The following is a 56614-nucleotide window of genomic DNA, read 5'->3' as shown; positions in this document are numbered from 1 at the left end:
GCCGGGCCAAGAAGTCTCGAACCTCTGGAACCCGGGAATGACCGCGAACCGTATTCGAGATGGCATCGATGCGTTGATGCAGGCGTGTGGACGCGAGTCCGGCGATGGTGTCGTAGTTGTCGGCGAGCAGTGAGCATGCTCGTGCGACGTCACCGGCGCTGACCAAGTTGCGCGCGAGGTTGAGCTGCCACGCCGCCCGCTCCCTCGGCCAAGCCGATGAGCCGTCGATGGCAGCTTGCATGTGTGTCGTTGCTGCCGCGTGCTCTCCGACCCACATTTGGGCTTTGCCGGTGATGAAGTTCAGTTCGGCCTCGGGCAGGAACACCCACTCCGGATCATGCCCCCGAGTAGATTCATACGCACGGAAGGCCCGGCTGATCGCCGTCGTCATCGCGGTCTTGTCTCCACGCGCACCGTGGGCTTCGGCTTCCCGAACCGCCATCAGCGCACGCAGTTTCGGCCCGCCTTGACGAAAAGATGCCTGTGAGGCGGCCTGCGCGTATTGCACCGCCAAAGGGTTCTTTCGCATATCTCCGGGAAGGCTGATCATCAGACAGCTGGCATTCCCCAGCGCATGCGCCGCAGCGATCCCGTCACCGGCGGCATTGGCGGCGTTCGCGGCGTCCGCGTAATACCGCCGAGCATCGTCGAGACGCCCGGCGTCGTAGTGCACCCAACCGGCGGCGGTCATCATCTCGGCGGCGGCGCTGGTGAGCGCCCGACCAACCGCCTCGGTGTAACTCCCCTGGTCGAGAAGCTGCTCGACATAGCGGACCTGATTGGCCGCCACCCGGCACAAACGGTCGCCGCCGACCACCAGATCCAGTTCGTGGATCTGATTCACGCTGTCGATGATCGCTTCGACATCGCTCGCGCCGACTTTCCCTGCGGACGCCGACGCGGCGTTCGCGGCGGCGGAAACCGACATCATGGCGGCCCCCGCGCTTACTGATGCCCCTGCTTTGAAGAAGTTGCGACGGTCCACATCTGCCTCCCGGTCCGACTCCACTACCAGTATGGCAAGCGGAACGTCCAGTGCACGGGCTACGAGCCGCAGGACCCGGACGTCGTGCGAGGCCGGGCCGCCGCGCTCCAGACCCGAGACGGCGGGCTGCGAGAAGTTGATGAGCGCGCCCAATTCCGTCTGCGTCATGCCGACGGATTTCCTGATGCGCCGAATCACTTCGCCCGTGGTCATGTACATGGCCGAGCCCCCCGATCGTTGGTCGAATTTCCCCACAGCTTTTACCCCGAAAGCGATTGCACCGGCAGGATATACGGCTCTTCGCATAGCCGGAACGGAAATCGCGATCCGTGCTCCCACCTCGGTGTTCGCGCGACCTACGTTCGGTCGCGGGTGCCCGGTACCGGGGCGACGCCGCACTCTGCGCGGCGCACCAGCTCGCCAGAGTGGCGGGCCGGTGGCGACAGCCCCCGGTACCGGGCATCGGTCGATCCGCGAGACAGAGAGGTTTCCCGTGTCCACGCATTCCCTCGCCATGTACCAGCTCATCGCCCTGTGTGACGCGGCCGCCCACCAAGCGCCGATGCGGCCGCTCAGCATCCGCCAGGCCCATGAGGTGATGCAGATCCATGTGGCTTGCCGCGCGAAACACTGCGCACGCAAAGCGGCGGCGCGACAGGTGCTGGTCGACAGCGGACGGATGGTGCCGGACCCGAGCAGGCCGCAGTGACGGCAGCTGCTCCCGGGCCGCCGAACCGGCGCCGCCACATCCAAATCGAAACCGGTCCGCTGCGCCTGGACTACCAGGCGAGCGCCGAACAGGCCGAAAGCGTCGCACGCGCACTGGCGCAACGGTTCCCGGAAATCACGGTGACTGTGGACGACGACCTGGACGACGATCTCCCGCACCTTCCTTGCGCACAGCTGTGGGACTGATCGCTCCGCGCCGCCACCCCTTCATCCTCGAAATGCGAACGGAGACTGCAACGATGCGATCTGCCCAACTCGAACAAGGCCGACTCCACCCCGGTTCGTGCTGACGGAGCGGCCATGAATACCGATCCCGCCTCCGATCCCACACTCACCCGCTGCCAGCGCTACCGGCACGTCTACGGCCTGCCGTGCTAGGTACACCAGGAAACTCGGCGAATCACCCTGCGCGCGGGAGACGTAGGCGCGGTCACCGTGCCCGAACAGCTCGGCAGAATGGTCCACTCCGACCTCGCCGGGCAATACTTGCTCGGCCCCGTCATCGCACACGGCTCCGGACGCTGGACGATCCTCGTCCGCCCCGACGACACCCACCAGCTCGCCAACGACACCGACATCTTCGTCGCACTGCTGCGCGCCTCCGCGACGATCGTCCCCGACGGCGGCGAGATCCTGCTGCCCTCCCCCGCCGACGAACGAACTGGATACCGCCGGTGGGTCGTCGCACCACGCGACGCGTTCCGCCCGCACATCAGCACCGTCGTCCAGTCGATCATCATCTGCGCGGACCGAACTGCACACCACCACTATGGGTTCCAAAAGCCCGACCAGCCGCGAGACCAACCCTAGCAACGCTCACCCACCTGCGCGCCCGTCGATCAGATGACGCAACGACCCGAAGCTCCTGATCCGAACGAACCGAATCCGATGGAACCGGAGACCCTGTATATGCGTCATAGACTTCAGGGACGACTTTGACGGCCCGGATCGGGAGGCTTCGTGGGACGACGGACGAGGGCGACAGTTGTAGCACTCGCTGGGGTGGCGCTGGTCGCTTCGGGGTGTGATTCGGGCACGAACGGGACTGCCACGCCCAGCACGACGATCGACACTTCGGCGGCCACGGCCGCCCTGTGGGATCCGTGCACGCAAGTGTCGGACCAGCACCTGCAACGGATCGGCGTGGTCTCGTCCACGAAGAAGTCGGGCATCGCTGGTGTCGAGCAACCAGGATGGAAGGTTTGCTCTTGGCATGATGCGGCTTCTCAGTGGAATTACTCGCTGGGAGTGTGGTCGACGATCTACTCCATTGATGATCTCAGGAAGAAGCCGGAGAACACCGACTTTGTGCCCATCAATGTCGGCGGCCGCGACGGATTTCGTTTCCGAAACACGTCCGATGTCGACGGAGAAGATTGCGATCTGGCGTTCCCCGCAGATCAGGGCGCACTACAGATCACTGTCTTCAACACATCGCCTAAGAGCAACCTAGCGCCATGCGATCGGGCCATGAACGCTGCAGAAGTGCTTGCGCCGACGTTTCCGCGCTGATCAGGGAGAACTTTCTATGTCGATGAGCGAGGAGGTATCGCGGTGGCGATACCTTGCCAATGAGGCCAATGCTGGCAGGCTTTATCTCGACCGCGCGGTCGCAGAGAGTTGCCGGGATGCTTGTAACCGTCAGATCGATCTGTATGTCACTCTCCTCGAAGACCTGAAGATGATGGCCCGGGTAACCGGCCTCGGCGACTTCGACTGCTCCAACGATCTAGCTAACATGCTGGGCGCCAAGGCAATCGGCGGCGACGGCGATGTGGACTCCGCGCTCAAAGAACACATCGAGGTCCTGACCCTGATGCGTGATACGATCCAGATTTCCGTGGACCGCATCGGCGCGACGGACGACTCCAATGCGCAAGACACGAGCAATCTGCTGAACTGACCGGGGGATAATCATGGGCCTGCCGTTCTTGGTAGCGATTGGCGCCGCGCTGTACGAGCAGTCGAAATCCGGCCCGCCGGACAGCGGTTCGCGCGACGAGAGCCCCGACGCGGCCATCGCGCGGAACCGCATCACCGAAATCATGCGCGCCGGTAGTGATTTGCAGACCCAGTCGCCGAAAGTTCCGGAGAGCGCGTACAAGAACCCGGACGGCATGGACGATCTCTATCAACGCGTGCAGGCGATGTCGATCGATGGAGTCGTCGCGCTGCACCAGCGGTGGGAGTCCATTCGCAACCGGCTCGAGCAGGGTTTGCAAGGTTTCGCCCCGGAGATCGGCAAGGCCATGGAAGGCAAATGGGAGGGGGCGGCGGCGAAGGCCGCGGCGGACGGGATCAAGGAATATGTCGACAAGTCCGGCGGACTGATCAGTTCGGTGCAGATCGTCGCCGAGAAGGTGAAGATCATCCGGTCGGGTATCGAGGTCACCCGGCCCGCCGTGCAAGAAGCACCCGCCCATACGTGGACCAGCAACGTCGCGAGTTGGGTGCCGGGCCCGACCTGGAAGCTGAACCAGCATCGCGAGGACGCCGCGCACGACGCGTCCGTGAACGTCGTCAAGAACGTCTTCTACCCTGCCGTCCGGGAAGCCGATACCGGCGTTCCACTGGTGCCCAAGCCGTACAACCCGGTGCACAATTCGAGCGATCAGCCGTACACGCCGAACAACGGCTGGCAGCCGTCGTCGTCCGGCACCGGCACCGGCACCGCCGACAAAGCCACCACGGCGGACCCAGCACAGCAACCGGGTACCGAGAACACGCCGGAGACCACCGTCCCGTCCAGCACGAATCCTGTTGCCGAGCAGGAAAGCACGACCGAACAGAGCGCGACCACACCCGCGAGCACGAACCCGTCGACCCAACCGGCGAGCACCAATCCCGGAACCGATCCATCGCTGACCCGCCCCGGAACACCGAGTCCCGGATCTCCCGGCACGCACAGCCCGGGCACACTCAACCCGAACGCTCCCGGCCTCGGCGCTCCCGCACCGGGTCGCAGCATCAACGGTGTCCCGGGCGGCGTTCCCGCCGCCGCTTCCGCGCGGCCCGGCACCGGTCGGCCGAGAGCGAGCGGCATGCCGGGCATGATGGCGCCGGGCGCTCGCGGCAAGGGCGACGACGACAAGGAGCACCAGACGAAGGACTACCTGGTGAACCAGCGCAACGGTGAGGAACTCACCGGTCTCGGTGCGGAGAACAGTGTGAAGTCGGTGCCACCGGTGATCGGCGAATGAGCCGGACCGGTCTCGACGCCACGCCACCACGCGCGCGGTCCATGACGAAGGAGCCGGTCGCATGAGCCGACGGGACTGGTCGTTCACCGCGCTCGGCTTCACGGTGCTGTGGCGGGCCGTCGAGCGCGACGTGCTGCCATACCCCTTGCAGTATCGATCCACGGCGGAGACCGTCGCCGATTACGAGTCGGAGTGGAAGTCCGAAGCCGCCGGACTGCACCGTCGCCTCGACGAGTCCCTGTACAGCGCTCTGCGTGTGCTGGCCGAACCCGAGGCACGCATCGAGATGGCGGGATTCAGCGGGGAGGACAAACTGCGCGTCCACGCGGCCGTCCATTATCGGCATGCCGTGCTGCTGGTACAGGAGCCCACCGCATCGCCGGATCGCGGTGGAGCCGTGCACATGTCACTGATCGCTGCGGAGAGCGTGAGCCGTCGGGTCATCGACCACCTACCCGACGCCGCACGCGGCAGCGGCCCCGGCATCGAGATCTCCCGGCACGAACTCGACGCCGAGGACGAGGAACCGTACCGCGTGGGCGCACCGGCCCCGCCCCGGGCCCGAGCCGAGCAGTTCTTCGAACGCCCCCGCACCACCATCGCCCACGTCGCGGTCTACGCGGGCCCGGCCTGGGACAACCGCCCGGCGCCCGCCCGCGGCTTCCACGTGATGGACTACCCCGACGGCCGCTACCTCGTCCGCAGCGGAACCACCATCAAGGCCGTCCCCGCCGACACCACGGAAGTGCGAACCCAACTCGACCGGGTCGTACACGCAACGGTCGCGGCCTTCCGCGAGGAAAACGATCCCAGCTACACCTGACCCACCTAGCCGGGACCAGGCGCGCCAGAGAAAGTAGCCAACGATCCAGCGCCGCAAACGCACCGGAGTCCACCAGCCCGATTCTCCGGACAAGACCTTGATTTCGGTGGCAGGCCTTGTTCGATGGCCTACGTGTGGTGTACCGGCTCAGCGACGACCGGATCGTCGAACCCGGCTGAGCGGGGAGACGACCAGAGGCCGAGAGGTCCTGCACAAGTCGATCGGGACCACGCCGCCGAGCGGGGACAGCGGGCTGCTTCACTCTACAGCCCGCGCACCGGACACAAGAGCTGCTGCAACCACTGCACGTCGACCAGCCCCCGCCGAACTGTAGTTCAATCCGATGACGCGGGCATTACTCACGCCACGTATGTACTCACCCCCGGAAGAACGCGCCCGGCTCCACAACGGCCGCCGAATCAACCCGCCACGGTGACCGTGACTTCGTGTGTGGCCCCAGCGAGGGATCGCCCGCCGCAACGACGCCATCGCTCGGAGCAAGTTCGAGTCCAGCTGGGTCCGGAGCTTGCGGGGCACTCGCGCCTGGCGAGAGGTGGCGGGGTGCTGTGGTCGATGAGCGACGTACGCTGCCCCACAGACGATTTCGGCATCAACCGCAGTGCCTGTTGCGCCACGTAGTCGCCACGTGAACGGCCCATCAGCCCGACAACGGCCCATCGATGCAGGTCACACCGCTACTCCCGCCAGTGACAACAAACACAGCGCCGGGTGAACATAACCTTGCCCTATGCCTCGCTGGAGTACGCACCGACGGAAGCCGGCGGAGGTGGGACGGCTGGCACGAGTCGGCGGGGATCCCGAATCATTCTCGGCAGCAACACTTTCCAGATCAATAACCAGATCCATCACCGCCGCCGCGAGTGGGCCCGGCGCATCGTCGAACGCGCACAACCAAGCACCGCCGCAGCCACGAGTACATCCGGGCGCACTCGCACCGAAGAGCGAATCCGATTCGCAGACCACAGTGATGGCGATGCCTCCGCTGCCACCACCACGTCAGGACGACGCGCCGCACCGGCTGCATCACTCGGGCGCGGCCGCTTTCGTCGGACTCTGCGTCGGTGTGGTGCTCCTGCTGGTGTCGGGGTGTCTGCTGGTGAATCACCCGACGGGGACGTCGGCGTCATCCACGGCGCTGCGCACCAGCGCACCGAGCACTCCGGCACCTACGTCCACCGTGCGAACGACCGCGCCGGTAGCCGCTCCCCCGCCCGTCCGGACGGGCATCGGTGTCACCTTCGGAAAGGTCGTGGCCAATGACGGCACGACATTGGTGGTCAGAAACGCGTTCACCAGCAGCAGCGTCAAGGTCCGCGCCGACGCCAACACCAAGGTGAACGTCCTGGTTGCCAAACAGGCGACGGACATCCGCGTCGGCGCTATCGTCGCCGTCTACGGACGGCAGTATCCCGATCACACGATCGTCGCGGAGTTCATCACCGGCATTTCGATCGGGGCCCCGACCCGGTGAGCACGGGCGTACGCGGATCGCCGCGTCAATCACGCCCGCGCAACGCCGCTTCCACCGCCGCGTCGTCGACCGGCTCGGTCTGTCCCCACACGTCTCGCGCCAGCCGCAGCTTTCCGCACATGCTGGCCACCAACGCCGCCTCAGCCGCCGCGTCGGCCCCGCCCTGCCCGATTGCTTTGCGGTAGCGGACCGCATCGACGACAACCGATTTGACCCGCTCGTGTGCGAGGTAGGTCCGCAGGTCGCGACGCCATCGCCCGATCGCGGCCTCGGGCTCGGCGGCGACCCACGCGGCGAGGAACGCCTCCTGCTCGTCCGGCAGGTAGCCCATCTTGTGCAGATGCGTGGCCACGTCGTAGACCGGATCGCCGTACAGCGCGAATTCCCAATCCAGGAATACGACCCGATCGTTTCGCACGATCATGTTCTTCCGGTGCACGTCGGCGTGCAGCATTCGAAAAGGCCTGGCCTCGAGCGTGTCCCACGCCGCGAGGATGTGCTCGAGCGGCTGATCGGGCACACCCAAGCGGCGGTACAGCTCGCCGAACTCCGCACTGCTGTCACGGTGCACGCGGGCGGTGACGGCGGACAATCGGCGCGCGAACCCAGCGGGTTCGTCACCCCAGTCCGGCTCGACCGGCGGCAGTAGATCTCGGGGGATGCGCCGAAGTTCCCCGAACAGCGCCGCCACATCCGCCGGTACATGAGCCGGAACTCGGACCCCGCGCGGCGCGATGCGATCCAGCAGGTCGCCGTCGATGTAGTCGTGGATCTGATAGGCGGGGTGAACCGATTCCCAGCGCAGTCTCGGCGCCGCGGCGACGAAGGGCTCGATCGCGATCAGCACCGCGGGTTCGGGCCATTGCCGCAGGTCCATCACATCGGCGCCGGCTACCGGAATCCGCACGTTCACCGCACCGGCGACGCCGTCGACGCGGACGTTGTGGTTGTAGTACCCCGCGGCCGACTGCGATCGGGACAGCGCTTCGACGTACATCGCCTCGGCGTCGACACCGATCACCCGGGCGATCACGCGTGCGGCGTCGCGGTCCAATCCCGATCCGGGCGTCGGCGGCTGAATGCGCGACCGCGCGGCCGCCGCGGCTTCGGAGATGTCGGGTTCGGTCCAGCCGTACAGCGCCAGGACCGCTCGCGCGACGAGGACCAGCCCCGGATAGACGTTCGCCCCCTGGAATTCCGCGATGGCCCAGCGGGCACTGCGGACGGCATCGTCGCGCCTCCCGCGGCGCGCGAAGACCCCCGCGCGGAACAGTTCGGCCCTGGCCCGACCGGAGCGGTACCCGGCCTGCTCGAGAATCTCGCACGCTTCGGCGAGCGCGTGCTCGGCGGCATCCAGCTCCCCGAGCGACAACCGCGCCAGACCCAATGCGGTGTAGGCCTTTCCGAGTTCGTGCAACGCGCCGAGTTCACGCTGCCGCACGATCGCCGCTCCGGCGGCCTCGATCGCCCGGGCCGGGTCCGTGAGCGCCAAGAGTTCCGCCAGGTTCGTCGCGACATTCGCCTGTCCGACAACGCTGCCCGCGGCTCGATAATGGGTGTCGGCCTCCGTCAGATACCGGGCGGCGCGTTCGGTGTCGAACGCCAATCGGTAGGCGAGATGACGCAACCGGGCGATGTCGCCGAGGAACTCGTGGTCGTCCTCCGCCATCGCGACGAGTTCCTCGCACATGCTCAGCGCCTGACCGAATCGGCCCTGGCACATGTGCAAATCGGCCGCCCACTGCCCCGCGACGAGCCGGGCCCGCCCCGATCCGCGCGACCACACGTCGTGATAGATGGCCAACGCGTCGTCGGTGTCGCCGAGTATGCGGCGTGCGTTCGCCGCGGCGACTGCCAACCGCTCCGCGATCGGGCCGGTCCGGTCCAAAGCGACCTCCCGGGTGAGCCGATCGGCTTGTTTGGCGTCGCCGAGCAGCACCGCCGCTTCCGCTTCCAGGCACCGCGTGAGTTCCGACAGTTCCGCCATACCTGTCAGGTTCTCATGCGGATCGCTCAGATAGCGGTCCAGATCGCTGATCACTCCGCCGATGCCCTGGCTGCCACCCGCCGCCTCGATCCGGTCGACGTATCCCAGCAACGTCACCGCGGACAGCAGCCCGGACCGGACACCGTGATATCCCGCCTCCCGCAAGGCCGCGACCCGGCCGAGCGACCGTTCGGCGCGTGCGAACCACAGGTCGTGCAGCACCCCGTGCAGAGTGCGCCGGACGTCCGGGTCCAAACGCCACTGCAACGCGTCCACCATCAATTGGTGCAGCTGGAAGCGCTCACCCTCGTCGTTCTCGTCCGCCGCGTACACGAACGAGTACGCGACCAGGGACTTCCACGCGGCGATGTGGTGCGGTAGCTCGAACTGCCGGGCGACCGCGGTGAAGATCTCCCGATCGAAGGTGCGCGGCAGGCCCAGCAGTTCCAGCATGCGAACTTCGTCGGGGCGCACGTGCTGGAGGAAACGCTCGAGAATCGTTTCCGGAGACACCAATTCGGCGGGCGTCACCCAACCCGCGCGGGTACGGGCATCGATGGCCAGATGCAGATAGAACGGGACACCCGCGCTCGAAGCGGCGATCGCCGCGCGCTCGTCGGGATCCTCGATGCCGGAGGAGTCGAGCAATTCGAAGCGGGCGTCCATCGGCAGGTCGTCGACGGGCACGGCCCGGATGCGGGCCGACCACTCCGAGTCGTGCCGCTCCCAGCCCAGCGGCTCGCGGCTGGCGATCACCACCAACCCGGTGTCCAGCTGCGCGACCACATCGCGTAGCCAGGCATCGGACGCCGCCGCGCGGCCTTCACGATCGGCGCCGCCTATCAGCGCTTCGTAGGCGTCCAGGAAGACCACATACGGTTTCCCCTCCGTCCCGCTCTTCAGATCCTCCGCGAACAGGTAGGAGACGGCTTCTTCCAGGCCCGCGAGACTCAACCGGTCGAGTTCCCCGAGGACCGGATCGTGGCGGATCCGGTGGGTGCGGATCACCTTGCGAGCGCCGAGTTCGAGCAACCGGGTCGCGGTGCCGAAGACCGGGATGCCGGTGGCGTCGTTGAGGATCTCGGTCAGGATCTCGCTGTGCTCGGCGAGCGCGAGCGCGTCCGAGGTCAGGCGCAGATGCGGGTGCATGCGCTGCCACAACACCGCGCGGGCGATGTCGAAGCGGTGGAACTTGATCTTCTGCGCGCCGAACTGCATGCGCAGCACGGCGAGTCCGTCCGCGGCCTGGCGATGACTCGGAACCTGCAGGTCGAGCACCGCCGCCGGGTGTTTCTTGCCGACCCGCGCCCGCAGTTCGGTGACCAGCCGGGACTTGCCGATCCCGCCGACACCGCCGAGCAGCATGACGCGGGGATGCCCGGCGGCCTCGGCGAGCAGTTCGTCGAACCGCGTCAGCACCGGCGCGCGGTCGACGAACGGACGGCTGGTCGATCCCGGCTGGAACCGCGCGGTCAACACCATGGCGTACCCCCTCCTCACGAGCCCGGCACGATTGTGCCAGAGCCGGCCACCGGCGATCTCGCACGCGCCGTCGAATGTCGGTGCCTCTTGCTAACTTTCGTCTCGTTCTGATCTGACGAAAACAGGCGAGGCGCTATGACTATCGGGGGAACCACCTATCTCGAACTGTCCGAGGACAGTGGTACCGCGCACAAGTTCTACGAGGTGATCGTCGCGGGTACGCAAGTGAGCGTCCGCTTCGGTCGCATCGGGGAACAAGGGCAGACGAAGGTGAGTTCGTTCGCCTCCGAGGAGAAGGCGCAGGCGGCCGCGTCGAAGAAGATCGGCGAGAAGGTGCGCAAGGGCTACGCGCCCGCCGTGCTGGGCGCGCGGGCCAGGCGTCCGGTGACCAGGCGCGCGATCAGCAGCGGCCGCTCCACGGCGAAGGCAGCGCCCGTGTTGTGGAGTTTCGACTCCGGCGCCGCCGCCTTCGGCATCTTCGTCGACGAGCGCCGCTGCTGGGTCGGCAACGAGAGCGGCGACGTGTTCACCCTGACTCCCGACGGTGTGGTCACCGGCCGGTACCGCCTGCCGGATTCGGTCAAGTGCATCGTGGCCGACGACTTCTGGATCTACGCCGGCTGCGACGACGGGCGCGTCTACGACCTGTCGGGCAAGGTGCCTCGGGCGGCCTACGACATCGCGGCCGATGTCGACATCTACTGGCTCGACATCCACGACGGCATCCTCGGCGTCTCCGACCGCCAAGGCGGGATCACCGTGATCGACTACGAGGAGGAGTCGCTGTGGACGCGGCGCAGCACCGGCGATTCGGGCTGGATGGTGCGCATCGACGCGAACGGCGTCTACCACGGGCATTCCGCCGGCGTCACCAAGTACGACCTGGACAGCGGAAGCACCCTGTGGCAAATGGGCACCGGCGGCGGCGTCCTGTTCGGCTGGCAGGAATCCGACGCCGTCTACGCGGGCACCGCCCGTAACCAGGTCCGCATGGTGGCCAAGAGCGGCCGGGCCGAGCGCGTCTATCAGTGCGACGCCGCGGTCTTCTCCTGCGCCACCTCGCCCGACGGCCGGTATGTCTTCGCCGGCGACAACTACTCCTCGGTGTACTGCTTCGACGCCGCCGGGAACCGCGTGTGGAAGCTCGCCACCGGCTGCGGCTCGGCGTATTCCATGCAGTACCACGACGAGAAGCTGTACTTGGTCACCACGACCGGCACGCTGGCCTGTCTCGATGTCGGCGAGGCCGCCATCCGCGACGCCGAGCAGGGTGTGCTGCCCGAAACGGTGTCGGTGAAGGCTCCCGAGATCTCGGCGGTGGTGCCCAGCGACACCGTCGAGATCACCTCCGAAGCGGGTAGCGGAATCGTCGTGGAGTGCGTGAGCCAGGGCAGTTCGCTGCGCGTGCGAGTCGTCTCGCCTGGATATCACCAGGGGTGGAATGTGCAGTTCCCCAAGGATATTCGTCTGGCTGGGGCTCGTTACGTGGTCGACGGCATAGCGGAGTCGGCGCGCGGCGGCTTCTACCGCGTCCGTGGGGACATCCGCCGGTTGTCCTGAGCGGCAGACGTTCCCGATGGAGCGTTCCTCGCACGTCGGCGCGAGATGTGCGAGGGACGTCCCTGATGGGAACACGGCTGTTCGGTGGTCCTGGCACACTGACAAAAGCGCTATCGAACAGGGGGGCTCGATGAGGGGACGATTCACATCGTTGTGTGCGGTCGCCGTGGCGCTGACGACGGTGGCCGCGCTGCTGGCCGGATGCGCATCGGACGAGCGCGAGGAACGAGGCTTTCCAACCGAGGCAGCCGAGCGGATCGACCGCATCGTGCGGCCGCAAATGGACGCGCGGCTGGCCCCCGGGGTACTGGTCGCGGTGCACGACCCGAAACGGGGGTCCTTCGTCAGGGCTTACGGCACAGCGGATCTCGCGACGGGTCGTCCGATGGACGTAGCGGATCATGTCCGGATCGGGAGTATCACCAAGACGTTCACCGCGACCGCGGTGCTGCGCGCGGCCGACGAGGGCAAACTCTCGTTGGACGACGTGCTGGAACGATATGTGCCGGGAGTGCCCAACGGCGGCACCATCACTCTCCGCGACCTGCTCGGCATGCAGGGCGGCGTCTGGGATCTCCGGGACTATCCGGCCTTCGCCGAACAGTTCGACGCGGAGCCTACGGCATCCGAATGGCACGAGGGCGACCGGTTACGCGCGATCATCGCTCAGCCGGAGCGGGCGAAGCCACCGCGTACCCGCGTGGAGTACTCGAACTCCGAGTTCTACCTGCTGGGTCTGGTGCTCGAGAAGGTCTTCGGGAAGCCGGTGCCCCAAGTCATCGGTGAAGTCGTCGCCGCGCACGGGTTGCGCGCCACGACGTATCCCACCGACGCCACCATGCCCGCGCCTGAGAGTCGCGGGTACTCCTACTTCGACGAAGCGCCCACCGACGTCACCGCGCGGACCACCCCGGCGCTCTTCGGTGCGGCGGGCACGATGGTGTCCACTATCTCCGACCTGGCCGACTACGCCCGCATGCTGGGCCGCGGCGATCTGCTGAAACCGGAGACCTTCCGGGCCAGGACCCAGTTCGCCGGAAACCTGCGCTACGGACTCGGCATGGTGGAGTCCGGCCGCTGGCTCGGCCACAGCGGCGCGGTGCTGGGCTACACCACCCACATGGGCTATCTCCCCGAGCAGGACGTCAGCGTCACCGTCGCGGTCAACGAATTCACTTCTCCACCCCTGCTCGGGGTGACCGCCTCGGTCATCTGGTTCGGCATCGCCCGTCAGCTGTATCCGGGCACGGTGCCCGACGCCCCGGCGAACACCCAGCCCGATCCACCGGCGCCCACGGTCACCGATCTCGACAATCGACTACGACAGACGCTGGACCCGGCGGTTCCCACGGAGCGGAAACCGCTGCGGATCGCGGACGACGACAAGGACCCGGAGTTGATCACCCGGGTCGCTCAGGCCTTCACCTCGATCACCACGACGGTCGGCAAAGTGACCGGCGCGGGCGGTTACCTCCTCGCGACCGTCGTTCTCGCCGGACCGAACGGCCGCCGTCCGACGATCGTGCCGTTCGTCTCGCGCGACGGCTCCTGGCGTATCGACCGGTACTGGGCGTGCGAGAACATCGCCGGGACCGGGCCGCCCTCGCCCGCCTGCGAATGACCGGCTCCGTGCCCTGATCTGCCGATTCGTCGACGGAACGCAACGCCCGGTGGGAAGGTGGATGTACGGCAGGTGTCGGGCGAAGGAGCGAGACACATGGTGGACAAGACCAACGGAGCTGCCGCGGGCGACGGCGGCGTGATGACGGCGGACCGCCCCGAGCAGATTCGCAACGTGGTCCTGGTCGGGCACAGCGGGTCGGGAAAGACCACGCTGGTCGACGCCATGGCGCTCACCGCGCGGGCGGTCAATCGCGCCGGGCGGGTCGAGGACGGCACCTCGCTGTCGGACTACGACGAGATCGAGCATCGCCAGCACCGGTCCGTGCAGCTGTCGGTGGTGCCGGTGGCGTGGGGCGGCATGAAGATCAACCTGATCGATACGCCCGGATACGCGGACTTCGTCGGCGAACTGCGGGCAGGGCTGCGCGCGGCGGATGCGGCGCTGTTCGTCATCTCGGCGGCCGAGGGCGTAGACGGGATCGCCGGAGCGACCAGGGCGCTGTGGGAGGAGTGCGCCGCGGTCGGGATGCCGCGTGCGATCGTGATCACCCATCTGGACACGGCGCGTGACGAGTACGACGTGATGACCGAGGCCTGCCGCACCGTGCTGGGCGGCGGCTCGTCGGAGAGCATCCTGCCGCTGCACCTGCCCGTGTACGGCCCGAAGAATCCGGACGGTCACCGGCCGGTCACCGGCATGGTGGAGCTGCTGCCGCACTGCGTGGGCGACTACTCCTCCGGCGAGGAGGTCCAGGGCGACCCTTCGCCCGATCAGGCGCCCGCGCTGGAGGAGGCGCGCAATCGCCTCATCGAGGGCATCATCGCGGAAAGCGAAGACGAGAGCCTGATGGAGCGCTACCTCGACGGCGAGGAGATCAGCATGGCCACGCTGGTCGCCGACCTGGAGCGCGCGGTCGCGCGGGGCAGCTTCCATCCGGTGCTGTTCGCCGCGCCCGCGCCCGAAGGGGCGAAGCAAGGCCTCGGCACGGTGGAACTCCTCGACCTGATCACCGGCGGCTTTCCGACGCCGGTCGAGCACCCCATCACCGCCGCCAACGGCGCGCAGCCGCATCCGCTGCGCTGCGACCCGGACGGCGAGCTGGCCGCCGAGGTCATCCGCACCGCGTCCGACCCGTACGTCGGGCGAGTCTGCATGGTCCGCGTCTTCTCCGGCACCTTGCACGCCGACGACACGGTGCACGTCAGCGGGCACGGCCTGGAGGATCGCGGCCACGAGTGCCACGAGCTGGACGAGCGGGTCGGCGCGATCTCGGCTCCGTTCGGCAAACAGCAACGCCCGCTACGCCAGGCCATCGCGGGCGACATCGCCTACGTCACCAAACTCGGTCACGCCGAAACCGGCGACACCCTCTCGTCCACCGACAGCCCCTTGCGGATCGAGCCGTGGCCGATGCCCGATCCCCTGCTGCCCATCGCCATCAGCGCGCACAGCAAAGCCGACGAGGACAAACTGTCGCAGAGCCTCGCCCGGCTCGCCGCCGAGGACCCGGCGCTGCGGCTGGAGCACAATGCGCAAACCCACCAGCTGGTGCTGTGGTGCCTCGGCGAAGCGCACCGCGACGTAGCGTTGGAACGATTGCGGACCCGGTTCGGCGTACAGGTGGACGTGACCGATCACCAGGTGGCGTTGCGAGAGACTCTCGCGGGCAAGGCGACCGGGCGCGGCAGGCATGTGAAGCAGTCCGGCGGACACGGCCAGTACGCCGTGTGCGAGATCGAAGTCGAACCGCTACCCGAAGGGTCCGGGATCGAGTTCGTGGACAAGGTGGTCGGCGGAGTGGTCCCGCGCCAGTTCATTCCATCGGTGGAGAAGGGCGTCCGCGCGCAAGCCAACCGCGGATTGACCGCCGGATATCCGCTCGTGGACGTGCGCGTCACCCTGTTCGACGGCAAGGCCCATTCCGTCGACTCCTCCGACGCCGCCTTCCAGACCGCGGGCGCCCTCGCCCTGCGTGAGGCAGCGGCGGCCGCGGGAATCAGAGTGCTGGAGCCTCTCGCCGAGGTCTGGGTGCTGGTCACCGACGAATACGTCGGACCGGTGCTGAGCGACCTGTCCAGCCGCCGCGGTCGCGTCCTCGGCACCGAGCCGCACGGCGCCGGGCGCACCCGGATCCACGCCGAAGTCCCCGAGCTGGAACTCAGCCGCTACGCCATCGACCTGCGCTCGATCTCCCACGGCACCGGCGATTTCACCCGTAGGTACGCGCGCCACGAACCGATGCCGAACCAGGTCGCCGCCTCGGTGCGGGGCGAAAAGGCACGAGCGTAGTCCGCTTCTGTTGACCCACTCGGCCTCGCCGATGCACCAGGGCGCCAGCCACCGCCGCTGTCCGCGCACGTCCATCGCATCGTCCGGTGACGTCCGTCGGCAGATCAGCCTGTGAGAGGCGTCCGAAAGCTCGACCGGGGTGCACTACTCTGCCCGCCGGATGCCCTGAAGTCCCTCCTTCCCACATAGTGTGGTTCTCCGGCCGCACAGTACAGTTGGCCCCGCATACGAGGCCCTTACCAGGTGGAGAAAATGGATCCTTCCCGCTGTGTCGTGCTGGTCCCGGTGCACGACTACATCGAGCCCGGATGCGCGGAAGGATTGGCGGAACTCGAACGACGCGGATATCCGGTCTGGCGCGTATACGGCTGTTCCGCGATCGACCAAGCGCGCAGCCAAATCGCCACGGATGCTTTGGCACAGGGCTTCGAAGAGTTGATGTGGATCGATGCGGACGTTCGCTTCGAACCGAAATCCGTCGAGATGTTGCGATCGCACGACTTGCCGGTGGTGGGCGGTATCTATGCCAAGAAAATGGCGCGCGAACTGGTCTGCAGTCTTCTGCCCGGCACCACGAAAATCACATTCGGCGAAGGCGGCGGCGTCATCGAGATCCGCTATGCGGCCTGCGGGTTCCTGCTCACCAGAAGAAATGTCTACGAGAAGATCCTGCAACGAGAAAAGCTTCCGGTCTGCAATACACAGTTCGGCCGTGCCAACATCCCGTTCTTCCTGCCCATGATCATTCCCGACGGCGAGAACCACTGGTACCTCGGCGAGGATTACTCCTTCTGCGAACGCGCGCGAAAAAGCGGCTTCGCCATCCACGCCGACACTCGAATCCGCCTGGAACATATCGGCAAGTATGGCTTCACCTGGGAAGATGCCGGGAACGGTCGCGATCGTTACAGCAGCTTCGACTTCACCATCCGGCAACGTTCCGTGGCTGCTGACGATCTGGCCGACGGGGACCCGATAATCGATAAGGCGAGCTGACGGCTCATCCGCCCGCGCTACCTGGCCGACCCGGCTTCACTCTCGGTCGACGCGCCGCCGAATCCATCTTCTGGTCTGCGGAATACAGTGGTATCGCTGATCTATCCCGAGGCACCCCGAAGCTTCGGGCGACATCCGAGACCGACGCGCCGTCGGCATCCCCGAGGACGCGAACCAGGGCTGCTCGAGAAGAACCCGGCCTCCGCACAGGAGTAGACCGCAGTTCGGCCGAAAACGCCCGTTTCCATTCGGGCACCCGATCGTATTGATGCACGATCGGATACAACTTGCCCGTGGACGTCCGCACGTCCGCTCCGGACCAGATCGGCTCGGGCTCGAGGAGAAACGGGCGCAGCACTCCGACCCGGTTCGGATCCGCCAACGTCCCAGCCTGACAGGCGAATCCGTCGTCGGATGTCACCAACTGCACCGCGGAACGAAACGGTTCCATGTCGAGCAGGACGTTGTACCCGCTCTGATCCGCGACCGGCACTCCAGACGAGGCGGCGACACGGGAAATGGCCACACACAGATTGGATATGGCATCGGCTCGACCGGCAAGGACACCGACGTTGCAGACCACCTTCGACCACACGCGCTCGGCGAGTTCGGGGAAGCCATGGCGCAGATTGTCCCGGTTCCACCCTTCGTCGCAGTACCGCACCCCCTCGCTGACAGCGACGAAGGTGCGGCTCAAGTGGTTTTCCAACCACTGGATCGGGTCCGCCTGAAAGTACACATCGCGCACGTCGGTGACCACGGCGAATCGAAGCGAATGCCTGAATGTCCGCAATACCTGGGCGACATCTTCGAACCGCTGATTGTAGATACTGCCGCGAAGCGACATGCGTATCGGATACAACCCCAGTGATTCCAGGTTATCGGCGATGGCGTCGCCGCGGACATCGCGGTCGTACACGATGACCGCACCCACACCGGCGAAATCGCTCGCGGCGAGGCTCCTTGCCCACGGCTCGACTTCGGGCCACCCATAGCCGGTCGCCGCCGCGATGACGATGTCCTTCTGTGCGGCCATGCTGTCCGGCCGCTCAGGTCTGTTGCGGTGGTGGCCCTACGGGCGGTGGAGCGGTCGGCTGCTGTGCCTGGCTCGTGGTGGGCGGCGGTGCCGCCGCGGCACCCAGATTGGCGTTGCCGGCATCCAAACCGGTTGGATGCACGTATCCCGTGAAATCACCGTACTTTTCTTTCAACGGTGGATTGTTGGGATCCAGTGGAACGAGATGGCCGCCGTCCAGGACGTACAACCGGTTTTGCTCCTGATCCCGCACGATCAACGCGCTGTGTCGCTCCCACTGAAGAATATCGCCCGTTTTCAACTCGCCGGGGCCGTTGACCACCGCGGGCGGATGGTCCGCTGTCAACTCACCCGCAGTCCCCTTGTACGCGGATACCGCGTCGAGGGCGACGTTCTGCACCTGCTTCTGCAAGGCCTCCGCGACCGGCGGGGCTGCCTTGACATTCGTGTTGTCGATGGGGACATCCACCGTGGTGCCCGGCGTCGTCACCGGCGGCGGAGTGCCCGCGTAGGTCGGCGCGGTCACACCGGCAGGAGAGGGCTGAGCGGTTTGCTGGGTGGTCGACGCCTGCGTAGCGCGCTCTCGTTCCCGCCGGTCGCGCTCATGCCGAGAATCCCGGTCGTCGTCGTAGCGGCTGTCGTCGCCGGTGGGCTGACGGGTCTGGTTGCCCTGCAGGGCGTTCATCAGGGCCATCTGTGTCATCAGACTGGACATATCGTTTCCGGTGCTGGCCGGAGTGGCAGTGGCGGCCGGTGTGGCCGTGGTGCCGCCCGACCCCGATCCCGAGCCTGTTCCGCCTTGCATCGCCGTGCTCGGCACAGCGGTGACCGTGCTCGACCCGGTGGTGCCGCCCGTACCGGTGTTGTCGAGGGCGGTCTGGGTGGTGTCCGCCGTGCCCGTGGTGTCCGTCCCGAGCAGGTCGTCGTAGGTGGAACTGAAGTCTTCGTTCTGACTGGCCTGCTGTGCGGTGCCTGCGGTGCCCTGAGTGCCGTTGTTGGCGCCGCCGTTGTACCCACCGTTATAGCCGCCGTTGTAACCGCCGTTGTTCACACCGCCGTTGTTGGTCGCGCCGTTGTTGTTCGCGTTGTTGTTGCCCTTGTCGCCCTTGTCGCCCTTATCACCCTTGTCGTCGCCTTTATCGCCCTTGTCGTCTCCTTTATCGCCCTTGTCACCCTTGTCGGTGGGAAATCCCGGGAAATCGCCGTATTTCTTCCCCGCGCTCTCGGCTCGAGTCGCGTAATCGGCGACCTGATCTACGCAGAACTGAACGGTCTCACGGACGATTCCGTAGACCGGCTCCTCTTCCACCACATTCTGAATACCGGGAGCTGTGAAGTTGCTGTCACTGAAAGTACTTCCGCCGAAGTATCCCGCATGAGGTTTCTTGAGTGCCGCCCAGATATCCTCATGCGCCGATTGAACTTTGTCGTACATCTTCCGATATGTACGATCGTTGTCGGCGGTGAGCTTCAGATTCTCCGTTTTGAAGTCGTCGTCCCTGGCCGACCACTGGGCGTCCAAGTCGTCGAGGAAGGCGGAAGCCGATTTGTAAGCATCGACTGCTTCGCCCTTTCCCCCGGCTTGCGCCTCCGCGCCTTTCCCCATCGAATCCGTGAACGATTTGCTGAGGTTGTTGTCCCAAATAAGGGTATCTTTGCCCTTTTCTGGGGAAGTCAAGGCGATCGGCTTCTTCTTGTCGCCCATTTGTTTCTCGAGGTACTTGAGCTGGTGGTTCGCCAAACTGATATAGGTTGTCAGGTCGTCCGAAGGGCTACCGGGAGGGAGTTTGATCTTCAGCGGAAAGTCGTCGAATTTATCGCCCTCTTCTGGATCTTTCTCCAGACCCTCCATGTATTTTTTCTTCTCGTCCGCCTCCCTCTGCTCTGCCGAGGGCCCGGTGTCGGCGGGCTTGTGATCATGTTTTTCGTCGCGCTTGTCCGGGTCGGCACGATATACGTTGTCGACCAGCTTGACTTTGTATGCGGTACCATCCGGGGTGACCACGTAATCCATGTCCCCGGCGCGGTCCCAAGAGTCGATTTTCTTGGGATCCCCACCTGGTTTTGCCTCATACAGGGTTACTGCGCCACCGGGCTCTTCCTGCGCGGTGTAGAAGCCAGACTCAGGACGGCTCGTCGATTTTGTATAGTTGCCGTTCTTGTCATAAGTGAAGTAGTTGGTCATGCGTCCTCCTAGACGGGCGGTTCACCGCGGCGCCTGTCGCGAGAGCCCTGTGCCGTTGCCTCGATCGCCGATCAGGGGAAGTGCCGCCGCCAACCCGCATCACGGGCATTGGACCCGGCCGACGAAGCCCGGATCGTTTCGCACACCCTTCAGCAGAACCCACGATCAGAATCGTGGTTCCGAACGGTCGCGAGCCGATTGCAGCCATTCTGAATCCGCCCGCCGGATACCTGCCGGCCGTTGAAGCTCAAACCTCCGCCGACGCACTCCGAACCGCCGCGCCACCCGCTCCGTCGGTGTCCTCGATCGCCCCCGCGGTCGTGTGGGAATTATCGCTCGTGCCCTGACGACCATCGGCCACCGAGGTCCAGCCGACCGCACGATCACGCCGGTACGGTCGACCGTAATTCTCCAGGAACCCGTAGGCCGCCCAACCATTCGTCGCGATGAAATTGGGTTCGTAATCAGGATCGTTCTTCGCGCGTTCCCGCAGGCCGGGGACCATGTCTTGGTTGACGTCGCGAACTCGGCGCCACTCTTGTGAATCCTGATCGAACTCGCTGGTCATATCGACGAACCCTCTCCATTCCGACCGACTTCCCCATTCTTCAGCATCCCCATCTCTGGGGATATCGAGAGCAAGCCTGGACGGTTCAGTACCCGGCGCCGAACTCCGCCTTCTCCATGAGGTTGTACTCGGCCTCGGTGGGCAAACCCAACGAGTCGGCCAGGCGCGGCAACGCGCCGTTGTACAGCAACTCCGCACGCCGCCCCACCCGAGACTTCTGGTAGGCCAGGCGGGCAACTCGAACGATTTCGGCCGCGAGCCAGCTATCGGTGTTCTCCCAGACCTCGTCGCCGAGGTGCAGACCAACGATCGTGCCGCTTCGATCGCAGGCGACCCCGACGGAATAGTCGGGATTGAACACCTCGTAGGTCAAATTCAGCCAATCGGGCGGCGCTTCGCCCTCGACGGCGCCCGAGATGCCCAGCTCTACCACGGCAACACTCCTGGGTATCGTCTAAAGTTTCGGTTCCGGCAACGACACCGCTGGTGGCCACGCCGTCTGCTGGATGGCGAGCCGGTGCTGCCGGAGGGCGTCTTCGGTGCTGTCCCGAATCGCCGCCATGATGTCGGCCACCAACTCCTGGCTACTCGACGAATGCGCGATCGTTCCCTCGGCGATGTACAGATCGGTGAGACGACCTTTCCCGTCGACCTCCGGAATCACCCTGGCGCTGGGCGAGGGCCGTCGAGCGCGGACGCCCTTGATCCGCTCCATCATGTCGTCGACGGTATGCACGAACTCGCGGCCGGATTCCAGCGCCGCCGCCGTATACGGATGCATCATGCGGACCTCCCACCCGGCAACGATCCCCGCACGCCGCCGAGCAAGGGGAGATCATTCTGCGCTACAACACGGAGACCTGGCAGCGTCCGAGCAGGCCGCATGGTCATCCGACGCACGATCGGGCCGGTGCCGACCTCTCTCCGCATGCCACCTCCTCACATGGATGATTCGTAACCATTCTTCACGCTCGACACCGACTTCCCATGCGTGAGAACGAGGCCGGAGAGCGCGCCGATGGCAGCCATGGAGCTGGTGTGAGCTTCGACGCAGACGCGAACGAGCCCATCCGGTTCGCGACCACTGAATGGTCACGAACAAGATGGGCTCGTCGACTACCGCGTCGTTCCGCGCAGAAGGACCTGCGTCGGCTTACACGTCGAAGTACAGCTCGAACTCGTACGGGTGCGGCCGCAGGTTCACCGGGGCGATCTCGCCCTCGCGCTTGAGGGTGATCCAGGTCTCGATCAGGTCCTCGGTGAAGACGTTGCCTTCGGTGAGGTAGTCGTGGTCCTGCTCGAGGCGGTCGATGACCGACGAGAGGCTGGTGGGGGCCTGCGGGATGTTCTTGGCCTCCTCCGGCGGGAGCTCGTAGAGGTCCTTGTCGACCGGGGCCAGCGGCTCGATCTTCTTCTTGATGCCGTCCAGGCCGGCCATCATCATGGCGGCGAAGGCCAGGTACGGGTTGCCCGAGGAGTCCGGCGCGCGGAACTCGAGGCGCTTGGCCTTCGGGTTGTTGCCGGTGACCGGGATGCGGACCGCGGCGGAGCGGTTGCGCTGCGAGTACACCAGGTTGATCGGGGCCTCGTAGCCGGGGACCAGGCGGTGGTAGGAGTTCACCGTCGGGTTGGTGAACGCCAGCAGCGACGGCGCGTGGTGCAGGATGCCGCCGATGTAGTGGCGGGCCAGGTCGGACAGGCCGCCGTAGCCGGCCTCGTCGTGGAACAGCGGCTTGCCGTCCTTCCACAGCGACTGGTGCACGTGCATGCCCGAGCCGTTGTCACCGAAGAGCGGCTTCGGCATGAAGGTGACGGTCTTGCCTTCCTGCCACGCGGTGTTCTTGACGATGTACTTGAACAGCTGCAGGTCGTCGGCCGCGGCGAGCAGGGTGTTGAACTTGTAGTTGATCTCGGCCTGACCGGCGGTGCCGACCTCGTGGTGGCCGCGCTCCAGCTCGAAGCCGGAGTTCTGCAGGTTGGTCGAGATCTTGTCGCGCAGGTCGACGTAGTGGTCGTAGGGCGCGACCGGGAAGTAGCCGCCCTTGTTGCGGACCTTGTAGCCGCGGTTGCGGGTGCCGTCCGGGTTGAACTCCGCGCCGGTGTTCCAGGAACCCGAGACCGACTCGATCTCGTAGAAGGCGCCGTTCATGGCCGAGTCGTAGCGGATCGAGTCGAAGATGTAGAACTCCGCCTCGGGGCCGAAGTACGCGGTGTCGGCGATGCCGGTGGAACGCAGGTACTCCTCCGCCTTGCGCGCGACGTTACGCGGGTCGCGGCTGTAGGCCTCCCGGGTGAACGGGTCGTGCACGAAGAAGTTGAGGTTCAGCGTCTTGGCGGCGCGGAACGGGTCGACACGCGCGGTGGAGAAGTCGGGCAGCAGCAGCATGTCCGACTCGTCGATGGACTGGAACCCACGGACTGAGGAGCCGTCGAACGCTAGCCCTTCTTCGGCGAGGTCGGTGGTGAAGGCCTTCCCGGGGATCGAGAAGTGCTGCTGCACACCGGGCAGGTCGCTGAACCGGATGTCGACGTACTCGATGTCCTCGTCAGCGATGAATTTGATGACCTCGTCGGCCGTGCTGAACGTCACTTGTTCTCCTTACGGATCGGTTCCCAGCCAGTGTCGCTTGCATGGGTTCGTCGCGACCAGACGCTATGGATGCCGTGTTTCCCGGCAGTCAAGGATTTGTTTCGCCGGTGTTACACGTGCGTCCGGCAGCGTGGTACTGACCACCATGACTCGAAATGCATGGTAGTCCTGCCCGCGCCGCGGTGCGCGGGGAGGCTGAACTCCGCTTATGCGGTACCGGGCGCCGGTCCGGGCGCGCCTATTCTGGGGTGCATGGCACGCATCACCGGCTCCTGGCTCTCCGGACCTCCTGCCGACTCCGGTGGCCCAGCAACCACCGAGTTCCCCGGGGCGCAACTCGGCCTGCCGAAGGCCGGAGCGGGCTCGCTGGCCGGTATGGGCCGCCGCATCGCCGCCCTGTTCGTGGACTGGCTGATCGCCCTCGGCATCGCGGCGCTGATCACGCGCAGCGGTTCGGCGTCGAGCTTGACGCTGCTGATCTGGTTCGTCATCGGCGTCGGCGCCGTCACGCTCTTCGGGTTCACGCCGGGGCAGTATTTCCTGCGGCTGCGCACGGTGCGCATCGACGCGGCTGCGCCGGTCGGCTTCGTCCGGGCGCTGGCCAGGCAGGTACTGCTGGTGTTCGTGGTGCCCGCGCTGTTCACCGACGCCGACGGGCGCGGCATGCACGACCGCGCGACCGGAACGGCGCTGGTGCGTTCACGCTGATCTTCCGACCCGCGCGGTGACGACCGGAAAGGCCCGCACCCCGGGCGGGGCGGCGGGCCTTTCGAGCGAGCAGGTCAGCGGCGGCGGATGGTGCGCTGCACGCCGCGCATCTTGGCGCCCGCGGGCATCGGCCCCTTCGGCAGGGCGGGCCCGCTGCGCGCACTGAGGGCGGCCAGCCTGCCTTCGATGAGGTCCATCCGCTTGGTGTCGATGTTGCGCGGCAGCTTGGTGAGGTAACGCTGCAGGTCCTTGAGCGGAATCTGACCTTCGTCGTTGCCGATGACGACGTCGTAGATCGGGGTGTCGCCGATCAGCCGAGCCGTGCGCTTCTTCTCCTGGGCGAGCAGCGACTTGACCCGTTGCGGTGAGCCCTCGGCGACCAGCACCACGCCGGGCAGGCCGATCACCCGGTGCACCGCGTCCAACTGCGTGGTGGCGGCGATGCCGTTGCTCACCCGCCATTTGCCCTGGAGGTTGTCCAGCACCCAGGCCGCGGCGCCCGCCTGCCCCTCGGCCTTGCGGTAGACGCTCTTCTGCACCCGCCTGCCGAAGATGATGAACGCCACCAGCGCGCCGAGCACCACGCCAAGCGGGATCAGGAACCAGGTCAGCCCGAAGATCAGGCCGATGACGGCGAAGACGGCGGTGATGCCGACCAGGGCGCCGATCATCAGCGGCAGCAGCAGCTTGTCTTCCTTGCGCTGCATCTGGAACGCCTGCCACAACTGCTTGCGGCGTTCTCTCGACTGCTGCTTGCGGGCCGCCTTCGCCGCGGCCTTCGCTTCCTTGGTGGGCTTACCTGCTGCCATGACACTCAGGATAGTGCCCAGGTAGTCGCGGCTTCGCCGTGGGACAGCGGCCCGACCGGGCGCTACCCGCGGCGCGCGATCGATCCGAGCACGGTGAGATCCAGGTCACCCGAGGCCTCGGTCCAGCCCATCGCGCGCAACTCGACCGGCGCCGCCACACCCAGGGCGTCGCGCAGGCCGACGGCGACCGAGCGCGCGAACTCGAGCAAGCTGCTCGGCGCGATGGGCCAGAAGAGGATCCTTGTCCAGTTGTCCGCGTCGTGCCGATCCGCGGGCTCGTGCCAGCCCAGTGCGCGCAACTCCTGTGCGGCGGTCTCCGGGATCGGGTCGCTCAGGTAATTGTTCCCGGCCAGTTCGGCGGACAATTTGATGTCGTATTGGACAAATTGGACATAGCGATTTCCGGGGGCGGCGATGATCAGGGTTGCCCGCGAGGGCAGCTCCGAGAGGCAGTGCGCCAGCGATTGCACGAACCGTTCCCAGTCCGCTGTCGCCGGCTCGCTCATTCTTCCCCCGGGTATTCGCACTGGCCTGATCATACGCCGACCCGGCCGGGACACCAGACGAAACTCGTTGCGACGTTGCGTAGTTCATTCGGGCTATAGCCGTTTGCCATATCCCATATCGGCTCTCGGCCGAGCACCAGCCGGACCTGCGGCGTCTCCACCGGCGACACCGAGTCGGGCCGGTGCGGCGCGCACGGATCAGGCAGCGGAACCCCGGAGCGCAATTGAGGTTTTCGTTTCCGCCCCGGCGTTTTCCGCCGACGCAGGAATGGGTCCGGCGGAATGCTTTCGATGGGAGACCGTAGCGTTCGGGTTCGCGCTTGGAATCGCGCTATGGATTTCGTCTCGGCGGCATGGAGTCCGGCGTGGGACGAGTAGGAGCGGTATCGGGTGGGAACCCAGTACCTGTTCACCTCGACCACGGGCCGAGTCGTCGCATGCCCGGGTTCCGGAAAACGCATAGGCGCCCCTGCTGGTGCGAGCGTTCCGTCGCCTTCGATCTGCCGGTGCGGCCCGCCTGGACGGACATCTGGTGATCGGCGGTACGCATCTTTCAGCCGAGTGCACCGCGCTGTTCAGCTGACGGCCACCGGGCGGTGTTAGCTTCCCCGACGTGTGTGCGCGGTTGGTGGTGAGCGTCCATGACGTCGCACCGGCGAGTGCGGCGGAGACGGAGCGCTGGTGCGCCGATGCCGATCGGTTCGGAATTCCCGTGTCGTTGTTGGTGATACCGGGGCCGTGGCGGGGCAGGCGGTTGGCCGACGAACCCGATTACGCGGCGTTCTTGCGGGAGCGCAGGCAGGCCGGTGACGACGTCTTGGTGCACGGGTGGTCGCACCGGGCGGGGCCCGAGGGTGATCGGCCGCGCCGCGCGGTAGCGCATGCGGTGGCGCGCGGCGCGGCCGAGTTCGCCGCCATCGATGTCGGCACGGCCACCGTGAAACTGCGCGCCGCCACCGAAGTGATGATCGAAGCCGGTCTGCCGACTACCGGTTTCACGCCGCCGGGCTGGCTCGCCTCGCCCGGCGCGAAACAGGCGTTGCGCGCGGCGGGTTTCACCTACACCACCTCCCACTTCGGCGCCGAGCAATTGCGCACCGGACGCCGGTTCCACGGGTTCGCGCTCTCGCACCGGCCGGGCGGCGGCTGGTCCGAGCGGTTCGGCGCGGCGCTGCTGGAGACGGCGGCGCGCCGCACGGCCGAACGCGGCGGGCTGGTCCGTCTGGCGCTGCATCCCGACGATCTGAGCAGACCGGGCCTGCGCGACACCACGTTGCGCGCCATCGACGCGGTGCTGCGCACCGGCGCGCACGCGATCACCTATCGCCAGCTGGTCGGATCGGCGGTCGACTAGTGCGGATCGTGCAGATCGCCAACTTCTACACTCCCGCCTCCGGCGGTTTGCGCACGTGCCTCGACGAAATCGGACGCGGCTATTCGGCGGCGGGGCACGACCGGGTCCTCGTCGTGCCCGGTCCGCGCGACGCCGACGAGCACACCGCGTCCGGGCATCGGATCACCGTGCGCAGCCCCAAGTTCGGCGATGCCGGCTATCACGTGCTCACCGCCCGGCGCACCCGTGCCGTGCTCGATCGGCTGGCCCCGGACGTGCTCGAGTGCAGCGACAAACTCAGCGTCCGCTGGCTGGCGCCGTGGGCGCGCGGGGCGGGCGTTCCGCTGGTGTTGTTCTCCCACGAACGCATCGACGCCATCCTGCGCTCGCGGGTGCCGCGCGGCTTCCCGCTCACCGCCGCGGCCGACCTGGCCAACCGGCGGCTTTGGGTGCGCGCCGAGAAGGTCGTGGTCACTTCGCGTTTCGCCACCGCCGAGTTCGCCCGGGTCGGCGCGCGCAACGTGCGCAGGATCCCGCTCGGCGTCGACCTCACGACCTTTCGCCCGTCGACCGAGAACCGGCGCGACGACCGCTCCGACGATCCGGTGCGGCTGGTCCTGGTGAGCAGGTTGTCCCGGGAGAAACGAGCCGAACGCGCCGTCCAGGCGGTCCGCGTCCTGGTCGAATCCGGTGTGCGCTGCGTGCTGTCGGTCATCGGGGACGGCCCGCTGCGTTCTCGCCTGGAGCAGCTGGCGGCAGGGCTTCCGGTCGTCTTCCACGGCCATCTCACCGACCGGACCGCGATGGCCGCCCTGGTCGCCGCGGCCGATGTCGCCGTGTTTCCCTCCCCTGCCGAGACTTTCGGCCTCGCCGTGCTGGAGGCGCTCGCCTGCGGGACTCCGGTCGTCGTTCCCGCGGCGGGCGCGGCTCGCGAACTCGTCGGCGACCCCGGCTCCGGCCTCGTCTGCGACGGGACTCCGCGCGGCCTCGCCGACGGCGTGCGTGAACTGCTCGCCCTGCCCGCGGCCCAGCGTCGTCGCGCGGCCCGTGCCGCGGCGGAACGCTTTCCGTGGTCGGCGACGGTGCAGAGCATGCTCGCGCTCTACGCCGATTACGAGACTCCGGCCCGCTCGGCCTGAGGAACAACCCCGGCGTTTATCACGATCGCGTTGATCCAACCGCTGAAGTCGCCCACCCGAGGCGTCGACCTGCGTGCCGCCGATTCCGCGCAGGACTCCCGGCGTCGACGAGCCGGGCAAAGGCACGTGCGCTGGCCTCGATGGGGCAAGTGCGGGTCACCGCGCCTCGGCGTGCGAATGCCGCTCACGGCGAATGATTCGCCGGTTCCAACCGCGCAGGACGCCCAGCGACCGGTATCGCGCCGGATGCTCGCATCGGCCCGGTGGTTCGCCCCGCTCGTGCCCGTCGGATCCCCTTCCTCCGGTCAGCGCGCCCCCGCATTGCGCCGGAGTTCACCGGCCTTCGCCCGTACCGCCGGGCGGGGCGCTTCCGCCGACATCTCCCGCTCGTCGTGCAGCGTCGGTGAATTCGCCAGCAGTGCGACACCGACGATCACCGCGGTGGCCGCGCAGGCAAGCAGCGTCGGGCGCGGGTGGATCGTCGCCGTGAACAGCGTGAGACCGGCCAGGTAGCTCAGCACCGGGTCGGTGATCGTCATCGCGGTCAGCGCCGTGGGCAGTGACCCGCGTGCGTACGCCTCCTGGGTCAGGATGCCGCCGAGGACGGTGGACACCGGAATGCCCAGCAGTGCCCAGCTCGGGTCCGGCAGCGTCCTCGTCGCCACCACGACGAGGACCGCCGTAGTGGCGAAACAGCAGCCCGCCGCCACCGCCACCAGCGCGGACCGCACCTGGGTGGAGCGGACCGTCCTGGACAGACCGAACAACACGACGACCGTGCCGAACACCCCCGCGCACGCCCCCGGGAGCAGCTGCGTGCGCACCGCCGAATGCTCGGGAATCCCCGGCCCGACGAGCAGCATCAGCCCCGCGCACACCGCCGACGTCCCCGCCCAGTCTCTGGCGAGCAGCGCGCGACCACGCCGCAATGCCGCGAACGGCAGCGCGAACAACAACTGCACGACCAGCAGCGCCTGCACCACCGCGATGGCGCCGAAGCGCAGCGCGACGGCGTGCACGACGAATCCGGCCACGTTCGCGCCCTGTCCGGCCAGCCAGCGGCGGTCGGTGATCAGACGACGAGCGATCGCGGCGATCACCAGGAATCGTCCCTGCCTGGACGCGGTGGCCGCCTGCCTGGCAGCGCCTTGTTGCAGGAACGCCGACACCGCGAACAGGAACGCGGCCGACAACGCCAAACCGACCGTCCCTACCGAGTCGACGGACCCGAAACCGCGCTCCGGCATGGCCTCGATGCTGACCGGTCCGGATGAACACCGGATGGCGTTCGCCCGGCTACTGGACGACCACCCCGGTTCCGGGGGCTGGACGGCCGTCCGGGCAGACTCGATAGTCCTATGGTGATCGAACGAGCCGTCCTGTCTCGTGCCCTGTGCGGCCTGTTGTTGCTGTTGGCCGCGTTCACCCCGATGCGAGCGGCCGCCGAACCGCTGGCGGTGCCCTATCAGTGGAAGCAAGCGTTCATCGACGGCACGGACGGCACCCGGCTGCACGCGGACGTCCTGCGCCCGGCCGGTGTCTCCGACGACACCCGCACACCCGTCATCCTGACCGTCAGTCCGTATCGCGCGCACCTGGCCTATCTGAGCGAGCCGCGCCTGACCGGCGGCCCGTCCACCGACAACCTCACCGCCGACCTCTTCATGAACGCGGGCTACACCTACGTCATCGTCGACCTGCGTGGGTTCGGCGGCTCCGACGGTTGCCCGGACTTCGGCGGGCCGGGGGAACGAGCCGACGTCGCCACGGCCGTGGAGTGGGCGGCGAGCCAGCCGTGGTCCACCGGCAGGGTCGGGCTGTTCGGCACGTCGTACGAAGCCTGGACCGGCCTGATGGGCCTGGCCGCCGCCCCGAAGGGCCTCGCGGCGGTGGGCGCGTTCGAGCCGGTCGTCGACCCGTACTCCTACCTGTACATGCAGGGCGTCTCGTGGAAGTTCTCCGGCAAACCGATCACCGAGAGCGGCGTGCGTCCCGCCGACTTCGCGGGACTCGAGCACCTGCTGATCGCCTCGACGCCACCGCGTCCGGAAGACTCCGGCGAATACCAGGCGAACGCGACGCAGTTGCCGTGGCAGTGCTACCAGCAATACCTGACCCAGATCGGCGACCACGATCCCGACACCGCCTTCTGGCGCGATCGCGACCTCGTCGCGCGGCTGCGCGGCGCCACGATTCCGCTGTTCCTCGGTCAAGGCTTCGTCGACTACAACACCCGTGCCTACCGTGTGTTCGATCTGTGGAACGGCCTCGGGCCCGGCGAGCACCGCGCCTGGTTCGGCCAGTGGGGACACCGCACCTGCCACGACAAATGCGGCACGCCCCACTTCGACACCGAGTTGCTCGCGTTCTTCGACAAGCACGTCGCCGCCCGCGACGTGCGGGTGCCCGGCCCGCCGATCACCGTCGGCCAGTTCGACGGCAGCTGGCGCGCGGAGAGCGCCTGGCCGCCCGCCGACGCCCGGCGGGTTCCGGTCGAGCTGCGGACCGGCGATTACACCGATCGCGGGTTGATTCCCGGACCCGATCGCGAGATCTGGTCGGTCTCCGCGCCGCTTACCGGCGAGCAGCATCTGTCCGGCATTCCCACCGCCATCCTCCGGCTCAGCGGCCCGCCGAACGCGACGGTCGCGGTCGAGCTCTACGACATCGCGCCCGACCTGCGCGCGACCGTCATCACCCGAGGGATCGCCCCGGTCCGCGACACCGCCGAGGTCAGGCTGCTCGCGCAGGACTGGCCGATCGCCGCGGGCCACCGCATCGGCGTGCGGATCACCGACGTGGTCGACGACGTGTGGTCGCACTCCCCCGCCCTCGCCGCGGTCACGGTGGCCTCCGCGAGCATCGAGTTGCCCTTGTTGACGGCGACGCGCCGCCCCGATCTGCCGGGCGAGCTCACCGAAGGCATCGTGAAGTGGCGAAACGAGAAGACCATCGCCCTCGACCCGAGCATGTTGAACAATGCAACGGTGTCCATGAATCTGCCCGACCGCACCGGTGACCGATGACGGAGCCGGTCGACGACCTGACCGCCGAACGCCTCGCCACCGCGCTGCGGTGCGCGACGGTGTCCACCGACGACCCGCGCGACACCGACAGCGCGGCGTTCGACCGCCTCGACGCGCACCTGCGGACGTCGTTCCCCCGGGTGCACGCCGAACTCGAACTGCGGAAGTTCGCGCACAGCAGGCTCTACCGCTGGCCGGGCGCCGACCAGGACCGGGTGGCCGCGATCCTGCTCGCGCATCAGGACGTGGTCCCGGTGGACGACGCCAAGCGCTGGACGCACCCGCCGTTCGCGGGAGTGGTGGACGACGAGTTCATCTGGGGCCGCGGGGCGATCGACGACAAGAGCCGCGTGCTCGCCATCCTGGAGGCGGCCGAATCGGCGCTCGCCGCGGGCCTGCGCCCCCGGCACACCGTGTACCTGGCTTTCGGGCATGACGAGGAGGTCTTCGGCGGCGAGGGCGCCGAGCGCATGGCCGAGCATCTGCGGCAGGCGGGCGTGCGCGCCGAGCTGCTGCTCGACGAGGGCGGGGTGATCACCGCTGGCGTCGTCGATGGCGTGCGGCAGCCGGTGGCGACGATCATGCTCGGCGAGAAGGGCTACGCGACGGTCCGGTTGTCGGTCACCGAGGTCGGCGGGCACTCGTCCATGCCGGGCAGGCAGACGGCGGTCGGCCGGATCGCGCGGGCGGTGGGCCGCATCCAGGACCATCCGATGCCGCTGCGCCTGACCCCGGTGATCGCGGACATGCTGACCAGGGTGCGCGAGGTCATGCCCGCGCCGCGGCGACTGCTGCTGGGCCTGGCGAATCTCGCCGCACCGGTGGTCACCCGGGTGATGGCGGCCCAGCCGCAGACCGAAGCGATGGTGCGCACCACCACGGCGCCGACGGTGATCCGCGGCGGAGTGCGGGCGAACGTGTTGCCCCAGCGGGCCGAGGCCATGGTGAACTTCCGCATCCTGCCCGGCGACACCGTCGCCTCGGTGCTGGCGCACTGCCGGAAAGTCGTGCGCGACAAGGGGATTCGATTCGATCTGGTAGGCATGTCGTCGGAGCCGTCGCGGATAACGCGGCCCGGCCCCGCATTCGATCTGATCGCCGATCTCGCCCGCGCCGTCGTCCCCGGCATCGCGGTGACCACCGGCATCGTTCCCGGCGCCACCGACTCCAGGCACTACGACGACCTGGCGGGCACCCGGTGCAATTTCGCCCCGATCGTGCTGGACGAGCGCGACCTGGCCTCGATCCACGGAACCGACGAGCGCATCTCGCGAGTCAACTACGCTCGACTCATCGAGTTCAACCGGCGGCTGATCGAGCATTTCGCTACGGTCGGCGCGCCTTCGACGTCAGGAGCGCAGGGATGACGACCGAGCCGACGGCGGGCGACACCGCGTCCACCGAGCAGCCCGCGATCCGCACCGAGTCCGGCGAGTTCGACGGTGTCGGCAGCGGAGTCGCCTGGCGGGCGTGGCTGCCGGAGGGCGCGGCGCGGGGTGTGATCGTCCTGGTGCACGGCGTGGCGGAGCATTCCGGCCGCTATGCCCATGTGGGGCAGCGTCTGGTCGCCGCCGGTTTCGCGGTCTACGCGCTCGATCACATCGGGCACGGGAAGTCCGCGGGCAGCAAGGCCAACATCGGCTCCATGGCGGGCGCCGCGGACAACGTCGCCGCCATGCTGGACATCGCGACCCGAGAGCAGCCCGGCGTGCCGCGCTTCCTGGTCGCGCACTCGATGGGCAGCCTGATCACCCTGTATCTGGCCACCCGCGCGCCGATCGACGTGGCGGGCATCGTGTTGTCCGCCCCGCCGCTGGACATCCCGGTGGGCAATCCGGTGCAGCGCATGCTCGCACCGGTGTTGAGCAGGCTCACCCCGAATCTGGGTGTGCTGAAACTGGATTCGTCGCAGATCAGCCGGGACCCGGCGGTCGTCACGGCCTACGACAACGATCCGCTGGTCTATCGCGGCATGCTGCCCGCGCGCACCGGCGCCGAGATGCTGAGCGCGACGAATACGGTCAAGCAGCGGTTGGCGAAGCTCACCGTGCCGCTGCTGGTGCTGCACGGCACCGCCGACGCGATCGCCGCGCCGTCCAGCTCCGATCTCATCGAGCGGGGCGCCGGGTCGGAGGACCTCACGGTGATCCGCTACGAGGGCCTCTACCACGAGGTGTTCAACGAGCCCGAGCAGCAGAAGGTGCTCGACGACGTCGTCGGCTGGCTGGAAGCGCACCTTACCGAACAGTAGTATCTCTCCATGAGTACTACCGGATCCATCGCGTTCATCCGCGCCAGCTGGCACAGCTCGATCGTCGAGAAGGCGTACGAGGGCTTCCGCGCCGAATACGCCGACCTCGGTTTCGATCCCGCGGGCATCGACGTCTACGAGGTGCCGGGTGCCTTCGAGATCCCGCTGCACGCCAAGCGCCTGGCGCATTCCGGCCGGTACGCCGCGATCGTCGCGTCCGCGCTGGTGGTGGACGGCGGCATCTACCGGCACGATTTCGTGGCCTCGGCGGTGATCGACGGGCTGATGCGGGTCCAGCTGGACACGGACGTGCCGGTGTTCTCGGTCGTGCTCACCCCGCACCACTTCCACGAGCACAGCGAGCACGTCACGTACTTCACCGAGCATTTCCTCACCAAGGGCGCCGAGGCGGCCCGCGCACTGGCGGGCACGCTCAGCTCGCTGCGATCGCTGCCGGTGTAGCGACTACCGGAACTTGGCCAGGCAGGCGCTCTCACCGTCCAGGACGCCGGTCCGGAACGCTTCGAGCCGCTGGTAGCCGCTCGGCACTACCTTTCCGTTCACGTCGGCGGCCGCCGCACCGTCGGCGAGCAGGCCGGAGACCGCTTCGTCCAGATCACCCGCGGACAGGTGCGGGTCGCTGCCCGGCTCGCTCAACTTGGTGGTCACCACGCCGCTGAGGCATGCGGTGCGCAGGCCCGCCGTCTCCGCGCCGGTCAGCGACAGCTTGCGATCCTGTTGCAGCGCGAGCACATAGCGCGAGACGAAGACGACGAACGCGTTGTAGTCGCCGTCCACGACCGCCGACAGCGGGTCGCCGTCGGTCATCGTTCCGCCGCGGCGGGCCAGAGCGGGCACGTCCGTGCCGATCCGGTTCGCGCTCGGGCAGTACGACACCGGCCGGGTGACGGTGCCGTCCGAGCAACCGCGGCCGACCCCGGAGTAGTCGAACTGCGGCGTCCGCGTGACCGGGAAGATCTTGGTCAGCGCCTGGCTCAGGCTGGTCAGCGCGGCGGCGTCCACCGGAAGTTGCGCCTGCTCCTCCCCGGGCTCGAAGGTGGTGGGGAGATTGCCGCGGCGCTGGGCGATCTCCTTCCTGGTGATCTTCTTGCACCCGTCGGCGCCGTCGGTGTAACCGATCTGCACCGCCGTCACCCGCTCGAAGGCCGAGCCGTGCACGTTGTCCGGATCGTTCGGGTCCCGGTCGCGCACCGCCACCGTGGCGCCGAGCACGGCGTTGAGGCCGTCGGTGGTGTTGAGCGTGAAGTGCGCCGAATTCCCTTCGGCCACATGGCGCAGGAATACACCGCCGAGGCAGTCCGCCTGCTGTTCCTGCACGAGCGGCGGGGTCAGCAGGCCCGCGAGTCTGGCCTGCCCTTGGATGGCGTGCCCGTACTCATGGGCGAGCACCATCACCACCGCCATCTCGCCGTACTTCTGCACCAGTTTCGGCAGCAGGACACCCCGGTCCCAGCCGATGGTGTGGTCACCGCCGCAGTAGGCCGCGTTCACCACCTGGTAGGTGTCGGACTTACAGAACTTGACCGACTGCGTTCTGGGCGCCTTGGCGTCCCAGGAGATGAACCTGATCACCGGCTTGAACGTGCCGGGGAAGTGCGCGGGGTACTCCTTGGTCCAGAAGTCCTGCACGTCGGCGATCGTATTGAGGGCGAGCTTGTCGATGGCGCCGCCATCGCCGTTCTCCGCCGTGAGCGGCGTGTCCGGCACACCCTTGCGGGGACCGTTCGGGCCCGAAGCCGTCATCGACCCGGCCAGTTCCCAGGTGTCGGCGGGCGGCGAGACCTGCCGTGCGGCACGGTCGTTCGTGCCCTGCGCGCATCCGGCCGACACCAGCGCCACCACCGCGAGCACGGCCACACCGAATCGCCTGTACTTCCTCATCGAACTCGCCTCCCCGAGTACCGCGTCTCGGGCTCGCCGAGCGCTCACATCGTAATCGCCGCGAGCGCGCTGCGCGCATCACAGCGCCACGATCGTCTCCGGATCGGCAAGGCGCGCAACACTTTCACGCCTGGTCAGGCGCGCAGCAGGGAATCCGGTGCGGTCGATGATGGGAGCGGCCTCAGCGCGACAATCGAAGATCACCAGAAGCCGACCGGGGTGCATCGCGACCCTGCTGGCGGCGAAGTTCGATGTGGCGGCCGTCGCGCGGGGTCTGTGCGCGCCCGACAGTGTGGGGTCACTGAAGGTGGATGTGGGAGAGTAGCGCTCGATGATCGGAGCCGGGGACCGAGAGGGTGCGCACCTCTTCGGCGGTGGCGTCGGCGAGCAGGATGTGGTCGATGCCGATCACCGGTCCCCACGCGCGGTCGGCGGGGAAGGTGGGCAGCAAGCCTGCGCCTGCCTGGTCGGCGGCCGAGGCGAAGCTTCCGCGTAGCAGGTCGCGGAAGGCGGTGTGGTCACGGGTCGCGTTGAAATCCGCGCCCACGATGGCCGGGCCCCGTTGCGCGTCGAGGATTTCCCTGGTCTTGCGCATCTCCGTCTGCCACGCGGGAAAATCGAACGGCGGCGGGACCGGATGGAACGCGAAGACGGTGATCGGTCCCCGTTCGGGGTGATCCATCGTCGCGGAGATGTTGTTGAGGATGTATCCGTCGTATTTCTTGGTGTCGCGCAGCGGATATCGGCTGTAGATGCCGGTGCCGCCACCGCCGTCGCGGGTGGGCTCGGTGTAGTGGTAGGGCAGTTCACCGACCAGGCCCGCGCCCGCCAACCGCTCCAGCGCGGCGTCGGTCAGTTCGTCCACGGTCAGCACGTCGACCCGGTCGTCCCGCACCACGCGCACAACGGCGGCCGGGTCGGCGCCGCCGAACAGCAGATTCGACTGCATGACGGTCAGCTTCGGACCGTCGGCTGCCCGGCCCTGCGGCACGAACGCGGGCACCAGCGTCCACAGCGTCGCCGCCGCCAGCACCCCGGCGACAGCGGCGCTGCGCCATCCGTGCGCGATCAGCAAGAGCACCAGGCCGACGATCGCGCCGATCATGAAGTACGACGCCCCCGACGCGAGCAACACCAGCACTCGCCGCTGCCACGCCCCGAAGTGCAGCGCTATCCCGATGGCGCCTGCGGCTACTGCGCACCACCCCACACCGAACAATGCCCGGTCCATCCATCTACGCATGCGGTCGAGCCTAGGCAATGCCGGTGAAGCTGTTGATCTGGTGCAGCTCGAGACCGGCACATAGGAAACCCGGCCACTTCGATGCCTGGCGATGTCCCTCGCCCGGGCGACGCACCTCGCGACTTCGCTGTCGGAGAATCAGCCCAGGTGGGCCGACAGCAGCCAGGCCGGAACCGACTTGCGGCCGCCGGGCTCGTCGCGTATCCCTTCGAACCGGACAGGCGCGCCCTCGGGCAACTCCGCGGGCAAGTTGGCGTGAATTCGCGCCGGCCTGATCTCATCGATCGTCCAATACTTCGACACCGCCTCCCGAAGCTCATCGGCGGTGACCGGCGACGGCCCCGGCTGGGGCACTTCGGGCAGGCCCGCCCGGTCGAACACGAGCGCGAAGTAGGACGCACCCGGCGCGGCGGCGCGTGCGATCGCCTGCTGGTAAGCATCCCGCGACTCGACCGGGATCGAATGGAACAGCGTGCTGTCGACGATGGTGCCGAAGCGGCCGTCGTAGCCGGTGAAAGAAGTGATGTCGGCGACCTCGAACGAAGCGCTCGTCAGGCCGCGCCGGGTTGCCTCGGCACGGGCCAGCTCGACCGCGGTCGGCGACAGATCCAATCCCACGATGGTGTAACCCCGCTCGGCCAGATACAGCGAGATCGCCGCCTCCCCGCAGCCGACGTCGAGCACGTCACCGTGGAATTTCCCTTCGTCGATCAGGGCGGCGAGTTCGGGTTGGGGTTCGCCGATACTCCACGGTGCTTTGACACCCGGACCGAACGGGCCGCCGGTGCCCCTATAGATGGCATCGAAATCGAAATCCTCTGGCGTCGTCATAGCAAACGAATATCAGTGCACCTGTCCGATATCGGGGACCCTCGCCCACGACGCGCTCGATCCGCTCGACGGACGGGATGACACCGGGGCTGGGCGAGATCTCCCGCACCGCTCGACACGCCACTGATCGAAGCCGGACCGTGGGCTGGGCGGCGGATCGTCGTCCATGACGAAGTCGGCCGGTCTACCCTTGGCCCAGAACTGATGGCGACGTGACGAGGGGGAGAAATGTACGTCGAGCAATTTCGCGCACAGGGACCGCTCACCGCCGAGATCGCGGAAGAGCTGGCATTCATTCCGGGCTCGTATCGTTCGTCCATCACGATCAGCGGCAACGGCCGCAGCGTGCACGCGCCCGTCCTGCCGGTGGCCTGGGACGTCCTGCGAATCCGCTCCGGCACCCAGGTCACCGTCACTACCGCGAACGGGCTCGGCGACGAAGACCGGCTCGCCTTGCGCCGGTTCGTCGATCGCTTCCAGATCTTGACCGGCGCCGCGAACACCCCACCGCAGGACGACCTGGCGTGCGGGAGTCCGTGACCCGGCCCGCGCAGTGGAGATCACCGCGCGGGCCTGGTGGTGATCCCACACCGAGCAGCGCCTCGTCCGGCCGGTGGTCGACTTGGGCGCCGCATGGAGACCGCGCGCAGGAACGTGGATCGGCCGATTCGCTCCCTGCCGAGATATAGCGGCACATTCGGCCGGGCGAACGAGCCGATGGCCACGGAACCGGCGCGCGACGCACACCGGTTCGGCGGACCGCAGCGTCAGTGGGCGTGCCGACTCATGGCCTCGGTCAGCGCGGCGGTGTCCGTGGTGAGCGATCCGCCGGTGAATTCGAGTGTGGCATGCGACCTTTCGGCCGCCGCCGGATGACCGGCGCCGCACGCGTCGGTGACGATGATCGGCAGATAACCCAGGTCCAGGCTGTGCCGAACCGTCGGCTCGATGCCCACCTCCATGGCGATGCCCGCCACGGCGTAGGTGTCGATGCCGCAGTCGCGCAGCGCGAAGTCCAGCGGGGTGGCCGCGAACGCCGACATGGTGATCTTGTCGAACACCACCTCGTCCGGACCCGGCGTCAACTCGGGCACCAAGTGGAATTGCGGCGAACCCTGCGGGAAGCTCGAACGCACGTCCGCCGGGTCGTCCACCCGCTGCCAGGACATCGCGGTGCGCAGCTGGGCGACGCCCGACGCCGCCACCGGCAAGGACATGTGCCGGGTGTAGAACACCCGGAAACCCCCCGCCCGGGCGGCGTCGCGCAGCCGCACGCACGCGCGCACGATCTCCTCGCCGCCGGGAATCTGCCGCACGATGCCGACCTGCATGTCGTAGATGAGCAGCGCCATCCGCGCGGGATCGCAGGCCTCCTGCACGGTCTGCGGGATGCTCAGGCCGAAGGCGTGGCGCATGCTCACGCGGTCCGGTCGTAGGGCTCGGCGACGTCGACGGCGGGATCCATCAGCGCCTCCAGCGGCAACGGCGCCTGCACCGGGACGAACGTCCATTCCAGGTATCCGGCCTTGGTGAGCGGGAAGTCCGCGACGTACTTCCGCGCCTCCTCGACGCTGTCGACCTCGAATACGATCACCACGCCGGGCTCGTCGGCGCGGGCGTAGTTCTCGCGGACGATGCCCGCCTTCCACAGCCGCCACACGTTGGCGACCTCCTCGGGCAGGTACGGGTTGATCGTCTCCAGGGTGACGCCTGGCTTGAAGCGGTCGAAAACGATGACCTTCACGATGTTTCGCTCCATGATTGCGGTGGTCGATACCAACGGCATTCATGGAATCGCGATGATTACAGTGTTACAAGAACGCACTTTTCAGTGAGTACCCGGAGGACAGGTGCCCGACAAGCGCTACAACTGCGCCGTGGAGGTGACCGTCGACCTGATCGGCGGCAAGTGGAAGCCGGTGATCCTGGCCCACTTGAAGGAGGGTGTGCACCGTTACGGCGAGTTGCGCAGGCGGATGCCGACCACCAGCGAGAAGATGCTGGTCCAGCAGTTGCGCGAACTGGAGTCCGACGGCTTGGTCCGGCGCACCACCTTCGACACGGTGCCTCCGCAGGTCGAATACACCCTCACCGACGAGGGCCGCACACTCGTCCCGGTCCTCACCGCGCTCTACGACTGGGGCGAACAGCGCGCCGCCCGCGCGGGTCTGACCGTCGGTCCTTGAGCCCGGCCGCGGGCTCGATTTCGTCAGGCCGAAAGGGACGTGCGCACGGACAGGAACCTCACGCGCCGAAGACTCGTTCGACGACCGCTTTGGCGCGCCGGGTGACGCGCATGTAGTGGTCGAGGAATTCGCTGCCGTCGTCGTTGGGCCACCCCGCGACGCGGGCGACGGCGGAAAGCAGCCGCCCCGGACCCGGTAGCTGATCGCTGGGTTTGCCGCGTACCAGGACCAAGGCGTTGCGGGCATTGGTGGCGGTCAGCCACGCGTCACGCAGCAGCGCGACGTCCTGCGCGTCCAGCAGCTCGGTTCGCTCGATCACGTCCAGCGCCTCGAGTGTGGAGGTGTTGTGCAAGCCGGGCACCTCGTGGGCGTGCCGCAACTGCACCAGCTGAACCGTCCACTCGATGTCGGCCAGGCCCCCACGCCCCAGTTTGGTGTGCGTGGCCGGATCGGCGCCGCGGGGCAACCGCTCGGCGTCCACTCTGGCCTTGATCCGCCGGATCTCGCGCACCGCCTCGGCGGACACACCGCCCTCCGGGTACCGCACCTTGTCGATGACGTGCAGGAAACGCACCCCGAGTTCCTGGTCACCGGCCACTTGGTGCGCGCGCAGCAACGCCTGCACCTCCCAGGGTTGCGCCCACTGCTGGTAGTACGCCTCGTAGGCGGCCAACGTGCGCACCAGCGCGCCGTTGCGCCCCTCCGGGCGCAACCCGGCGTCCACGTGCAGCGGCGGGTCGGTGCTCGGCGCGCCGAGCAGCTGCTGCACCCGGTCGGCCACCCCGATCGCCCACTTCACCGCCTTGGTCTCGTCCTCGCCCGGCCGCGGGTCGCAGACGAACAGCACGTCCGCGTCCGAGCCGTACCCGAGCTCCATGCCACCGAGTCGGCCCATGCCGATCACCGCGATGTCGGCAGGCGCGGGCGCACCCCGCTCCGCTTCGCCCGCCCGGATCACCGCACGCAACGACGCCTCGAGCACCGCCACCCACACCGACGACAACGCCCGGCACACCTGCGGCACTTCGAGCATGCCCAGCAGATCGGCCGACGCCACCCGCGCGAGTTCGTGCCTGCGCAGCGAACGGGCCGCGGCCACGGCGCGTTTCGGATCCTCGTAGCGCGCGGCGGCGGTGAGGATGCCGCGGGCCACCTCGTCGGGCTGCGGTCCGAGCAGCAGCGGGCCGCTCGGGCCGTCGGCGTACATCCGGATCGTCTCCGGGGCGTTGATCAGCAGATCGGGCAGGTACTCGGAGGAGCCGAGCACGATCATCAGCCGCTGGGCGATCGCCCCCTCGTCGCGTAGTTCGCGCAGGAACCAGATCTGGTCGGCGAGCCCCTCCGACACGCGGCGATAGGCCAGCAGGCCCGCGTCGGGATTCGGTGTCTCACCGAGCCATTCGAGCAGCGTCGGCAGCAGCAGGGCTTGGATGCGCCCTTTGCGGGACACGCCGCCGGTGAGGGCCTTCAGGTGGCCGAGGGCGTGTTCCGGCGCCGCGTAGCCGAGAGCGGCCAGCTGCCGGATGGCGGCTTCGGGGCTCAGGCGCAGCGCGTCGGGTTCCAGCCGCACCACCGAATCCAGCAGCGGCCGGTAGAACAGCTTGGCGTGCAAGCGCCGCACGCGCACCGCGTTCCGGCGGATCTCGCTGCCCAGCACACCCACCGCGTCCTGCCTGCCGTCGGGCCGGATGTGCGCCGCGCGGGCCAGCCAGCGCATGCCCTCCTCGTCGTCGTCGGCGGGCAGGGTGTGGGTGCGACGCAACCGCTGTAACTGGAGCCGGTGTTCCAGCAACCGCAGGAACTCGTAGGAAGCCGTGAGATTGGCCGCGTCGTCGCGACCGACGTAGCCGCCCGCGGCCAGCGCGGTCAGCGCCTCCACGGTGCCCTGCACGTGCAGCGTCTCGTCCACCCGCCCGTGCACCAATTGCAGGAGCTGCACGGCGAATTCGACGTCCCGGAGGCTGCCGCGCCCCAACTTGAGTTCGCGTTCGCGCAGGTCGGCGGGCACCAGATCCTCCACGCGGCGGCGCATCGCCTGCACGTCGGCGACGAAATCGGGACGCTCCGACGCCGACCACACCATCGGCATGAGCGCGGCTCGGTACTGCTCGCCGAGCGCGATGTCACCGGTCGCCGGACGATTCTTCAGCAGCGCCTGGAACTCCCAGGTGCGTGCCCAGCGCTTGTAGTAGGCGATGTGCGAATCCAGCGTCCGCACCAGCGCACCGGCCTTGCCCTCCGGTCGCAGCGCCGCATCTACCTCGAAGAACGCCTGGCTCGCCACGCTCATCATCTCCGCGGCCAGACGCGTGGCGGTGGCGTCGGCGGGCTCGGCGACGAACACGACGTCGACGTCGCTGACATAGTTCAATTCGCGCGCGCCGCACTTGCCCATCGCGATCACGCCCAGCCGCACCGGCACCGGCTCGTCCTTGCAGACCCGCGCCACCGCCACCGCCAGCGCAGCGGTCAACGCGGCGTCGGCCAGGTCGGTGAGCTGCCTGCCGACCACCTGGTAGGGCAGCACGGGCTCGTTCTCCACCGTGGCCGCCAGATCCAGCGCGGCCAGCAGCATCAAGTGATCGCGGTACCGCTTGCGCAGCGACGCCGCCACTTCGGGGCCCGAGATCGCGGCGCGGAACAGCATCGGGGTCGCGTTCGGCCCCTCCTCCGGTGCCGCGTCGACCACGGCGAGCAGATCGGCGATCAGCTCGTCGCGTCCAGGTAACTCCTTGCGGCGCAAGCCTTCCCACGACTCCGGCGCCGCGACGAGATGATCGCCGAACGCGCTGGAGGAGCCGAGCAGCGCGAACAGCCTGCCCCGCAGCGACGTATCCGTACGGATGGCCGAATCGACCGCGTCCCAACCGTCCCCGATGCTCTCGCGCAATCGCATGAGCGTGCTCAACGCGAGGTCGGCGTCCGGCGCGCGGGACAGCGACCACAGCACGGGAATGCTCTCGACGTTGTCCCAGCCCAATTCGCGCAGCGACGCGGCGGCGGACGGCTCGAGCAATCCGAGCCGACCGACACCGGGGACAGCGGAGCGCGCAGAGGGGGGCCGGACCATGGTTCTCAAATTACCTGGCCGCGATCGGTGGCACGCCGCCCCCGGGCATCGCTCGGATTACAACCCCAGGTATTCCTTGAGCTCGAACGGCGTGACCTGGCTGCGGTAGTCCGCCCACTCCCGGCGCTTGTTGCGCAAGAAGAAGTCGAACACGTGCTCGCCCAGGGTCTCGGCGACCAACTCGGAGCGCTCCATCGCTTGCAGCGCCTCGTCCAGCGTGCCGGGCAGCTCGCGGAAGCCCATCGCGCGCCGCTCGGCGACGGTCAGCGACCACACGTCGTCCTCGGCCTCCGGCGGCAGCGTGTAGCCCTTCTCGATGCCACGCAGACCGGCCGCGAGCAGCACGGCGAAGGCCAGGTAGGGGTTGCACGCGGAATCGGGGCTGCGGATCTCGACGCGCCGCGAAGAGGACTTGTTCGGTGTGTACATCGGCACACGGACCAGGGCGGAGCGGTTGGACCGGCCCCACGAGGCCGCCGTGGGCGCCTCGCCGCCGTGGATGAGGCGCTTGTAGGAGTTGACCCACTGGTTGGTGACCGCGCTGATCTCCGGGGCGTGCTCGAGGATGCCCGCGATGAACGCGCGCGCCGTCTCCGACAGGTTGATCGGGTCGTCGGGGTCGTGGAAGGCGTTGGTCTCGCCCTCGAACAGGCTCATGTGCGTGTGCATCGCCGAGCCCGGGTACTGGGCGAACGGCTTGGGCATGAAGGTCGCGCGCACACCCTCGTCGATGGCCACTTCCTTGATCAGGTAGCGGAAGGTCATCACGTTGTCTGCCATGGACAACGCGTCGGCGTAGCGCAGGTCGATCTCCTGCTGGCCCGGAGCGCCCTCGTGGTGGCTGAACTCCACGGAGATGCCCATGGACTCCAGCGCGTCGATGGCGTGGCGGCGGAAGTTCGGCGCCGAATCGTGCACGGCCTGGTCGAAGAAGCCGCCGGTGTCGGCGGGGACCGGGACGCCGTCACGCGTGCCGTTCTCCAGCAGGAAGAACTCGATCTCGGGGTGCACGTAGCAGCTGAAGCCGACGTCGCCCGCCTTGTTCAGCTGACGGCGCAGCACGTGGCGCGGGTCGGCCCAGGACGGCGAGCCGTCCGGCATGGTGATGTCGCAGAACATGCGCGCGGAGTGCTGATGGCCCTTGCTCGTGGCCCACGGCAGCACCTGGAAGGTCGACGGATCCGGCCGGGCGACCATGTCGGCCTCCGAGACACGGGCGAAGCCCTCGATGGCCGAGCCGTCGAAACCGATACCCTCTTCGAACGCGCCCTCCAGCTCGGCGGGCGCGATCGCGACGGACTTCAGGTAACCCAAGACGTCGGTGAACCAGAGACGTACGAAGCGGATGTCCCGCTCTTCGAGCGTCCGCAGCACGAATTCCTTCTGGCGATCCATGTCCGCGAGCGTAAGCATCCGGCGTTAAATCTGTGTTACATACACGCTTAAGATTGCTGACCTGGTTTTTTCGGAAGACTCCGCACAGTCGGATCGTCCGGTTTGTGAGATTCTTCTGGACCGGGCAGCATCGCGTGACCGATCAGCAACCGCGCGCGCCCGGCTCAGCAGGTGAGGCCGGAGGCGGGCTCGGTCAGGTCGACCAGATAGGCGATCACCGCGTCGTCGACGCAGGGGACGCCGCCCGCCAGCGCCACCGTGTGCCGGTTGCCCTGATAGGTGATCAGCGCGGCGCCCAACTGGTCGGCCAGGTCGACTCCGGCCTGGTACGGCGTCGCCGGGTCCTCGGTGGTCGACACCACCACCGTCTTCGGCAGACCGGTCACCGAGATGCGATGCGGTTCACTCGTGTTCGGCACCGGCCAGGCGGTGCACAGCTCCAGCGGCGCCGCGCCGGTGCCGCGCCCGTCGTCCAGGAACGGGGCCGCTTTCCGGTATTCGGCGTCCTGGCGTCCGGCGACCCCGCGATCGGTGATGCGCGGATCGTCCACGCAGCGGATCGCGTTGAACGCGTCGCTGGTGTTGGCGTAAGTGCCGTCGTCGCGACGTCCGTCGTACAGGTCGGCCAGGGCCAGCAGCGTATCGCCGCGCCCGTCGCGCAGCTCGGACAGCCCGAGCGTGAGCACCTTCCACAATTCGTCGGTGTAGAGCGCCTGGCGCACGCCGGTGAGCGCGTCGCCGTAGGTCAGACCCCGCGGATCGGTGGTCGGCGCCGGCTTGTCCCACAGCGGGTTCACCAACGCGCGGAACCGCGGCACCGCCTGCGCCGGGTCGGCGCCCAGCGGGCAGTCGGGCTGCCGCGCGCAGTCGGCGGCGTAGGCGTCGAACACCTTCTGGAAGCCCGCCGCCTGGCGCAGCGACTCCTGCACCGGATCCTGCGAGGAGTCGATGGCGCCGTCCAGCACCATGGCGCGCACGTGGTCGGGGAACCGTTCCGCGTACGCCGAACCGATCTTGGTGCCGTAGGAGTAGCCGACGTAGGTCAGCTTCGGGTCGCCGAGCGCGGCGCGCATGATGTCGAGGTCCTGCACGACCTCGCGGGTGCCGACGTGGGCGAGGAACTCCTTCCCGGTCCGATCGGCGCAGCGGCCCGCGTACCGGCGGTTGTCGGCCTCGGCGTCGGCGATGCCCGCCGGGGTGTAGTCGTCCTCCGGCTCGGCGCGCTCGGAGTCCTGCTCCTGGGGTGTCTGGCAGACGATCGAGGGGGTGGAAGAACCGACACCGCGCGGGTCGAAGCCGATCCGGTCGAAGCGCTCGGCCAATTCCGTCTTGTTGCCGAGCGACGACAGGCCGAGACCGGACTCTCCCGGCCCGCCCGGATTCATCACCAGCGAACCGACCCGCCGCCCGGTCGCCCGCGTCCGGGAGATCGCGATCTGGGCGGTCGGCCCGTCGGGCGCCGCGTAGTCCACCGGCACGGTGATCCGGGCGCACTCGGTGCTCGGCGACAGCCGGTCGTCCGGCCCGCCGAATCCGGTGCAGTCACCCCACTGCACCGCCTGGCCGTAGAACTTCTCCAGCCCGGTGGGCGGCGTGGGTGCGGGCTGCCCCGTTTCGGTGCGGGTGACGGCGCACCCCGCAACCAGCACAGCCAGCGACGCCAGCACCGCCACCGGGAGTGCACCGCGCCCATTCCGCACCATCGACATGCTGTCGATACTGCCATCGGGCGAACGCGGTGGCCGCCCCGGGCAAACCCCGTGCCGCGCTGTGACCAATCGCACCGGTCATCGGCCTTAATCCGCCTCGGTGGCGGGTGGCACACTGAAATCGTCAGACACTCCCGGGGACCCGGACGGGCCCCGAGGCGACACAGACGAAAGGGACGATGATGTCCGTATCCGACTCGGAAACCCCTGCCTACGGTGCGGCGCCCGCCGAGCCCAAGAAGATGCGCAAGACCCGGGTGCACCACCTGCAGCAGATGAAAGCCGACGGGGAACGCTGGGCGATGCTGACCGCCTACGACTATTCCTCGGCGCGGCTGTTCGAAGAAGCGGGCATTCCCGTGCTGCTGGTCGGCGATTCCGCGGCCAACGTGGTGTACGGCTACGACACCACCGTGCCGATCACTGTCGACGAGCTCATCCCGCTGGTGCGCGGGGTGGTGCGCGGCGCGCCGCACGCGCTGGTCGTGGCCGACCTGCCGTTCGGCACCTACGAGTCCTCCCCGCAGCAGGCGCTGGCGACGGCGACCCGGTTCATGAAGGAGGGCGGGGCGCACGCGGTGAAGCTGGAGGGCGGCGAGCGGGTCGTCGAGCAGATCGCGCTGATCACCGCGGCGGGCATCCCGGTCATGGCGCACATCGGCTTCACCCCGCAGAGCGTGAACACCCTCGGCGGATTCCGCGTGCAGGGTCGTGGCGACGGCGCCGAGCAACTGATCGCCGACGCCATCGCCGTTCAGGAGGCGGGCGCGTTCTCCGTGGTGATGGAGATGGTCCCGGCCGAACTGGCGGGGCAGGTCACCCGCAAGCTGACCATTCCGACCGTCGGCATCGGCGCGGGCGCCGACACCGACGCGCAGGTGCTGGTCTGGCAGGACATGGCAGGCTACACCAGCGGCAAGACCGCGAAGTTCGTCAAGCGCTTCGGCAACGTCGGCGACGAATTGCGTGCCGCAGCCGCTGCCTACGCCGACGAAGTGCGCCGGGGCACCTTCCCCGCGGCGGAGCACAGTTTCTGAAATCGCCACCTCCCTTTGATATACTGACGTATATCCGTATATCAAGGGAGGTGCGGAGCATGACGCGGACCATAGTCGATCTCGACGACGGCGCACTGGCACTCGCTCAGCAGCAGCTGGGCACACGCACCAAACGTGACACGATCAATCGGGCTTTGGCCATCGCGGCGGGCCTGACCGCGGACGATCGCGCCCGCAGTTTGGCCTGGCTGCAGGCTAATGCCGAGGACGTTTTGGACTTCGACGTTCTGGCAGGCGAGGAGCATCCCCAGCGGTGACCTACCTCGCCGATACCTCGGCCGTGTGGCGACTGCTCCGCGGCCAGGTCGATGATCCATGGCCCCGCCAGGTGGCGCAAGGACTCGTCGCGATCTGTCCGCCGGTCGAAGCCGAGCTCATGGTTTCCGTTCGATCGGGCAAGGACTTCGAACCGTTTTTCGCTGTTCTCGGACGCACGTTCGGCTGGTACCCCGCGCTCGACGATCCCTGGCGCCACGTGTTGGCGGTGCAGCGTGATCTGGTCCGCATCGGCCATCATCGCGGGCCGTCGCCGATGGACATCGTCATCGCGCTCACCGCGCTCGAGCACCGCCTGACGCTCATTCACGCGGACGCGGACTTCGACTCGATCGCGAAGGTACGACCGGAACTTCCGATGATTCGCGTCGACCGATAGAACTCGGGAAGTGCGGCAGGTAGAGCGACGCCACTCGATCACCCTGCGTCGGTGGCGAACCGAGTCCGGCCGACGCCCTGTCTCCGGGCAGTGATTCTCCGTCCATCGAGCGGCTCGGGCGTCGCATGAACACCGAAACTGCTCGACGAGCTGCGCGCGCACTTCGGCTGAACTCTTCCCACCGAAAACGGCCGGTTCGGGCCGGTCGGCGGAATCAATGGCAGACTCGATGCCGACAATACCGACACGACCAGAGGTACCCATGCCGTACAGCCGTTGGATTTCACGCAGCACCCTGCTGGTGGCGGGCGCTCTCACCGCCGCCGCGTTGACCGCTTGCGGCAGCGACTCGGGCCCGGCGCCCACCGGCAGCTCGAGTTCCACCACGGTGTCGGCCACCGCCGCTCCTGGCACGACCTCCGGCCGCGTCACGCCGACGAGCCCGGAGATCTCCGACGCGGCCGCGACCCAGCTGTGCGACATGATCCGGCCGGAGTTGTCCAACTGGCGGATCCAGGGCGGGACCCTGGGCAAGATCGGGCTGAACGCCCTGGTGCACGAGTGGGCGCTGCGCAACGGCGGCATCAACGGCGCGGTGCTGGCCGACAAGCCGATCGTCGACCGCGCCACCGTCAAGAGCTGCCCGGATGTCCGTCAGCAGGCCGTGGAGGCGCTCGGCATCCCGGATCTGGCCTCTGGTCTGGCGTTCTGAGCCGGGCGGCCGGATGCGCACCCTCTATCCCGAGATCGAGCCGCATGACTCCGGCATGCTTGCTGTCGGCGACGGTCAGTCGGTCTACTGGGAAGTCAGCGGCGATCCGGCCGGTAAGCCGGTCGTCTTCCTGCACGGTGGGCCCGGCGGCGGCACCGCGCCGTTCCATCGGCGCTTCTTCGATCCGGCCGCCTACCGGATCGTGCTGTTCGACCAGCGTGGTTGCGGCCGCTCCACTCCGCACCTGGCCGACGGCGCGAGTCTGGAACACAACACCACCGGCCACCTGATCTCCGACATCGAGAGGCTGCGCGAACATCTCGGCATCGATCGCTGGCAGGTGTTCGGCGGTTCCTGGGGCTCCACGCTCGCGCTGGCCTACGCGCAGCGACACCCCGATCGGGTGACCGAACTGGTGTTGCGCGGCATCTTCCTGTTGCGCCGCAAGGAAATCGACTGGTACTACAACGGCGCGGCGGGCTACGTCTATCCGGACGAGTGGGAGAAGTTCCTCGCGCCGGTGCCCGAAGACGAACGCGATCAAGACCTGGTCGAGGTCTACCACCGCCTGCTGCACTCGGCCGACGAAGACATCGCCCGCACGGCCGCGATCGCCTGGTCCAGCTGGGAGGGCGCGACGAGTTCGCTGCTGCCGCATCCGGATCGGGTGGCCGAGACGTCCGAGCCGCGATTCGCGCTGGCGTTCGCGAGGATCGAGAATCACTACTTCCGGCACGGCGGGTTCCTCGAAGAGGGCCAGCTGCTGCGTGACATCGACGCCATCGCGCATATCCCGGCCGTGCTCGTGCAGGGCCGCCACGACATCGTCTGTCCCGCGGTCAGCGCGTGGGAGTTGCACCGAGCCTGGCCCGGGTCGGTCCTGCACATCGTCGACGACGCGGGGCACGCGGCGAACGAGCCCGGCATCACGCATCACCTGGTCGAGGCCACCGACCGATTCGCGAAAGCGCGGACCAGCACGGTGATCACGGCGGGGTCCGCTCTGGTGGACGCGTTGCGCGAGGACATCGACCGGCTCGCGGCCGCCGAACCCGAGGTCCGCGCGGACGCGGAGGACTCGGTCCATCAGATGCGGGTGGCCACCCGCAGGCTGCGCAGCGTGTTGCGGTCCTACGGCAAACTGCTCGCCAAGAAGCCCGCCGCCGCGATGGGCGCGGAACTCAAGTGGCTGGCCGGGTTGCTCGGTGAAGCGCGGGACGCGGAGGTGCGCGCCGATCGGTTCGCCACGCTGCTGGCCGATCATGCCGAGCGAGCCGACCCGGCGGAGGTCGACGCGGTCACCGCGCGGCTGGTCGACGCCGAGCGGGAGCGCTATCGAGCGGCGCACGACGAGGTGCTGACCGCGTTGGACGGCGCCCGCTACCGCGAGCTGCGCGACGAGCTGTCCCGATGGCGCACCGACCCGCCGCTGCGCCACTCACGCGCCGATGTGGCGGCGCCGGACGTGTTCCGGGAGGTGCTGCGGCGCGACCTCGACCGGGTGGAATCCCTGATCCGCGCCGAGCCCACCGTCGATCCGCTCGAACGGGTGGAACTGCTGCACGACATCCGCAAGAGCGCCAAGCGGCTGCGGTACTCGTGCGAGGCAGCGCAGCAGGTCCTCGGCGACGACGCCGCCGATCGCGGCGTCCGGGCGAAGAAGCTGCAGACCGTGCTCGGCGACCATCGGGACGCGGTGGAGTCGCACGACGCGATCCTGCACCGGGCGGCCGAGGCCGCGGCGGCGGGCGAGCGTGCCGGCCTGTACGAGGCCCTCGCGGCCACGGAGGACGCCGCGGCGGGCCGTGAACTGAGCCGCTATCCGGCCACCGCCGCGGCGCTGTTCGGAGCGGCCGTCATCACGGGGTGATCCGGTGTCCCGGCGCTGAGCCGGTCGAGACGAGCCGATCACCGCGTTCGCCGACCAGCAGCGCCGCGGGCGGTGCCGTGACCGGTAGCGGTCGTCCGCGGCCGGGATACGACGCGGCCGCGCGTCCGGAGTCGGCAATTCGGGCCGCCTCGTGTCCGGTCGGCAACGCGGCCACCCGCCCGCGGTCGATCAACCCAGCTCGCTGGCCCGCGGTCGGTCAACCCAGCTCGCTGGCCCACGGTCGGTCAACCCAGCTCGCTGGCCAACAATCGACAACACGGCTCGCTGGCCCACAATCGACAACACGGCCGCAACCCACGGTCGGCCGCAGTGCAGACCTCTGCTCATCGGCACGCTCGCGAGACGAGGTCGTGTACGGCGCGGCCGCCGCTGCCGTTCACGCAGGGAAGGTGAAGGACACCTTCCGTTCCCTCGGGTCGGCCGACAGCAGCCGCACCCGCACGGTCTCGCCTTCCGGCGGTTTCCCCTCACACGGGCCCAGCACCGGCGGGTCGGCGACGAAGACCACGGCGGGCCGGTTGCCGTTGGCCTCGCGCACCACGACGGCGTCGAACGTCGCTCCGGTACGTGGCGCGAGCAGGGTCGATTCGGTCAGGTCGATGCAGGCGCGTTCGATCTTGCCCGCGACGCTGTCGCTGCGCCGCATGGTCTCGGCGGCGCTCACCAGCCCCTCCCGCACCCAGCGCGGCACCTCGGCCCCCGCGCACCGGGCCAGGCAGATCTCGGTCGCGAACCGGTCCGACAACCGCCGCAGCGGAGCGGTGACGTGCGCGTACGGCGCGCCGATCGCGCTGTGCCGCAGAGCTTCCGGCGCGTGCGGCGCTCCTGCCGCGCCGTCGACGACGGTGTAGGAGGCACCGCGCAGCAAGCTCGTCGCCTCGGACATCAGGACCAGTGCCGCGGGAGTGCCGGTGTCCAGCCGGGCCAGCATCCGGCCGACAGCTTCGCCGTCGGGCCAGGCCACGCCCAGCGCCTGCGCGGTCCGGCGCATCGACTCGATCGCGGATTCCGACGGTGGCGGCATGGTGCGCAGCAGCGCGACCCGGTCCAGTGCGGGCGCGTGCCCGTCCAGCATGATCCGCGCCGCGCACATGCCGGTCAGCAGCGAGACCTGCTCGTTCCAGTCGTCGGCGGCGGTGCGCGGTTCCACCACCAGGCGCCAGTGCCCGTCGGCGTGCTCGTCCTGGACCACGCTTTGCGCGGGCAACCGCAGCCCGATCGCGCCGCGCGCCAGCCCCGCCTCGATACGCCGCGTGCCGAATTCCGGCAGGGCCGCGATCGAGGGATGCAGCCGACCCGCCTCCGCGTCGGCCTGCACACGGGAGTAGTCGAGCCGGGCACGGGAGCGCACCAGGGCGCGGACAACCGAGTACCGCACCGGTTCGGCCTGCTCGTCGAGTTCGATAGTCCACAGCGCGGCCGGGCGCGTCCGGTCCGGAAGCAGGCTGGCGGACCCTTCCGACAACGCGGGTGGGTGCAGCGGGACGGTGCCGTCGGGAAGATAGAAGGTCTGGCCCCTGGCGCCGGACTCTTTGGCGAGCGCGCCGTCGGGGAAGATCACGGCGCCCACGTCGGCGATGGCGTAATGCACGAGGAAGCCGCCGGGGCCGCGTTCGATATGCAGGGCCTGGTCCAGATCCATGGCCCCGGGTGGGTCGATCGTCACGAACGGGATGTCCGTGCGATCGACCCGGTTGCCCGCGAACGCGTCGACCGCGTCGCGGGCCTCGGCACTGGCCTCGGCGGGGTACGCCGAGGCCAAGCCGAACTCGGACCGGATGGCGCCGAAATCGACCGGCGCCGACACGATCCGCTGGTGGAGTTCCACGCTGGGGCGCCGGGTCCTACTGCAGCGCCAGCATGGAGCCGTTCAACTGGTCGAACGGCCCGTAGACGGTGAACGTGACCCGGCCGTTCGGCACCGAGGACGACACCTGAGCCGCCGCGTCCAGCGCCTCGCCGAAGGAGGCGGCGGACGGATGCGGCAGCCCGGCGATAGCCAGACCGACATGATTCTGGTGCACCCATACCGTGTCGGCGGGACTCAGGTCGACCTGAACCCCGCCCGGCAGCGGGGTGACCGCGACCGCGCCGGCCGACCCCGCACCCAGCACCGCGAAAACCGAAGCGGCGCCTGCGACCAATGCGCCGGCGACCATGGAGCGAACTACTCGCATATGTGTTGAGACCTGCTTTCCCGCGATCGAAGTATGAATGGCCCGGTGCTGCCCCGCACCGGCCCTTACCAACGGCGACTACTTTATGACGTCGATCACGATCAGGGCCAGTTCCGCACGAATCGGACAGCGGAAATTCTCGCCCCGCGACACGACCCGGGCGGCGCTGCTAACGTGGCCCGCCGTGACGGGCGTGGGTTCGCCCGCACGTTTGGATATGTCCCGCACGTCGACAATTTGGGAGCTCCACAGCTATGTCATCGATTTTGTTCGACTACCTCTTGCCGCTGCTGGGCCCGGAGCAGGCCGCGTACTGGGCGCAGGTTTTCGTGATCAACCCGATCTGACCGCGCGATTCTTTTTCCCACTGCTCGTCGCCTCCCGTTAACCTGACGGGAGGCGGCGGTGGTTATAGGCGGCTAGCATGCCGCTCCGTGACAAGAACTACCGCCGCCATCGCGGCCAGCGCCACCCTCTTCGCCCTGCTCCTCACCGGGTGCGGGGACGACAAGACCAGCAATACCACCTCGTCCGCCACCACCACGGCGGCACAGGCCGCCGCCCAGGTCGACAGCGTGAAGGCGGGCGCGTTCCTCGTCAGCTTCCGCGGCGCGTTCCCCAAGCTGGCCGAGGGCAAGGACGACGCGAAGATCGCGAGCATCCTGACCGAAACCTGCGGGGACATCAAAGCGGGCAAATCCGAGGACGACGTCGTCAAGAACATCACCAAGCGCGCGGGCGGCGCCACCCAGCCCAGCGCCGAGGAAGCCAAGGCGATCTACCAAATGGCCAAACTGATGTGCTGACCCCCGCGCTATCCCGGCGTGCTTCGCACACCCGCCGAGCTCGCGGAACGCGACCTCGCGCGGAGTAGAGCCGGAGTGCGGAGCACGCGCCGGCGGGCGGACGAGTTGGTCTGTAAGCCGGATCCTGTCCCCGGCCTGAGCCGGGAGGCGGCCATCCATCTGGGCACTCCGTTGCCGGGTACCTCGAGCGGTCCACCCGCAGGCTCGGGCGAGCAGCCCTCGAGCGCCTGCGCAGCCGCACCGTAACCGGTGCGGCCTTCGACCTTGCTCCGGGCGGGGTTTACCGAGCCGCCCCGGTCACCCGGGGCGCTGGTGCGCTCTTACCGCACCGTTTCACCCTCACCGCACGACCGCTAGGCCGTGGGCGGTCTCTTTTCTGTGGCACTTTCCCGCGGGTCACCCCGGGTTGCCGTTAACAACCGCCCTGCTCTGTGGAGTCCGGACTTTCCTCGGCGCCGGGCGGCGGCACAGCCGTGCCCGTTCCCAGCGCCGCGGCCGCCCGACCAACTCGTCCGCCAGAACAGGATACTGGGTACGGTTGATGGCCATGGAACGTGTCGAGGTCGGCTTCCCATCCGGAAGCGAACAGTGCGCGGCGTGGCTATATCGCCCGGACGGCGCACCCAAACCCCGCCCGCTAGTGGTGATGGGACACGGCCTGGGGGCCAATCGGGAAATGGGACTGGATCGGTACGCGCGGCGTTTCGCCGCCGCGGGAATGGCGGTCCTGGTATTCGACTATCGGCATTTCGGCGCAAGTCAAGGCACGCCGCGCCAGTTGCTGAACATCGCGCGCCAGCGCGCGGACTGGCATGCCGCCATCGCGTTCGCGCGCACGCTGCGCGGCATCGACGCGACCCGGATCGCATTGTGGGGCACGTCGTTCGGCGGCGGCCACGTGCTTTCGGTCGCACCGGACGATGCCTACATCGCGGCCGTGGTCGCGCAGGTGCCGTTCACCAGCGGCCTGTCCTCGGCGTTGGCCAAGGGGCCGATCAGCCTGGTCAAGGTCACCACCATCGCGGCTACCGACCTGCTGCTCGGCACGCTCCGGCGCAAGCCGGTCGGCATTCGGCTGGCCGGACGCCGCGGCGCCGCGGCGCTGATGAGCGCGCCCGACGTACCGGACGGCTTTCGCAGGCTGACCGACGAGAGCGAGACCTATGAGCCGAAAGTGGCCGCGCGAGTAGCATTCTCGGCACTCTTCGACGCACCCGCGCGGCGCGCGAAGGCACTGAAGATGCCGGTGCTGTACGCGCTGTGCGATGACGATTCCGTCGCGCCGGTGAAATCGGCGCTGCGCGCCGCCGAACGCACCAAGCACGCGGTGGTGAAACGTTATCCCGCCAAGCATTTCGACATCTATTTCGACGAGGTCTTCGAGAAGACCGTGTACGACCAAACCGAATTCTTGGTGTCGGTGCTGCGACCATAGGGCGTTCGCGGCCCGGCCCGGCGGCCGGGCCGCACATCGGTGCCGCGCTCGGTAGATTGCGAAAGAGCACGCGTCGATCGAAACGAGGCACCGATGATCGATCCCTTGATCCTGGAACAACGGCGCGGCCGATTGCTGCACCGGGTACGCGAGTTGCGGCGCGACCTCGCGGCGCTGGCCGACGACTACGGCGCGTTGCCGGATTCCGGGCTGCTGATCGACACCGACGGGATCGGCGCGCTCACCACCCCCGGCTACTGCGTCGCCGGGGCACGCGAAGTCTTCGAAGAAGCGCTGATCGAACTCGCGGCGGCCGCCGACGCGCTCGACCGCGCCGCGGCGTACACGGCCCGGCTGAAACCCGTTGTGCTGGACGGCTGAACCTGTCGGTGCCCAGCGCTACTGTCCGTGCCATGCAGCCCTCCACCGCCGCGGTCGCCGAGATCGTGCGTCGGATCGCGCCCCTCGACGAGCTCGAGCGACGGCACATCGACACGACGCTGGCGTGGCTCGCGTCGACCGACGACATCTTCCGGCGGGCCAGACCGGCGACCCCGCCGCGGCACCTGGTCTGCTATGTCGTGCTGGTCGATCCGGCGGCACGGGCGGTGCTGCTGGGCAAGCATCGCCTTGCCGGGTTGTGGTTGCCGACCGGAGGGCACGTCGATCCGGGCGAGCATCCGCTCGATACCGCGCGGCGAGAAGCGGCCGAGGAGATCGGCGTCGAGGCCCGATTCGACGTCATCGGGCCCGACCCGCTGTTCCTCACCGTCACCACCACGGTCGGCTCGGACTCCGGTCACGAGGACGTCAGCCTCTGGTATGTCATCCGCGGTGACCGCGCCGACGGCCATGCCCTGGATCCGCGCGAGTTCGACGGTGAACGATGGTGGGAACTGGACGGATTCGCCCTTTACGACACCGACCCGCACTTCGGACGTTTCCGCACCAAGCTCGACATCGCTCTGCGACCCGCCGCCGACTGAGGTCTCTTCGAGTCGACGGCGGCGGCCGATGGTGTCACGATGGCGCGGATGATTGTCAGGCTTGCGCGAGAGGACGACCTCGCCGGTTTTCTCGAACTGGCGGGGCAGGTCGAGCACTGGTTCGGCGCGTCCGCCGACGATGCCGGATTTCGCGCCGCGGTGCTGCGGCACGTGCGGCGCGGTACGGCGCTCGTCGCCCGGTCCGCGGGGGCGGAAGTGCTCGGCGGCATCCTGTTCGGCTCGAACCCGCCGACCTACCGGGTGCATTGGCTGGTCGTCGCGGAACAGGCGCGCGGGCACGGGATCGGCCGGGCGCTGACCACGGACGCGATCCGCCGTTACGTGCCGACTCCCGGCACGCTCGAAGTGGTCACCTTCGGGCCCGACCATCCCGGCGCGGTCGCCAGTGGTGCGCGCGCGTTCTACGAGAACCTGGGCTTCCATCCCGCGGAGGAGGCGGATCCCGGGCCAGAGGGCGGATCTCGGCAGTTCTACCGGCGGCGCGTGTAAGGGGTCAGCCTCGACGGAACGCGCGCCAGAAAATGAAAGCCAGGACCGAGGCGGGAATCGCAGCGAGGACGGGCTTGTCGCGGAGCGTCTCCAACAGGGTGCGGCCCGGGTGCGCCACCGGGCCGGGAATTCCCGCCGCGCCGCGTTCGGCGGCGGTGGCGGCGTCCGCCTGGACTCGTTCGGCGCGCTCGGCCGCGCGTCGAACCGACTCCCCGACCGGCGTCTGCTCACGACTCCCGGCTCCGGCCGCGTGCCTCCCAGTGGATTCCGGCCCCGGTTCCGGCTTTTCCGCCGCACCAGGAGCGCTACCCGCCTGCGCAGCCGCATCGGCCGGAGTCACCGGCTCCGCCGCACCAGTCATGCGGCCCGCCTGCGCAGCCGCCGCAGAAGACACCGCCGCCGCATCGGCGGTACCGGCAGTCTGCGGGGCCGCACCGGGCGCAATCTCCGCCGAAGACACCGGCTCCGCCGCACCGGGCGCGTGGTCCGCCTGCGGGGCCGCGCCGGTACTCACGGACTCCCCCGCATCAGGCGTGCTGCCCGCCTGCGGGGCCGTGCCGGTCGAAACCTCCCCCGAAGACAGCGGCTCCCCCGCACCAGACGCGCTGCCTGCCCGCGAGGCCGCACCGGCAGTCACGGACTCCCCCGCATCAGGCGTGCTGCCCGCCTGCGGGGCCGTGCCGGTCGAAACCTCCCCCGAAGACAGCGGCTCCCCCGCACCAGACGCGCT

55 protein-coding genes, 1 other RNA gene and 1 pseudogene (1 of these 57 only partly in view) are annotated in these 56614 nt (G+C 68.1%); 32 read left to right on the top strand and 25 right to left on the bottom strand.

What is annotated here, in order from left to right:
- Positions 1-1204, bottom strand: partial view of a helix-turn-helix domain-containing protein gene (locus ACIHAX_RS33505; protein WP_397281596.1) — the 5' portion only. 17 nt of this gene lie to the left of the window's left edge; only the first 1204 of its 1221 coding nucleotides appear in the window; the start codon lies at positions 1202-1204; its stop codon lies beyond the left edge, outside the window.
- Positions 1205-1478: 274 nt separating this feature from the next.
- Here ACIHAX_RS33505 and ACIHAX_RS33500 point away from each other — a divergent pair, with 274 nt between their 5' ends.
- From ACIHAX_RS33500 to ACIHAX_RS33470, 7 genes are all read left to right on the top strand, one after another.
- Positions 1479-1694, top strand: coding sequence for a hypothetical protein (locus ACIHAX_RS33500; protein WP_397281594.1), 216 nt, complete (start codon positions 1479-1481; stop codon positions 1692-1694).
- Positions 1691-1900 carry a hypothetical protein gene (locus ACIHAX_RS33495; RefSeq protein ID WP_364427856.1) on the top strand — a complete coding sequence of 70 codons (210 nt, stop codon included), beginning with the start codon at positions 1691-1693 and terminating at the stop codon, positions 1898-1900. Before ACIHAX_RS33500 ends, ACIHAX_RS33495 begins: the two co-directional genes overlap by 4 nt.
- Before the next feature lie 249 nt (positions 1901-2149).
- Positions 2150-2524 (top strand): hypothetical protein, encoded by a 375-nt coding sequence (locus ACIHAX_RS33490; protein ID WP_397281592.1) that lies wholly within the window; start codon positions 2150-2152, stop codon positions 2522-2524.
- A gap of 192 nt (positions 2525-2716) precedes the next feature.
- Entirely contained in the window at positions 2717-3226 is a 510-nt protein-coding gene (locus ACIHAX_RS33485; RefSeq protein WP_397281590.1) for a DUF3558 domain-containing protein, read from the top strand.
- A 22-nt stretch (positions 3227-3248) separates the two neighbouring features.
- Positions 3249-3617 carry a hypothetical protein gene (locus ACIHAX_RS33480; RefSeq protein WP_397281588.1) on the top strand — a complete coding sequence of 123 codons (369 nt, stop codon included), beginning with the start codon at positions 3249-3251 and terminating at the stop codon, positions 3615-3617.
- A 13-nt stretch (positions 3618-3630) separates the two neighbouring features.
- Complete coding sequence (locus ACIHAX_RS33475; RefSeq protein WP_397281586.1) at positions 3631-4914, top strand: hypothetical protein; 1284 nt, start codon at positions 3631-3633, stop codon at positions 4912-4914.
- A 61-nt stretch (positions 4915-4975) separates the two neighbouring features.
- Positions 4976-5737 (top strand): ESX secretion-associated protein EspG, encoded by a 762-nt coding sequence (locus tag ACIHAX_RS33470; protein WP_364427841.1) that lies wholly within the window; start codon positions 4976-4978, stop codon positions 5735-5737.
- 1122 nt (positions 5738-6859) lie between these two features.
- Here ACIHAX_RS33470 and ACIHAX_RS33465 read toward each other — a convergent pair.
- Positions 6860-6985 carry a hypothetical protein gene (locus ACIHAX_RS33465; protein ID WP_397281584.1) on the bottom strand — a complete coding sequence of 42 codons (126 nt, stop codon included), beginning with the start codon at positions 6983-6985 and terminating at the stop codon, positions 6860-6862.
- A gap of 22 nt (positions 6986-7007) precedes the next feature.
- On the opposite strand from ACIHAX_RS33465, the gene ACIHAX_RS33460 reads away from it, so the two are divergent.
- Positions 7008-7229: a hypothetical protein gene (locus tag ACIHAX_RS33460; protein ID WP_355072857.1), complete on the top strand. Its 222-nt coding sequence runs from the start codon at positions 7008-7010 to the stop codon at positions 7227-7229.
- A gap of 25 nt (positions 7230-7254) precedes the next feature.
- Here ACIHAX_RS33460 and ACIHAX_RS33455 read toward each other — a convergent pair whose 3' ends face one another.
- Entirely contained in the window at positions 7255-10698 is a 3444-nt protein-coding gene (locus tag ACIHAX_RS33455; RefSeq protein WP_397281582.1) for a phosphotransferase, read from the bottom strand.
- Between the two features lie 135 nt (positions 10699-10833).
- Between ACIHAX_RS33455 and ACIHAX_RS33450 the strand changes: the two genes are divergently transcribed.
- From ACIHAX_RS33450 to ACIHAX_RS33435, 4 genes are all read left to right on the top strand, one after another.
- Positions 10834-12258: a WGR domain-containing protein gene (locus ACIHAX_RS33450; protein ID WP_355072853.1), complete on the top strand. Its 1425-nt coding sequence runs from the start codon at positions 10834-10836 to the stop codon at positions 12256-12258.
- A gap of 130 nt (positions 12259-12388) precedes the next feature.
- Positions 12389-13879, top strand: a complete 1491-nt coding sequence (locus tag ACIHAX_RS33445) for a serine hydrolase domain-containing protein (RefSeq protein WP_364427829.1) — start codon at positions 12389-12391, stop codon at positions 13877-13879.
- A 96-nt stretch (positions 13880-13975) separates the two neighbouring features.
- Positions 13976-16171, top strand: coding sequence for an elongation factor G-like protein EF-G2 (locus ACIHAX_RS33440; protein ID WP_397281579.1), 2196 nt, complete (start codon positions 13976-13978; stop codon positions 16169-16171).
- Between the two features lie 252 nt (positions 16172-16423).
- Positions 16424-17167 (top strand): hypothetical protein, encoded by a 744-nt coding sequence (locus tag ACIHAX_RS33435; protein WP_379253018.1) that lies wholly within the window; start codon positions 16424-16426, stop codon positions 17165-17167.
- Between the two features lie 4 nt (positions 17168-17171).
- Here ACIHAX_RS33435 and ACIHAX_RS33430 read toward each other — a convergent pair whose 3' ends face one another.
- From ACIHAX_RS33430 to glnA (ACIHAX_RS33405), 6 genes are all read right to left on the bottom strand, one after another.
- Positions 17172-18203: a hypothetical protein gene (locus ACIHAX_RS33430; RefSeq protein WP_364427822.1), complete on the bottom strand. Its 1032-nt coding sequence runs from the start codon at positions 18201-18203 to the stop codon at positions 17172-17174.
- A 13-nt stretch (positions 18204-18216) separates the two neighbouring features.
- Positions 18217-20388, bottom strand: a complete 2172-nt coding sequence (locus ACIHAX_RS33425; RefSeq protein ID WP_397281576.1) for a hypothetical protein — start codon at positions 20386-20388, stop codon at positions 18217-18219.
- 247 nt (positions 20389-20635) lie between these two features.
- The gene (locus ACIHAX_RS33420) at positions 20636-20956 is read right to left on the bottom strand and encodes a hypothetical protein (RefSeq protein ID WP_397281574.1); all 321 of its coding nucleotides are present in this window, start codon (positions 20954-20956) and stop codon (positions 20636-20638) included.
- A gap of 85 nt (positions 20957-21041) precedes the next feature.
- Positions 21042-21389 (bottom strand): hypothetical protein, encoded by a 348-nt coding sequence (locus tag ACIHAX_RS33415; protein WP_397281572.1) that lies wholly within the window; start codon positions 21387-21389, stop codon positions 21042-21044.
- Positions 21390-21410: 21 nt separating this feature from the next.
- Positions 21411-21740, bottom strand: coding sequence for a hypothetical protein (locus ACIHAX_RS33410; RefSeq protein WP_364427810.1), 330 nt, complete (start codon positions 21738-21740; stop codon positions 21411-21413).
- A 369-nt stretch (positions 21741-22109) separates the two neighbouring features.
- Positions 22110-23546 carry a type I glutamate--ammonia ligase gene (gene glnA, locus ACIHAX_RS33405; protein ID WP_355072839.1) on the bottom strand — a complete coding sequence of 479 codons (1437 nt, stop codon included), beginning with the start codon at positions 23544-23546 and terminating at the stop codon, positions 22110-22112.
- Between the two features lie 252 nt (positions 23547-23798).
- On the opposite strand from glnA (ACIHAX_RS33405), the gene ACIHAX_RS33400 reads away from it, so the two are divergent.
- Complete coding sequence (locus ACIHAX_RS33400) at positions 23799-24254, top strand: RDD family protein (RefSeq protein WP_364427805.1); 456 nt, start codon at positions 23799-23801, stop codon at positions 24252-24254.
- 74 nt (positions 24255-24328) lie between these two features.
- Here the strand turns inward: ACIHAX_RS33400 and ACIHAX_RS33395 are convergent, their stop codons facing one another.
- Together ACIHAX_RS33395 and ACIHAX_RS33390 are read right to left on the bottom strand one after the other, a co-directional pair.
- Positions 24329-25063, bottom strand: a complete 735-nt coding sequence (locus ACIHAX_RS33395) for a DUF4191 domain-containing protein (RefSeq protein WP_355072836.1) — start codon at positions 25061-25063, stop codon at positions 24329-24331.
- Positions 25064-25125: 62 nt separating this feature from the next.
- Positions 25126-25569: a TY-Chap domain-containing protein gene (locus ACIHAX_RS33390; protein ID WP_364427802.1), complete on the bottom strand. Its 444-nt coding sequence runs from the start codon at positions 25567-25569 to the stop codon at positions 25126-25128.
- Between the two features lie 613 nt (positions 25570-26182).
- On the opposite strand from ACIHAX_RS33390, the gene ACIHAX_RS33385 reads away from it, so the two are divergent.
- Together ACIHAX_RS33385 and ACIHAX_RS33380 are read left to right on the top strand one after the other, a co-directional pair.
- Positions 26183-26923, top strand: a complete 741-nt coding sequence (locus ACIHAX_RS33385; RefSeq protein ID WP_364427798.1) for a polysaccharide deacetylase family protein — start codon at positions 26183-26185, stop codon at positions 26921-26923.
- An 8-nt stretch (positions 26924-26931) separates the two neighbouring features.
- Positions 26932-28041 (top strand): glycosyltransferase, encoded by a 1110-nt coding sequence (locus tag ACIHAX_RS33380; protein ID WP_397281566.1) that lies wholly within the window; start codon positions 26932-26934, stop codon positions 28039-28041.
- Positions 28042-28346: 305 nt separating this feature from the next.
- Here ACIHAX_RS33380 and ACIHAX_RS33375 read toward each other — a convergent pair whose 3' ends face one another.
- Positions 28347-29288, bottom strand: coding sequence for a DMT family transporter (locus ACIHAX_RS33375; protein WP_397281564.1), 942 nt, complete (start codon positions 29286-29288; stop codon positions 28347-28349).
- 111 nt (positions 29289-29399) lie between these two features.
- On the opposite strand from ACIHAX_RS33375, the gene ACIHAX_RS33370 reads away from it, so the two are divergent.
- Genes ACIHAX_RS33370 through ACIHAX_RS33355 form a run of 4 tightly spaced genes read left to right on the top strand, consistent with a single transcriptional unit; the run spans position 29400 to position 33780 of the window.
- On the top strand, positions 29400-31067 hold the full coding sequence (locus ACIHAX_RS33370; RefSeq protein ID WP_397281562.1) for a CocE/NonD family hydrolase: 1668 nt from the start codon (positions 29400-29402) through the stop codon (positions 31065-31067).
- Entirely contained in the window at positions 31064-32434 is a 1371-nt protein-coding gene (locus ACIHAX_RS33365; RefSeq protein ID WP_355072825.1) for a M20/M25/M40 family metallo-hydrolase, read from the top strand. Before ACIHAX_RS33370 ends, ACIHAX_RS33365 begins: the two co-directional genes overlap by 4 nt.
- Positions 32431-33318 carry a lysophospholipase gene (locus ACIHAX_RS33360; protein WP_397281559.1) on the top strand — a complete coding sequence of 296 codons (888 nt, stop codon included), beginning with the start codon at positions 32431-32433 and terminating at the stop codon, positions 33316-33318. Before ACIHAX_RS33365 ends, ACIHAX_RS33360 begins: the two co-directional genes overlap by 4 nt.
- A gap of 9 nt (positions 33319-33327) precedes the next feature.
- A complete protein-coding gene (locus tag ACIHAX_RS33355; protein WP_364427783.1) occupies positions 33328-33780 on the top strand; it encodes a 6,7-dimethyl-8-ribityllumazine synthase in 453 nt (150 codons plus the stop codon).
- Positions 33781-33783: 3 nt separating this feature from the next.
- Here the strand turns inward: ACIHAX_RS33355 and ACIHAX_RS33350 are convergent, their stop codons facing one another.
- From ACIHAX_RS33350 to ACIHAX_RS33340, 3 genes are all read right to left on the bottom strand, one after another.
- The gene (locus tag ACIHAX_RS33350; protein WP_397281557.1) at positions 33784-35220 is read right to left on the bottom strand and encodes a metallopeptidase; all 1437 of its coding nucleotides are present in this window, start codon (positions 35218-35220) and stop codon (positions 33784-33786) included.
- Positions 35221-35518: 298 nt separating this feature from the next.
- Positions 35519-36463, bottom strand: a complete 945-nt coding sequence (locus ACIHAX_RS33345) for an endonuclease/exonuclease/phosphatase family protein (RefSeq protein WP_397281555.1) — start codon at positions 36461-36463, stop codon at positions 35519-35521.
- Positions 36464-36601: 138 nt separating this feature from the next.
- Positions 36602-37294, bottom strand: a complete 693-nt coding sequence (locus ACIHAX_RS33340; RefSeq protein ID WP_397281553.1) for a class I SAM-dependent methyltransferase — start codon at positions 37292-37294, stop codon at positions 36602-36604.
- A gap of 228 nt (positions 37295-37522) precedes the next feature.
- On the opposite strand from ACIHAX_RS33340, the gene ACIHAX_RS33335 reads away from it, so the two are divergent.
- A complete protein-coding gene (locus ACIHAX_RS33335) occupies positions 37523-37834 on the top strand; it encodes a hypothetical protein (RefSeq protein ID WP_397281551.1) in 312 nt (103 codons plus the stop codon).
- Positions 37835-38061: 227 nt separating this feature from the next.
- Here ACIHAX_RS33335 and ACIHAX_RS33330 read toward each other — a convergent pair whose 3' ends face one another.
- A complete protein-coding gene (locus ACIHAX_RS33330; RefSeq protein ID WP_355072994.1) occupies positions 38062-38709 on the bottom strand; it encodes a cysteine hydrolase in 648 nt (215 codons plus the stop codon).
- A 2-nt stretch (positions 38710-38711) separates the two neighbouring features.
- Positions 38712-39038 (bottom strand): hypothetical protein, encoded by a 327-nt coding sequence (locus tag ACIHAX_RS33325; RefSeq protein WP_040865768.1) that lies wholly within the window; start codon positions 39036-39038, stop codon positions 38712-38714.
- 106 nt (positions 39039-39144) lie between these two features.
- Here ACIHAX_RS33325 and ACIHAX_RS33320 point away from each other — a divergent pair, with 106 nt between their 5' ends.
- Positions 39145-39480, top strand: coding sequence for a helix-turn-helix domain-containing protein (locus ACIHAX_RS33320; RefSeq protein WP_355072814.1), 336 nt, complete (start codon positions 39145-39147; stop codon positions 39478-39480).
- 58 nt (positions 39481-39538) lie between these two features.
- On the opposite strand, the gene ACIHAX_RS33315 is transcribed toward ACIHAX_RS33320, so the two are convergent.
- From ACIHAX_RS33315 to ACIHAX_RS33305, 3 genes are all read right to left on the bottom strand, one after another.
- Complete coding sequence (locus ACIHAX_RS33315) at positions 39539-42550, bottom strand: bifunctional [glutamine synthetase] adenylyltransferase/[glutamine synthetase]-adenylyl-L-tyrosine phosphorylase (protein ID WP_356965079.1); 3012 nt, start codon at positions 42548-42550, stop codon at positions 39539-39541.
- 57 nt (positions 42551-42607) lie between these two features.
- Entirely contained in the window at positions 42608-43945 is a 1338-nt protein-coding gene (gene glnA / locus ACIHAX_RS33310) for a type I glutamate--ammonia ligase (RefSeq protein ID WP_355072810.1), read from the bottom strand.
- 164 nt (positions 43946-44109) lie between these two features.
- Positions 44110-45648 carry an alpha/beta hydrolase gene (locus tag ACIHAX_RS33305; protein WP_355072992.1) on the bottom strand — a complete coding sequence of 513 codons (1539 nt, stop codon included), beginning with the start codon at positions 45646-45648 and terminating at the stop codon, positions 44110-44112.
- A 188-nt stretch (positions 45649-45836) separates the two neighbouring features.
- Between ACIHAX_RS33305 and panB the strand changes: the two genes are divergently transcribed.
- The 6 genes and pseudogenes from panB to ACIHAX_RS33275 all read left to right on the top strand — a co-directional run bounded on the left by panB (position 45837) and on the right by ACIHAX_RS33275 (position 49949).
- A complete protein-coding gene (panB, locus tag ACIHAX_RS33300) occupies positions 45837-46691 on the top strand; it encodes a 3-methyl-2-oxobutanoate hydroxymethyltransferase (protein ID WP_397281549.1) in 855 nt (284 codons plus the stop codon).
- Positions 46692-46750: 59 nt separating this feature from the next.
- Positions 46751-46969, top strand: a complete 219-nt coding sequence (locus ACIHAX_RS33295) for a DUF2191 domain-containing protein (protein ID WP_355072809.1) — start codon at positions 46751-46753, stop codon at positions 46967-46969.
- Positions 46966-47367 carry a PIN domain nuclease gene (locus ACIHAX_RS33290; protein ID WP_355072807.1) on the top strand — a complete coding sequence of 134 codons (402 nt, stop codon included), beginning with the start codon at positions 46966-46968 and terminating at the stop codon, positions 47365-47367. The genes ACIHAX_RS33295 and ACIHAX_RS33290 overlap by 4 nt, the downstream gene beginning before the upstream one ends.
- A 262-nt stretch (positions 47368-47629) precedes the next feature.
- Positions 47630-48079, top strand: coding sequence for a hypothetical protein (locus tag ACIHAX_RS33285; protein ID WP_355072805.1), 450 nt, complete (start codon positions 47630-47632; stop codon positions 48077-48079).
- A gap of 13 nt (positions 48080-48092) precedes the next feature.
- A pseudogene (gene pip, locus ACIHAX_RS33280) lies at positions 48093-49040 on the top strand (prolyl aminopeptidase); the annotation flags it as partial.
- Between the two features lie 21 nt (positions 49041-49061).
- The gene (locus ACIHAX_RS33275; RefSeq protein WP_364427969.1) at positions 49062-49949 is read left to right on the top strand and encodes a CHAD domain-containing protein; all 888 of its coding nucleotides are present in this window, start codon (positions 49062-49064) and stop codon (positions 49947-49949) included.
- Here ACIHAX_RS33275 and ACIHAX_RS33270 read toward each other — a convergent pair.
- From ACIHAX_RS33270 to ACIHAX_RS33260, 3 genes are all read right to left on the bottom strand, one after another.
- Positions 49939-50142 carry a hypothetical protein gene (locus ACIHAX_RS33270; protein ID WP_355072803.1) on the bottom strand — a complete coding sequence of 68 codons (204 nt, stop codon included), beginning with the start codon at positions 50140-50142 and terminating at the stop codon, positions 49939-49941. The two genes, ACIHAX_RS33275 and ACIHAX_RS33270, sit on opposite strands and share 11 nt — an antisense overlap.
- Positions 50143-50346: 204 nt before the next feature.
- The gene (locus ACIHAX_RS33265) at positions 50347-51798 is read right to left on the bottom strand and encodes an RNB domain-containing ribonuclease (protein WP_364427760.1); all 1452 of its coding nucleotides are present in this window, start codon (positions 51796-51798) and stop codon (positions 50347-50349) included.
- 16 nt (positions 51799-51814) lie between these two features.
- Complete coding sequence (locus ACIHAX_RS33260; RefSeq protein WP_228827325.1) at positions 51815-52129, bottom strand: hypothetical protein; 315 nt, start codon at positions 52127-52129, stop codon at positions 51815-51817.
- A gap of 452 nt (positions 52130-52581) precedes the next feature.
- On the opposite strand from ACIHAX_RS33260, the gene ACIHAX_RS33255 reads away from it, so the two are divergent.
- Positions 52582-52953: a hypothetical protein gene (locus ACIHAX_RS33255; RefSeq protein ID WP_397281547.1), complete on the top strand. Its 372-nt coding sequence runs from the start codon at positions 52582-52584 to the stop codon at positions 52951-52953.
- A gap of 97 nt (positions 52954-53050) precedes the next feature.
- Here the strand turns inward: ACIHAX_RS33255 and rnpB are convergent.
- An RNA gene (gene rnpB / locus ACIHAX_RS33250) (RNase P RNA component class A) lies at positions 53051-53464 on the bottom strand.
- Between the two features lie 36 nt (positions 53465-53500).
- On the opposite strand from rnpB, the gene ACIHAX_RS33245 reads away from it, so the two are divergent.
- The 4 genes from ACIHAX_RS33245 (at position 53501) to ACIHAX_RS33230 (ending at position 55884) form a co-directional block, all read left to right on the top strand.
- Complete coding sequence (locus ACIHAX_RS33245) at positions 53501-54388, top strand: alpha/beta fold hydrolase (RefSeq protein WP_355072799.1); 888 nt, start codon at positions 53501-53503, stop codon at positions 54386-54388.
- 93 nt (positions 54389-54481) lie between these two features.
- Positions 54482-54769, top strand: coding sequence for a hypothetical protein (locus tag ACIHAX_RS33240; RefSeq protein ID WP_355072797.1), 288 nt, complete (start codon positions 54482-54484; stop codon positions 54767-54769).
- A gap of 32 nt (positions 54770-54801) precedes the next feature.
- Complete coding sequence (locus ACIHAX_RS33235; protein ID WP_364427749.1) at positions 54802-55374, top strand: NUDIX domain-containing protein; 573 nt, start codon at positions 54802-54804, stop codon at positions 55372-55374.
- Between the two features lie 48 nt (positions 55375-55422).
- Entirely contained in the window at positions 55423-55884 is a 462-nt protein-coding gene (locus ACIHAX_RS33230) for a GNAT family N-acetyltransferase (RefSeq protein WP_355072794.1), read from the top strand.
- Positions 55885-55888: 4 nt separating this feature from the next.
- Here ACIHAX_RS33230 and ACIHAX_RS33225 read toward each other — a convergent pair whose 3' ends face one another.
- Positions 55889-56245, bottom strand: a complete 357-nt coding sequence (locus ACIHAX_RS33225) for a hypothetical protein (RefSeq protein ID WP_397281545.1) — start codon at positions 56243-56245, stop codon at positions 55889-55891.
- Positions 56246-56614 lie beyond the last annotated feature (369 nt).

It is taken from the genome of Nocardia sp. NPDC051929 (genome assembly GCF_044548645.1).
In the GTDB taxonomy this organism is placed as follows: Bacteria; Actinomycetota; Actinomycetes; order Mycobacteriales; family Mycobacteriaceae; genus Nocardia; species Nocardia sichangensis.
Note: the sequence above shows the minus strand (reverse complement) of the source record. Positions and strands in the feature narration are given on the sequence as shown.

Coding starts and splice junctions, on each gene's coding strand:
- ACIHAX_RS33480 (WP_397281588.1), top strand. CDS start 3,249: ATGAGCGAGGAGGTATCGCGGTGGCGATACCTTGCCAATGAGGCCAAT.
- ACIHAX_RS33475 (WP_397281586.1), top strand. CDS start 3,631: ATGGGCCTGCCGTTCTTGGTAGCGATTGGCGCCGCGCTGTACGAGCAG.
- ACIHAX_RS33470 (WP_364427841.1), top strand. CDS start 4,976: ATGAGCCGACGGGACTGGTCGTTCACCGCGCTCGGCTTCACGGTGCTG.
- ACIHAX_RS33465 (WP_397281584.1), bottom strand. CDS start 6,985: ATGCCCGTCCGGACGGGCGGGGGAGCGGCTACCGGCGCGGTCGTTCGC.
- ACIHAX_RS33455 (WP_397281582.1), bottom strand. CDS start 10,698: ATGGTGTTGACCGCGCGGTTCCAGCCGGGATCGACCAGCCGTCCGTTC.
- ACIHAX_RS33450 (WP_355072853.1), top strand. CDS start 10,834: ATGACTATCGGGGGAACCACCTATCTCGAACTGTCCGAGGACAGTGGT.
- ACIHAX_RS33445 (WP_364427829.1), top strand. CDS start 12,389: ATGAGGGGACGATTCACATCGTTGTGTGCGGTCGCCGTGGCGCTGACG.
- ACIHAX_RS33440 (WP_397281579.1), top strand. CDS start 13,976: ATGGTGGACAAGACCAACGGAGCTGCCGCGGGCGACGGCGGCGTGATG.
- ACIHAX_RS33435 (WP_379253018.1), top strand. CDS start 16,424: ATGGATCCTTCCCGCTGTGTCGTGCTGGTCCCGGTGCACGACTACATC.
- ACIHAX_RS33430 (WP_364427822.1), bottom strand. CDS start 18,203: ATGGCCGCACAGAAGGACATCGTCATCGCGGCGGCGACCGGCTATGGG.
- ACIHAX_RS33425 (WP_397281576.1), bottom strand. CDS start 20,388: ATGACCAACTACTTCACTTATGACAAGAACGGCAACTATACAAAATCG.
- ACIHAX_RS33420 (WP_397281574.1), bottom strand. CDS start 20,956: ATGACCAGCGAGTTCGATCAGGATTCACAAGAGTGGCGCCGAGTTCGC.
- ACIHAX_RS33410 (WP_364427810.1), bottom strand. CDS start 21,740: ATGATGCATCCGTATACGGCGGCGGCGCTGGAATCCGGCCGCGAGTTC.
- ACIHAX_RS33400 (WP_364427805.1), top strand. CDS start 23,799: ATGGCACGCATCACCGGCTCCTGGCTCTCCGGACCTCCTGCCGACTCC.
- ACIHAX_RS33395 (WP_355072836.1), bottom strand. CDS start 25,063: ATGGCAGCAGGTAAGCCCACCAAGGAAGCGAAGGCCGCGGCGAAGGCG.
- ACIHAX_RS33390 (WP_364427802.1), bottom strand. CDS start 25,569: ATGAGCGAGCCGGCGACAGCGGACTGGGAACGGTTCGTGCAATCGCTG.
- ACIHAX_RS33375 (WP_397281564.1), bottom strand. CDS start 29,288: ATGCCGGAGCGCGGTTTCGGGTCCGTCGACTCGGTAGGGACGGTCGGT.
- ACIHAX_RS33370 (WP_397281562.1), top strand. CDS start 29,400: ATGGTGATCGAACGAGCCGTCCTGTCTCGTGCCCTGTGCGGCCTGTTG.
- ACIHAX_RS33365 (WP_355072825.1), top strand. CDS start 31,064: ATGACGGAGCCGGTCGACGACCTGACCGCCGAACGCCTCGCCACCGCG.
- ACIHAX_RS33360 (WP_397281559.1), top strand. CDS start 32,431: ATGACGACCGAGCCGACGGCGGGCGACACCGCGTCCACCGAGCAGCCC.
- ACIHAX_RS33355 (WP_364427783.1), top strand. CDS start 33,328: ATGAGTACTACCGGATCCATCGCGTTCATCCGCGCCAGCTGGCACAGC.
- ACIHAX_RS33350 (WP_397281557.1), bottom strand. CDS start 35,220: ATGAGGAAGTACAGGCGATTCGGTGTGGCCGTGCTCGCGGTGGTGGCG.
- ACIHAX_RS33345 (WP_397281555.1), bottom strand. CDS start 36,463: ATGCGTAGATGGATGGACCGGGCATTGTTCGGTGTGGGGTGGTGCGCA.
- ACIHAX_RS33340 (WP_397281553.1), bottom strand. CDS start 37,294: ATGACGACGCCAGAGGATTTCGATTTCGATGCCATCTATAGGGGCACC.
- ACIHAX_RS33335 (WP_397281551.1), top strand. CDS start 37,523: ATGTACGTCGAGCAATTTCGCGCACAGGGACCGCTCACCGCCGAGATC.
- ACIHAX_RS33330 (WP_355072994.1), bottom strand. CDS start 38,709: ATGCGCCACGCCTTCGGCCTGAGCATCCCGCAGACCGTGCAGGAGGCC.
- ACIHAX_RS33315 (WP_356965079.1), bottom strand. CDS start 42,550: ATGGTCCGGCCCCCCTCTGCGCGCTCCGCTGTCCCCGGTGTCGGTCGG.
- glnA (WP_355072810.1), bottom strand. CDS start 43,945: ATGGATCGCCAGAAGGAATTCGTGCTGCGGACGCTCGAAGAGCGGGAC.
- ACIHAX_RS33305 (WP_355072992.1), bottom strand. CDS start 45,648: ATGGTGCGGAATGGGCGCGGTGCACTCCCGGTGGCGGTGCTGGCGTCG.
- panB (WP_397281549.1), top strand. CDS start 45,837: ATGTCCGTATCCGACTCGGAAACCCCTGCCTACGGTGCGGCGCCCGCC.
- ACIHAX_RS33295 (WP_355072809.1), top strand. CDS start 46,751: ATGACGCGGACCATAGTCGATCTCGACGACGGCGCACTGGCACTCGCT.
- ACIHAX_RS33285 (WP_355072805.1), top strand. CDS start 47,630: ATGCCGTACAGCCGTTGGATTTCACGCAGCACCCTGCTGGTGGCGGGC.
- ACIHAX_RS33260 (WP_228827325.1), bottom strand. CDS start 52,129: ATGGTCGCCGGCGCATTGGTCGCAGGCGCCGCTTCGGTTTTCGCGGTG.
- ACIHAX_RS33245 (WP_355072799.1), top strand. CDS start 53,501: ATGGAACGTGTCGAGGTCGGCTTCCCATCCGGAAGCGAACAGTGCGCG.
- ACIHAX_RS33240 (WP_355072797.1), top strand. CDS start 54,482: ATGATCGATCCCTTGATCCTGGAACAACGGCGCGGCCGATTGCTGCAC.
- ACIHAX_RS33235 (WP_364427749.1), top strand. CDS start 54,802: ATGCAGCCCTCCACCGCCGCGGTCGCCGAGATCGTGCGTCGGATCGCG.
- ACIHAX_RS33230 (WP_355072794.1), top strand. CDS start 55,423: ATGATTGTCAGGCTTGCGCGAGAGGACGACCTCGCCGGTTTTCTCGAA.
- ACIHAX_RS33225 (WP_397281545.1), bottom strand. CDS start 56,245: ATGACTGGTGCGGCGGAGCCGGTGACTCCGGCCGATGCGGCTGCGCAG.